Raw genomic sequence first — 57,095 nt, forward strand, 5'->3', positions numbered from 1 at the left:
TTTCGCTCCACATCGGGATAATTTTTCTTCCAACCTCTAAAAAGCCACGATCAAGATGATAAACACGATTGACGATTGTTTCACCCTTTGCTGCCACTATTAATAAAATAAAGGGGCCGCAATCACCAGAGAGACAAAAAGCCAAGCAAATCAGTTGCCATCACAGGGGCGCCTTGCAACTTTTCATGTTCCTTGCAATTTCTTATGTTCCATGAGTTGCTCTCTCGCCATCGCATTTTATCTGTGCTCTCAAACGGTTGCGTTCTTAGAGGTGCATAAAATGATTTTCGAAAATCATCTCCGTGATATGAGAAATGCCCCGTGTTATGAAGCGCATCCCCCCAAACAATAGACATTCAAGCCCATATCCTTTGAGCAGTCACACCGTTATCCGTTGAACTTTCGCTCCACATCGGGATAATTTTTCTTCCAACCTCTAAAAAGCCACGATCAAGATGATAAACACGATTGACGATTGTTTCACCCTTTGCTGCCACTATTAATAAAATAAAGGGGCCGCAATCACCAGAGAGACAAAAAGCCAAGCAAATCAGTTGCCATCACAGGGGCGCCTTGCAACTTTTCATGTTCCTTGCAATTTCTTATGTTCCATGAGTTGCTCTCTCGCCATCGCATTTTATCTGTGCTCTCAAACGGTTGCGTTCTTAGAGGTGCATAAAATGATTTTCGAAAATCATCTCCGTGATATGAGAAATGCCCCGTGTTATGAAGCGCATACCCCAAACAACAAACATTCAAGCCATATCCTTTGAGCAGGGTCACACCGTTATCCGTTGAATTTTCGCTCCACATCGGGATAATTTTTCTTCCAACCTCTCAAAGCCACGATCAAGATGATAAACACGATTGACGATTGTTTCACCCTTTGCTGCCAATGCCGCAATCACCAGAGAGACAGAAGCACGCAAATCAGTTGCCATCACAGGGGCGCCTTGCAACTTCTCTGTTCCATAGACGGTTGCTCTCTCACCATCGAGTTTTATCTGTGCCCCTAAACGGTTGAGTTCTTGAACATGCATAAAACGATTTTCGAAAATCGTCTCCGTGATATGAGAAATTCCTTCAGCGCGTGTCATCAGCGCCATAAATTGTGCTTGAAGATCGGTTGGAAAAGCCGGATAAGGACCTGTTTTAATATCAACGGGCATAATTTTTGTGTTTTTTGGATTTCGCTTCACGTGAATTCCTTGCGGCTCTATTTGAATCTCAAGCCCTGTTTTTTGCAGAACCTTCAGCACTGTTGTAAGATGATTAGGATTAGCATTTTTAAGAAAGACATCTCCCCCCACTATTGCTACAGCCATTGCATATGTTCCCGCTTCAATTCGATCCGCAATAACGCGTATTCTTGTTCCTTTGAGTTTTTTCACCCCTTCAATGGTAAGCGTTGTTGTACCTTCACCGGTTATTTGAGCCCCCATCGCGTTTAAGGTTCGAATAAGATTTGTGACTTCTGGTTCACAAGCCGCATTCTCAAGAATGGTTGTTCCCTTTGCCATTGAGGCTGCCATCAACAATACATGCGTTCCCCCGACCGTGACTTTAGGAAAACGGTAATGCGCCCCTTTTAATCCCTTTGGGGCTTTTGCATGAACATATCCATTTTCAATGGCAATATGAGCGTCTAAACTTTTCAGCCCTTCGAGAATAAAATCAACAGGTCTTGTTCCAATCGCACATCCTCCAGGAAGCGAAACATAAGCCTCGCAGCATCGAGCAAGCAGCGGTCCAATCACCCAAAAGCTTGCCCGCATTTTTCTCACCAATTCGTAAGATGCGCGTGTTGTGGCTATTTTTTGCGCGCTAAAATGGATTGTTCTTGAATTAACACCATCATCATTAAGCTCTTGTCCATCAACAGCATAGCCTACACCATGATTATTGAGAATACGAATAAGCAACTCAACATCAGCAAGATGCGGAATATTTTCTAGCGTGAGCGTTTCTTCTGTCAACAGTGACGCAATCATAAGAGGCAAAGCAGCATTTTTTGCTCCCGAAATAGGAATTGTCCCTTTAAGTTTTTCTCCACCAACAATTTGAATAGCATCCATCGTATTTTCCCTCTTTTCCTTTGCACCACCCCTTCCAAAGGTTTTTCTCCTTTTGAAAAGTTATGCTTTATTGATCGTTTTTTAAAAACGCCTTCTAACGATGAGAACAAATGATTGAGACGTTTGGTTGCAAAAATGCCTTAAAAAAATTTTTTGGCAATTTAGAGCTCTGATTGCGCTCTTTTTCGACTTTGCTCTTTTCGACGTTTTAAGTTTTGCCGCAACTGCTGCGCCAATCTTTCTTGACGTCGTTTTGCTTTTTCCTCTTGATAATTGATTTCATCGTGCTTTTGTTTTTGATGCATCTGTGTCATTGCACAACCTTTTAAACAGTGTTGAGCTTCTATCCAATCAACTCACGGCTTTTTAAAATATGTTTAAGAATATAAGAATACTCTTGTCATGACATAAGATACGTTTTCTTGCAAGAATATACAAATGTTCTCTTGCCTATTTTCTGACAATATGGCACAAGATAGCGCAATGATTGAAAACGGCTGCGGTAGCTCAGTGGTAGAGCACTCCCTTGGTAAGGGAGAGGTCGAGAGTTCAATCCTCTCTCGCAGCACCATTTTATTCCTCTTGCCCATTAAGTCTTGCCCATTAAGCATCAATCTTTTCCCTTTGAGCCTCCATCGGCTTCATTCCAAGCCTTCTCTCCTTTAGACCATGCGCTTTAATGACTTTAAAATCAACGGTCTACGCGCTTAAATCTCCCAAACACTCTGCAAACCGCTTTTGACATTAACACGCCAAAACACGCCAAGAACAGCGTACATTCCCAATTGCACATCCCCCTCTTTTCTTGCATCTCCCCCTTAGCTTCATGAAAAATCCCCTCTCCAACCAATACCCCCCCGCTTGAGGCCGAGGTTTTAACCAATACCACCCCCTTATTGGAATACGAGATGATCACGATCACCGTTTTCACATAAACACGTTTATGTGCATATTTTTAACACAAAAATGACACAGATTGATCTTTTAAACAGAAATCACTTATAAAAGCACGTTAGCAACAAAAGACGATAAAGCCCCATGTTTAAACCCTTTATTTTATTCGCTATAGCAATAAGCGCTATTTTATTCACGCATCACGCAAAGAGTAACTGTCCAAAAGATGGATTTTTCGTTGGAGGGACTTCTCCGATCAATTGTATTTCAAAAGAATATATAAGACAAAAAATAGAAAAGAAGCGATTGGAAATAGAACAAGAAGAAGAATGGTCAAAGCTTGAAAAATTTTCCGTTACTTCTTGTCCAAGTAAAGAGTTTCCTGTTTATCGTGGTTTTTCTATTATCGCTTGTGTTTTAAGAGAAGAATTAGAGCAAGATCGTTTGAATAGAAATGAGATCAATATCATAGGATTATCTCTGCAATGGTTTATCGTAGGCTTCATCATAACGACGATCATGTCCATTCCAATCAATATCCTTTGGCGTTTTCGCTTTAAGGTTCCAGCCTATTTATTGACCATAATGACAGCCTTGGCGATTATGGCCATACCCTTTATATTCGGTAGTCTCTCACTCCTTTTGTAAAAAAACTTTCTCAAAATATGAAGAACACCGCACATTTTCAAGCATTTTGAACTGTATCTCCCCGCATTGAGATACCATAGCCCAAGCACCACCATTTTCCCAAGCAACACTTCTCACACTCAAGTCTCTGATGCCTCCTTCAACACCCATTTTCAAACTTACCTTTTTATGGAATTTCCCCTAACAACCCTGCACAAGATCCCATTCTTCCCTGTCTTATTTTTGTTTTGCCTCTCAACAGACGCTTTGCGTGTCGCACTCAGCAATCCCACCTCTCATCTTTTCCATTTTCTCCTTCCCCTAGAAATCAAGCAACTGCGCGCCAATCTTTCCCCCTCACGCACCACGCCCACCCTTTTCTCCATCTTAAGCCCCTTGTGCTATCACCCGCCCAAAGCAGCCCCAATGAGCAAAACCAAAACACACACCCACCATGCCCTCTAGTGAAAAAACACTGGAAATCTTCAACTTACCCGTCAAGGATCCATCAACTTACCCGCCATGGGGGGAACCCCTCATTGCCCCTCAAACACACGCAACAAAAGCAGCAAGCCCGCCATCTCCTCTCTCACTTTCCCAACATCTTGCCTCCAAAAGTCCCCACTTGACGTTTTCCCTCTCATCAACCCTGCACAAGATCCCCTTTCTTCCCCCGCCCTACATCCTTAGCTTTACCCACTTGACGCTCCCTTCAAACACCACCATTTTCCCAAGCAACACTTCTCACACTCAAGTCTCTGATGCTTCCTTCAACACCCATTTTCAAACTTACCTTTTTATGGAATTTCCCCTAACAACCCTGCACAAGATCCCATTCTTCCCTGTCTTATTTTTGTTTTGCCTCTCAACAGACGCTTTGTTTTTACGCCCCCCATCCTTTCTTCCACCTCTGCCCTGTCTGTTCTTATTCCAAAGCCTGTCTCAAAACGCTTAATGTGCTGGACCATCTTCTCCAAAGCTTCATTAAAACGATGAATTTCAATTTCAAGCTTTCTAATATAGGCTTCATCACGATAAGCGCGTTTAATTAAAGGGGGCATATCAGGCCAATAGAGCATTAAATCCACCCATTCGCGTTGGGAAATCCATAAGCCTCCTTGACATTGAGCTTTATGTTCTTCTGGAAAATTCTTTTGCGCAAAATGAGGAATTAAAATTTCAGGTTTTTTTGTTTTAATTTCCAACAATCCATTTTTTCCCACAAAAGCATCCGGAGAAAATCCTTGTCTGCGATCATCGGCTAAAACAAAGCCTATGCATTCCGGTTCTGTCTGTGTCAATTTTCCATAAAGCTGCCGTGCGCTTGGTTCTAATTCTGTCCCGCGTCGCTGAGAAAGCGTTGTCCCTTCCTCCACAGTTTTTCCGGTAATTCTTTCTCCTGCCAATTTCATCATTACACTATGATAGCGTGATGTTTTTTGTCCCTGTTTTTTTTCTGCCATGACCATTTCAAACAAAGAAGCTGTAATCAACCCATTGCGCACTTTTTGCCATTCTTCTGTTCCCTGAACACAATCAATGATAATTGGCATGTTTTCCCCCTTTATCTGGTGCTTTTTTTATATATTCTCTTTGAAACATCACTCCCCCCCCACACGCACAACATCCTCTTGTGCTATTTGTAAAGCACAAATAAAGACACAAAAGATGCCTTCTCACCCCATAACAACCCCACAAACGCTTCACACACTCTCCTCTCTCTCCCCTCTCTCCATTCCCCCGTGAAAAAACACTGTAACTCTTCAACTTACCCGTCAAGGATCCATCAACTTACCCGCCGTGGGGGAACTCTCACTACCCCTCAAACACGCGCAACAAAAGCAGCAAGCCCCCCATCTCCTCTCACTTTCCCAACATCTTGCCTGCAAAAGGCTCCCCCACTTGACGTTTTCCCTCTCATCAACCCTACACAAGATTCCCTTCTTCCCCCGTCTCATTCTTGTTTTGCCTCTCAACAGACGCTTGGCGTGTCGCACTCAGCAATCCCGCCTCTCATCTTTTCCATTTCCTCCATCCCGAAAAAATCAAGCAACTGCGCGCCAATCTTTCCCCCTCACGCACCACGCCACCCTTTTCTCTATACCCGGCAAGCCCCTTGCTAGTGCCCCCCCCCCCAACAAGCGCCTTTCCTCAGTTAGCTTTCCCTTCAAACACCACCTCTCTCAAAGCAGCCCCCCCTCAAACAAACGCAACAGCAAAAGCAGCCCCCCTCAAAGCAGCCCCCCTCAAAGCAGCCCCCCTCAAAGCATCTCCCCCCAAAGCATCTCCCCCCCCAAAGCAGCCCCAATGAACAGAACGAAAACACACACCCCATGCCCTCTAGTGAAAAAACACTGGAGGTCTTCAACTTACCCGTCCATTTATCCACGATCAGCGATGAGGAGCTTTTTTTCATGCTGCTATTGCACGACAGAAAAATCATGGTGGCAATATTCATCTGCTAAGTTTTTTGCCATAGACAGCGCGACCTCTTGTGATATGAAAAGAACAGCATTGTGTTTTTGTGGCTCGAGTCTGATTAAATTTTTAGTCTTTCCAGCATAATAAAGTGGAAAGCCTTGATAAGACGTTTTGAGATAACTTGGCATGATTACCACCAATAATCTGACAAGACATCACAAGGGCGTAAACGATGCTGTTTTTCATAAGAGCCATAGAGATTATCTTCATAATCGCTTATCACTCTTTCATTTAAACATGCATGATAGGCTTCACTATTCAAAATGAAGGGCTGTAAATGTGTATTTTCTTCATTTATTTCATAATTTTCGACATAACAATCAGCGATTTGTTCGGTCACATCTTCAGCATGATTTGTTGTAAGATCAAATCGTAAAACTTTATAAACAGTTTCAGATTCTTCAATGAGTTCGAGCACTTCTTCGATTTCTTCGATAGGTCCTTCATAGCTATCAGGCTTTTCATCTTCACAAAGAATGATAACAATTTCATCCTCTTTAATGAATGGAATATTTTTCATGATTTTCCCCCTTTAGATAGTTGATAAAGCAGAGCTTCATCTTGACAAGATCAAATATAGCGTTAGTCTTATATCCTCTATAGGAGAGATGTCAAGCATTTTATCCTTCATAAAAGATATATTTTAAGTCTTTGCGGGGTTCAAATGACATATATAAATAAAGATCTATTATTCCTGTTTCCCCTCATGTTCTTTTTTTGTTCGCTATTTGTTCTCACTTAATTGCAACGATAAACACACAGGAGAGATAAAATGAGTGATATAATATTAATAGAATACTGGAGTCGTCTTGATTCAAAAGCACAAAAAGAGATTATTTTGGCGCTTCGTCAACGGGTCGCCGCAAAAGAGTTAAAATCGCCTGTCTCTCTTCAGAAGAAAGCTTTGAAATAAGCTCTATAAATTCTTTATCTTCAGGGCTAGCCCCTTTTCCGTAAAGAATATAATTCATACTGATATCAATTTCGTGACAAATTCGCGAGAGAGATTCGATTGTTGGCTCTTTTCCTTCCGAAAGGATAGAATGAAGGTATCCCGCGCCTTTACCGGCAGCGAGAGAGATGGACCTTTTTGACCGTCCACTTTTTTCCAAAGCGGTCCTTAATCTTTTACGCCAACCATCGATATTCATAATTTCACCATATAGCGCGTCTTTTTAAAAAAACACGTCCTTTTTATAAAATGGGCTTGCAATATCCTCCAAAAAGGATAAAATTAAGGAAACAAATTTTATTTTTTAGGGGGGAATAAAAAATCATTTTTTGCTCATAAAAATACTTTAACCGCACCACGAGAGACAAAAGACCACTTCCAAAAACTGATTCATTGAGAAGTGTTGTCCTTTTTATTTTTTCCATCATTGTAATCTCAAGTTTTAATTAAGTTTTCATGCCCTTCAAGCGCATCCACTCATTGATAAATATCATAAAGAAATCTCTTAATCGTTATTGAGCAGAGCCAAAGGCAACACAAGCTAAATTTCTGTTTGCGCTTTTATCGTCAATAAAACTGTATAAAAAAAGAAGAAAGTAGATTGCCATATGAAACACGTTGATCAACAAGAAACTCCTCACTATGAATCGTCTAAGCTTCCATATGTTTGTTGGTACCAAAATGACTTTCTAGGAGGTGTTCGTGGCATGCGCGCACACGAGATTGGAATTTATACGATTCTTCTCAATGAAATGTATGCACGTGGTCGTCCCCTAGAAATATCGGAAGAACGTTTAGCGCGTCTTTGCGGTTGTGACAAGCGAACTTTTGTTAATGTTTTAGGAATGTTGATTCGAGAGGGTAAGGTTTTAAATTTAGCCAATGGCTTATGGAACCAGCGTTGCGACAATGTTTTTCAAGAGCGTGAAAAATTGCTTGAACAAAAATCCTTTGCGGGTCGTTCTTCGGCAAAAAAGCGTAAGAAAATCAATGCTGAGATTCAACAACTGCTTAACGAGCGCACAAAAGATGATCAACAAAGCTTAGAAGCTCAAAAGGCAGAAGAAAAGGAAACACCTATCGGTGTTTTTGAAAAGAATAGGGTATTTGATGAGAAAGAATCTGTCCTTTCGAGCGAAGAGAGCCTTGAACAAAGTGCACCATCTCTCACTTTGGCTTTTTCCTCCTCACTAGTCGACACCTCACCGGCACAAACAAAGCATGAAAGCGGCGCCGCCACCACTTCCCAAGCAGAAGCGCAAGAAGCCCCTCTCAGAGCAATTATTCCACCAAAAAACACAAAAAACGCCGCCAATCTTGTGTCGTTGAGCTCCTCAACATCGCCTTCCTCACCTTGTTCCAACAAAAAAACCACCCCCTCCAGCATCATCAAAGGACACCGTCTTCCTGAAACTTGGCAAGCAGATATCAAGGCAGCCGTTTTAGAAGGTTTAAGTGAGAGCCAAGCCCATTGGCAAGCCAAGAAATTTCGCGACTATTGGCAAGCCAAGAGCGGCAAAGAAGCTCTCAAAGCAGATTGGCAAGCCACATGGCGCAACTGGTTTCGCCGTGAGATCGAACGGTTAGAACTGCAAAAACAGGAAAAACAGGAAAAACAGGAAAGCGCCTCACCACGCATCTCTGAGAGCAACGATAACCTTTACCGCAGTTTGATCAACTATACCGATAATTGTTGATATCACACGCCGAACCATTTTCTCAAACAAGCAAACGCGGGGGCACAAATGTTTCAAAACCATAAACAAAATCTCATCAGAAAAAACAACTCTGAACACACCCCCCACCCAAACAACACGCGAAGCAGCCACCATAAAACGCATCACTATCCCCCACACAGTTCTCATCATAACAGCCCATGCCCCACACGCCTCATCTTTTTCACGCAAAGGAACACAACACCCGCAAACCGCTCCACCTTCTCTTCCACACGCACCCTCAAAGCCCACAGCCTCAACCCAAAGCCTCACCCCAAAGCACCACGCTCCCCTTGCTCCATCACCCCCTTGCACCATCCCCTTTATGCAAGAACGCCGCTTGCCATACAAGCAAACAGAACGCAGCCATTTCAAAAAACTCAAACAAAGAGCAAACCCCCGCAAACCGCCCCACCTTCTCTTTCACACGCACCCTCAAAGCCCACCGCCTCAACCCACAGCACCATCCCACCCTTGCACCACCCCCTTTATGCAAAAGCTCCGCTTGCTATACAAGCAAACAGAAAGCAAGCAAACACAGAGCAATGCAGCCATTCTAGAAGATTTAAGCGAGAGCCAAACCCATTGGCAAGCCACGAAGTTTCACAATGACGAGCAAACCAAAAACCGTAAAAAAAACCTCAAAGCAAATTGGCAAGCACCATAGCGCTATGAATTTCGCCACGAGATTGTATGGCAAGAACAGCACAATAGAATCCCAAAACGCATAAGATCACGCATAACCATGAGCACAATTTTTGAAATCAAACAAAAACTTATCGCCCAAGCTGATCAGATAGCAGAAATGCTTCTTCCCCAAGGGTATAAACGTGGCAACCATTGGATTGTTGGCAACACACGCGGTGAGCCTGGTCAAAGTTTATCGATTTGTTTAAACGGCACTAAAGCAGGCCTTTGGTATGATTTTGCAGAAGGTATCGGAGGCGATATTTTAGACCTTTGGTGTGAAGTCAAAGGCATTAATCTCTCTCAAGCACTCGAAGAAGCACGCGCAACTCTCAATCTCACACGCCCCCAACCCTTTATGGTTCCTCAACGTTCCTATCGACGTCCACCGGTTCCCAAAGGGCATCCCCCCAAAAATCGTGTCAAAACCTATCTCCACAAAGAACGCCATATTCCTCTAGAGGTTATCAAGCGCTACCGCATAGGAGAAGAGGGAGAAAAAATTATTTTCCCCTTTTATAAGCCCGATGGCACCCTTGCTTTAGTCAAAGAACGACTTGCTCAAGCAGGCGCCAAAACAAAACCCACAACAGCCCAATGTGAACCGATTTTATTTGGTTGGCAAGCCCTTTACCCTACAGACCACACACCCCCCCCAAAGCCCACGCCCACACCCCACAGCGCCACGCAGTCCTCTCAACCCACACCCCACACCACCACGCACACCCCTGAACCGGCCGCCTCAACCCACAGTACTCCGCAGATACCTCAGCATGCCTCCATAGACCCTGCGTTATTTCCCATGCTTTCTTCAACAAACCGGACAATTGTCATCACAGAAGGGGAAATTGATGCGCTATCGCTTGCCGCCTATGGCTATCCGGCGGTCTCTGTCCCCTTTGGCGGTGGAAGAGGAGGCAAGCACAATTGGATTGAAAATGAATTTGATCATTTAGAAGCGTTTGAAACTATTTTTTTAGCCACCGATATGGACCAGCCCGGAGAAGAAGCCGCCCGTGAAATTGCCAGCAGGCTTGGACGTCACCGTTGCTACCGTGTGCACTTACCCCATAAAGATGCCAATGAGTGTTTAACCGCAAAAGTTGATGCGGCCACGATAAAAGCGGCTTTTACTTCTGCCAAAAGCTTTGCCCCCGAAGGTTTACGGCGCGCCTTAGACTATAAAGATCAAGTGATTGGGCTTTTTTGGCCAGAGCCTGAAAAACATCTTGGCTATACGGTTCCCTATCCTAAACTTAAAGATAAATTGCATTTTCGCCCTGGAGAATTAACACTGTGGAGTGGAGCGAGTGGTGCAGGTAAAAGCCAATTGTTATCCGACTGTATTCCCCACTGGATTGCGCAAAACAGTCGCCTTTGCTTAGCCTCGCTAGAAATGAAAGGAGAACAATCGCTTCGGCGTTTAACCAAACAAACGGGCGGCTTAGAAAAGCCTACAAAAGAGACCATTGAACGCATTTTACATTTTTTAGACGATGGGCTTATTCTTTATGAACATGTTGGCAAATCAAGTGTCGACACCTTGCTTGATGTCTTTGACTATTGTCGTGCGCGCTATGGGTGCGATCAATTTATTATCGACAGTCTCATGCGCCTTGGCATTGTCTGTGATGATTATGCAGGACAAGAACAAGCGGTTTATAAAATGGTTGATTGGGCTATTTTAAACAATGTACATATTCATCTTGTCGCCCACGCCCGCAAAGGAGGACTGGATAAAGATATCCCCGGAACAGAAGATATTAAAGGCGCCTCAGAAATTGGAGCGAATGCCTTTAATATCATCACCATTTGGCGTAATCGGTCTTTAGAAGACAAAATTTTTGCCGCCTCGCTAGCGCAAGAAAAAGCCGATTTAACCAAACGCCCCGGTGTCATTATGAATATTGCCAAACAACGTTCTGGCGATTTTGAAGGCAAAGTAGGGCTTTGGTTTGACCCCCAAACCTACCGCTATCGCTGTTCTTTTGAACAATCTTCTCCCCGACGTTATCTTTAATGCCCCTTAAAAACCCACTTTTTTAAAAAAACTCCCAACATCACGACGCGCAGACTTCACTCCCTGATAAATCAAAAGAAAGAGACTTATTCTCATAATGGACGATACATCCTGATTCGAGAACCAAAGCCAACTCCACCCCAAACGCTCTGCTCCCAGAAAAGCAAAGGAAAGGACAAGAACCCAAATACAGATAAACAGCAAATAATTCAAAACATACAACACCCTCTGCACCAGAGTATCGCTCTGCGCGCGTATAAAGAACCACAAGAGCAATTTCCACAAGAGTGCCAAGACCAACACCTTCAAGAACAGCCCTCTGGTGCTATTCATAACGCCGACGCCCACCACAAAAAGCCACAAGATAACCCCTATCATGCCACAAAAGAGGATCAACTTCACAAACCTAACCCAAGCCACAGGCAGACTTTTTACGCTGAGATGCATCACACCAAGGACAGCGGTAAAAATGCAAGAAAATACCGCCCCTTTCAACAATAACGCCTCGCTCACAGGGACACTTCTAACACCTGCACAAATAAAACCAAGATAAAGAGCCATCAAGCCATACAAGACCACCCATCTCCAAAAAAGCAGCCAGCCTCTCACCCCGCGGCGCGCAGCTGCCTTATGAAGAAAAACCAAGCCAACAGCCAAAATGCAGACCAATAACAGTAAAAATAACCCCTCAAGTAGCATCAACGCACTCTCTCATCAAATCGCACAAAAAAAAACGTTCACAATGCACCCCTCTCTCTCCAAGAGGCGAAATCCAAGGACAACAATTTCACCCATATCCTATTCACCCCCATATCCTATTCACCATTGCCGAAAACACGACTCTATACAAACAAGCCCCAACATTTTCTCCTTGTCACACAGAAATACTTGGGCCGCCACAAGAGCACAGACGAGGCAAAGGAGGACAATGCAGCCAATTGCCATTCTTTTCCAGAACAAGGCTTTAGGCACAACCGAACTCTCCCCTCCCATATAAAGAAAATCAAACCAAGTTATACCAAAGCGTTTTGCCCCTCGATCAATAAGTGCCAAAACAAGTCCAAGAACAAGACACCAAAGGACGTCAAACACCCACCTATTGGAGAACCAAAGCCAGGTCATGCCCAAATGCTCCGCTTGCTCATAAATAAAATGAGTGACAGCAACAAAAATGAAGCCAAACAACAGCATCTTGAAGAACAAAACCTTATCTACACCACGCCGCTGCAGTATTTCATACCCCACCATAAGGAGAATGCCGGGAATACCATAAAATGCCACAGCCCGTAAAAATACGCCCCACGTCATCCCCAACGCCTTCATTTCCCCATAAACAGCCCAAAAGACAGCAATCAAAATGCCAAAAAACACCAGTCTCTTCAAAGACAAAAACCTGCGCAACGCCATGGCCGCCCCCATCAAATTATTCGCTCATCAAGCCATTCAAGGAAAATTTACCATGCAACAAAACACCCCTCTTTTCAAGAGGCAAAATCCATGGCGCGCTCCCCCCCACAGCACAACAATCCAAGCCATCCCCAAGACCGCATACGCACCACGCACATCCCCCCAACAGCTCACCATGCCTGCCACACTTAAAAAAACACGCGCGCTTTACCAAAACCCTTATACGCAACACACCCGCCCGCCCCATGTCTTCTTCTAAGCCCCCCCTCTCTTTTCCCCAAAACAGACCCCCCTCTTTTCCCAAAACAGACAATGGATAGGCAATATTTTTTAAAAAAACGAGAATCAAACGACTTTATTCTAAGGAGATGAGATGACCCATCAAGATAAGAGAAAAAACACACACCCTCTTGAGCTTCACGAGAAAGAAAAACAGAAAGAAAAACACATGGGGCATTTAAAGACGCAAGAAATCGCCCTTGAAACGAGCAATCCTTATTTTCAGTCTACTCATCCAGAAAGTTCCAGCAACCCGCGCACGATCAAAGTTCTTGTCAATGCACACAGCCGTCCCATTGCGCTTTTATATGCAAAAGGCCATATCAGTAAGGCACAATATAAAGCCGCAGAACGTTTTTATTTTTACTGGCGTTACAGTCAAGCCGATCTCCACATGAGCCTTGACTACACCCGTGAAAAAGTTTCCTCTAGCCAAGGCTATACCCACCCCATTGAACAGCAAATAGAAGCCTCCAATCATTTAAAAACCATCAAAGGACAACTAGGTATTCTTGGCTATTCACTGCTTGAACGGGTTATTGGTTATGGACAAGCGATCAAAGAATTAAGCCCTTCAAAACGCAAACAAAACTCCCTTGCCGATCATTTACGCGATTGTTTAGACTTACTTGCCTTTCATTGGGGTTATGCAAACCATAAACATTCGGAATAATCCCGCCCATCCCCCCAACAGCTCTCACCATCCCCAATTTTAAAAAAACACGCGCGCTTCACAAAACCCTCATACGCAACACGCCCGCCCTTAAAACAAACAAAGCCCCCTCCCCACACCAACCCATCCCGCAAACCTACAACACCAGCCTACTGCACCAGCCTACCACACCAACCTACTGCACCGATCTATCGCCATGGGGGGTCTTTTGTTGTTTTTTTATTGAAGAATAAATATGGTTTCATATGTCATAACATCTTTAAAGATTTAAGCTGAAAATGAATTACAAAATAAACATTCAATGGAAAAGAAGTATTCATGATGTTTTAAGGCATAAAAAGCAAAGTTTTCTTTTTTGTAAAAAGTATTTTTATATTGCTCTCTTTTTGATTTTCTGTTAGCTATAGAAAAGTAAGTTTTCTAAATTTATTCTTTTTTGATATTTTTACGACCCAATGTTGGAAATCTTCTTAATTCTTGCCTTCTGTTTAAAGCAGAGGGCTTTTTTATGGCTGCATCGTCTTAAAAACCCTCTTAAACTTTGTACTTTTCTTCCATAAGGTCTCCCTGCAAAAAAGAATATTCTTTTTTCCAATCAACTTAAAAATTCCCCCTCAAAGGACAAAATTTTTCCTCAAAAGAATTTTCTCAAAAGACAAAGAATTTATCAAAAGACCAAGAGTTTAAGAGAGAAGCTATTTTACAACATACGCTGTTTTATGACGCAACAGAATCACGAATGTTTTTCTTTATCGTTAAAATATCAATAGGGGATTTTATCCGGGCAACGGATTGATGAATTATAGTTTTCAGCTCTTCATCTTAGAAATTTTAGCCTAAAAGAGCCAATTCTCATGAGACTTCCTTATCTTTTAACACGGGCTTTTCCTCTTTATCTTAAAATTCATCAACCCCCTTAAAATTCATCAAACCCCCTTAAAATTCATCAAACCATCGACTCATTACAAGCAAAAGAGCCCGTATAAAATAAAACACGTCAAAGATTTAAGGGATCACAAAAATTGACTCAATTTATTATGTCCTATGATTAAAGGACCATTCTTTAAAGCCGATATGAATAAAGCTATTAAAATCAATGAAATATTAATCAAATCCATTGGTGCAATCAAAAGCCGAATTAAGGACAAATGCCTCATAAATTTTGTGCGATCTAATAAAATCAAGAAAAAGACAAAAAAATAGCACAAAAATATCTTAATTCTCATAGAGATCTCAATACTCGTTACACTAACCTTCATTAGTGAGTCTTACTCTATAACCCTCTCAAATATTGAGGAGACAAAGAAAATATTTATAAAATACACAAACCGCTAGAGATAAAGTAAATCTCTTGGGCTTTCTCTGTTTTTATGAGATATGCCTTCCCCTATGGATGCACTCTTTGATGCAAGATAGAGTGCACCCATCCCCCATCGGATACATGCCTAACCCTCATGGCATATATCCAAGTCTTATAAAGGATGCACTCTAGCCCTCAAAAGAGTGCATCCTTCCCCTCAAGGGATATATGCCTAACCCTCACGGCATATATCCAAGTCTTAGTAAAGGATGCACTCTAGACCTCAAAAGAGTGCATCCTTCCCCTCAAGGGATATATGCCTAACCCTCACGGCATATATCCAAGTCTCATAAAGGATGCACTCCGCCTTCAAAAAGAGTGCATCCTTCCCCTCAAGGGATATATGCCTAACCCTCATGGCATATATCCAAGTCTCATAAAGGATGCACTCCGCCTTCAAAAGAGTGCATCCTTCCCCTCAAGGGATATATGCCTAACCCTCATGGCATATATCCAAGTCTCATAAAGGATGCACTCTAGCCTTAAAAAAGAGTGTATCCTTCCCTTTACGGGTTTGACTCAATTTTCATCACGTCTCATTTTAATTTTAATGAACCCTCATTTTATAAATCTTTGGTCAATGGTACAAAAAGAACTTTTACAGCAATTCTTTTGCCACCCATCTTACGGGATTCCACTTCCGGACAAAGCTTTCGAGTTTTTTTAAAATATCCGTAAAATAGAATCACAAAGAATTTTGTTTAGCTAATTAAGGGTAAATTTTGTCAAAATATAGACAAAGTTTATTCTTTTTTATGACTTTTGTATTTTTACTATAGTCATTTAAAGTGAATTTATATATGATACGTATCGATATTTATTTCTATAAATAAATATAGGAGAAAAACTATGAATATCAGATATTTTTTTATAGCGGGGGCAATTACAAGCGGTTTAGCTCTTGCGATTCAAAAGTCTGATCGTATAGTCAATCAAGCGCCCTCTCCTATTGTTGCTCCTTATACTGTTAAAAAGACACATTTACATCTTTTTACACAAGTAATGAGCCCATTGGATACATTGAATATACTGAGAACAGCGAATAGAACTGCATCAGAACAAGCATCAATAGATGATATCTATGAAAAAGGAAAAAGTTTATTAAATGCCATTGCTAGTTTTTTAGTCTCAATATTGATATATTTTATGCAAATGGTTTCTGCAAAAGTATAAGATAAAAAAGTTCTTAAAATAAAGTTTTATACATTTTGTATATAACATAAAATGAAATAAAAGCCCTTTTTTAAAAGGGCTTTTATTTTAATTTGTATTGTATTTCTATGGACCCAAAAATTGTATTTCTATGGACCCAAAATCAGCTGCTCAAAAACAGCACTTGATTTAATTATTCCTCCTTTTGAAGGGTTCTCAGGCTCTAGCCCTTAAGCTCTAGAGCTCATACGACTTTAGTCAAAGATAAACCATAATTTTGCCGTTTTACAGTCAATTCTTCTCATTTTCAAGAAAATGCGCGTGGGCAGTGTGGCTTGCGAAAATTCACTTTTCAGCCTCAATAAACAAAGCACCATATCCCTTAGATTTCATACCCATATTCCCACACGGGAAACAACAGTGTTTTACGCAGTCAATAATGATGTTTTTTTCACTTAAGCTTAAATATTTTCTCATCTTTAGCGTGCTTTTTCTCACATAATGAAGCTCCTTTTCTTAAAAAACAAAAAAGAGACAAATTTACCAGCCCTTATATTTATTTGATGTACAAGCATCTCAATCATGATGCTTGGCTTCTTTCACCAAGTATGTTTGTGCTTTAAAATAAGAGGGATTTTTAAAAAAACACGTTAAGGAAACTAATCAATTTTTATATCCATAAATGCAGGCTCACCATCTTTGATATAAGTAATATCAGGAGCATGTTTGACTCCCTCAGCTTCTACGACGAGAGGTTCATCACTCACAACATATCCTTGTTCCTTTAATTCTTGTTTTTTCTCCTCGACTATTTTTTGATGAAAATCTCGTTTTTTATTGCACGCATTCGGATCTCTCATTCTGAAAAGTTGATAATCTTCCACGTCTATGGCGCAGAGTTTTGCCACCCGTTCCAGCAAATCGTAACTAAAATTTCCTACCCTTTTCACCTCTTGAGCCATCACCATTGCGCGTTCCAGATGGATTTTTTCAATGGTTTCATCAAAGCCAAGCTTATCCCCTCGCGAAAAACTTGCATCATAAGCACCTAAAGTCTCCACATCCCCCAGCAAGGCAAGAGCAGCAAGATGCAATAGCGCATAAGGAGCCAGCTCTGCTTCAACGGTTGACCATACTAAAGAGTCTCTTTCCCAAGGTGGAATACGATATTGAGAGCAAAGCATTTCATGCAAAGAATCCTCTTCCATGATCCATGCTAAAGTTTTATCAAGTTCTTTCTTTAAACGCTGCGCACTTACTTTTTCTTCAAAAATTTCCAATCCATTGGGGACAAAATTCATAAATACCGTTGGCAAAACCCCAGAATTAAGAGGATTAATGGTATAACAAGCCGCCGCAAAAATACCGCTCATCACGAGAAGTCCGCGATCAAAGGGTGAAAATTCTTCTATGTGTTTCTCATTATAGAGAAACTGCACTTCGCGATCAGGCAAAAAGAGCGCAAAAAGAGCATTGCCACATGATCACCTTTTCTCATCAATTCTACAGACCACCCCAAGCTTTTTAACAGCGCTGTTGCACTTTCCATGGTGAGAATTTCATCATCATCGATCAAGAACTCTTTTCCCTCTTGTTCCAAACGCCTCTCCAGCACCACAGCTTCGTCTTTCCAAAACTGCTGTGTTGCCAGATCATTTTCTTTCAGCACGCGTTCCAGCGCGCCTTTCACTTTGAAATTCATTTTCATCCGTTTGAAGACAGAGATATAAAAAGCCAAAACCAGCATGATATATGACCATGAAAACAACAATCATCACCCAGAACTCGGGATCCAAGAGACGTACGACGATAGGATTACTGTTCATTTTTCCCTCTCATTCTTGGCTAAAGCCCCCTTTTATTCTTTGCTAAAGCCTATGCGAGAGAGAGTTTATGAGCTCTCGTACACAAGAATGCTTCTTCTAATTTTTGAATATTTTCTTGCAATTGCCCCGTCACGCTGCGACGAATCCGGAACATCACCGGAATAAAAAGAATGGCACAGCCCATAATGAAGTTCGTCGCCTTAAAGATTACGAGATGCACCGTATATTGCCACCCTGTCAGCTGCCAATTTAAGACATCTGGTGTTTCTAGAATCATTCTCCAAAGGATAATGAGAACAGCAAGAGCGAAGATAACTTTATAATCCTTTGGTGAGAGCAACGCTTGCTGGAACGCAAAAGAATGGGTACTTTTATGCGTTTCTTTCTCTGATTTCCAATTTTGCTCTTTCATTTATTCCCTCTCACTCTTTAACAAAGCCCCCCTCTCATTCTTTGCTAAAGCCTATGCGAGAGAGAGTTTATGAGCTCTCATACACAAGAGCGCTTCTTCTCATTTCTGGATTTTTTTGCAACTGAGGCATGCAGGTAAAATCCAGACTCAAAAAAAGAGCACAGGCGGTTCATGGCTTGCCTCATGTATAAAATCATAAAAAATAATAATATAAAAATAATAATATTTGTGGGATCTTTCCCCGCTTTCCTTCCTCAAACAGTGAAGATTTTCAACCCGCGCCAATCTTTAAAAACACATAAGTTCCAATCCGCGCTTTTTCTTTCCCCAAAAGCTCCCCTTTTGTCAAGAAAATTTCCGAGCTCTCACGCTATAAAATTCATCTCAAAACCTCTATAAACAAGGCGCTGAAGAATAGGGAACCAGCCCTTAAAGACCGCAATCGCCTACCCAAAACGGCTCTTTTACCGATCCTCTCCACTCAAATGATGAAATAAGCCCAAAGCTTCCATTCTAAGCTCCACACACACCTCTCACCCCACGCGGTCTTTAATCCCACACAGCCCTTACTCCCACACAGCCCTTACTCTAATGACCGTCGACAATTTGCGCTTTTTTCCCAAAAAATGCCATTCACCCTCCCCATTCCTTTAGAGCAATGTTGTATGGCCGCCCCTTAAGCCCCAAAACTTCAAAGGCAAAATGTTATCGAGAGCACCCCCCATCAATCTTCAATTTCTCAGCATTTTCTCAAAAAAATTTCCTTCGCTCATGATTTTTCAAAGGCTGTATCTTGTTCTTTCAACAGGCTTTTTAGTTCTTTTTTTAAAAAACCATATCTTCTCGCCAACTTAAAGACACCATAATAAAGTTGCAAAATCATCATGGGAACAATTGCAAACCAAACTGTCACGAATATAAGTACAAGACCCAATATTGTCACAAGAAGCTCGTCCATTTTTACGCTCACACCCTTTTTATCGCGCTGTTTTTGCTGAGGGGTTATTTTCCCCCGTTGCTCATTTATTTTGTTCAATATGCGCGCCTTTTTAAGCAACAAACACCACAATATGATGTAGAGGATCACCATAACGGGGATCAAAACCACAACACCCACACCAATAACTGTCCAGAGCGCACATACAGCGTGAAAAAGAGAACTAGCCTGCCCCCCTGTCAATGGCTCTTGGGACTCCAACAAGGGTAGAAAGAAGATTCTGTTTCTAAAGCTCAATCATGAGTGAGAGGAGACACATGACAAAATACTCTCGCACAGAAGAATACTCTTTCTCAAAAAAATTGAGCAGTTCGTTATAAAATACTGATTTTTTCCCCTTCATTTGCTCTTCCCTTTATTATACAAGCGCATTTCTTTTTCACACCCCCTCTTTTAAGCCCCCCCCTTTTTCACGCCCTATGAAAAGTGCGATACATGGTTCTCCTCTCCATGGCTCTTTTCTTATTTTCGAATCAATCTCCCAGAGATTTAAAAAAACGCTCTTTTTTTAAAAACGCTCTTACCCTCCAAATGACGTTAAAAGCATTTTCCTCCTCACAAACAACATGGGCATCATCACCCTCTCTGATGATTCTTCACCCCTCTCCTCTTCTTGTGTCACGCGTTGTATCACGAGAATGGCTGAACATGGCTTCTTCCCCCTCACGATAATGGTGAGAGCCCTTGGCTCTTGACATGTTTTAATTCGTGTTTCACGTTACAATACAATCTCACGCGCTTAAAGAAAAAAGAATAAAATTCCAAAATCAGCATGACAACGCCTGCCGTAAAAGACACTTCAAGCAAAATGATAAAACAAAGGAATGCGATAAAAAAACGGCTTATATTTTCTCTATCGATTTTTGCGGGATGATTTTGTTGATTGGTTGTTTGCCCCCGTTGCAAAAGTATTTCATTCAACTGCTGAATCTTTTTCTTCAACAAATGCGTTAAGATGAGATAAAGCACCAAGAAAACAGGCATCAAAGCAAACACACAGACCATGATGACTTCACGCAGCACAAAGAAGGCAAAACGCGTGTTCTCTTGAGCAATAGTCAACGGCTTTTTGAATTCTAAGAATATCAAAAAAAACCACCCACACAGCGCAACGATCACAGAAATAAGAAAAATGATACTATGCTCTTTATAGGAAAGAAAGGACTCTTCAACAGCAAAAGAGCGCGGTCCTTTACCCCCTATTGAATTTTTTCCCTTCATTTGCTCGTCCCTTATTTACAAAATTCCCTTATTGGCAAAACTCTTTTTTCTTTCTTGACACAAACCATCTCTTAAGTAAAACGCATTCTCACCCAATAGAAATCCTTAAAGAGAGCAAGATATCCTCAATCTTGATAATGCCAACCATTAAAGACCGCCTCTTCACGGTTTTGTTATAAAGAAGCACGCGCCTGAACACTGCCAAACCAAGGCTTATCACCCCCATTTCATAGCTCCCCACGAATGGTATCGCAATAACACTCTGATAAATCTATAAAAATACAGCACCTCATTCCATCACCCCCGCTTACGAACAACCCTCACCAGCCTCCACAACCGCCTATCCACCCCATCACGAACAGCCATCCCCGCACCGCCCTTACCAGCCCCCCCTGCGGCCCCCCACCACACGCCCACAAGCAACACCAGCCGCCCCACAGTCCCCTATCCACCACCATACCATCCCCGCACACCCCCACAACACCAGCCTCTTTGAGAAGGTTCATAAAAAGCATTTTTTCTCAATCATTTCCCTCTAACCCAGTTTCATGATTTTCAAGAAAGTGATTGATGCAATCTAAAAAATTCAACCTAAAAAAATGGACCATGAAAAATCTTAATGCACGCTCATTCAACGAAGGATCAATAATCGCTCAAAGGAGAGCTTTTCTACTTTTCATTGGGGGGGCTTACAAACCAATAATGAAAAATATATTCATCAATAGCCATTGAGATCGCAGCTATTTTTGAGATAGAATGTTTTAGCATAAATGAAAGTGCGAACGTTCTCTTCCACATTTTAAGGAATGTTTTTTCAACAATACTTGGTTTATTGATTCCATGACCATGGAATACAATCACAATTGCTCTTTATGACAGCATAAGGGATATTGAGCATTCTTACTGATAAACCTTAAGCCTTGCTGTGAGACCTTTCAGGGAAAAAATCCTCTTGAAGAGAGCAATATTTTGTGGTCTGCGCATCACCTCTCATGAATAACAACGAACCAGTTTAGCGGATCGCTTTGTAAAACAGAGGACCCCACTTCATTGGATTGATTGACAAAGCACCCCCTCTTGCCTGAATGTCGATCCCAATCATCATCAAAGTGAGGCTCATTCAAGTGCTGTGGTCGGCTCGTTTGTAAAAACCATTGCAGTGGTGCGAGGGATCTCAAATGCCCTTTTTTAAAGGCTCATAGTTGTGTGTTTAAAAAAATACGCTTGATTCTTGCGCTTATAATGCCTTTTGAAATAAACCCGTTGTGCTTATCTCTCATGAGAGTGCCCCCCCCAAATGCGCACCACCATCTGCACATTAATGGCAGGTCAGTGCGTCCACTTTATGGATGACGCGCGATGACAAATAACCTCTTTTAAACGAAGATTTTTCCTTAGAGGGTAAAGGTTTTCCTTGGCAAGTTTATAAGGAAAGAGATACAAACACAGAGATACAAACACGTTGTAAACGACTTTCTGGTGAAATGTGTACATTTTTAAAGCAACGCATTTAAAGCAAAAGGGGGAGACATGCAAAAAAAGGATACGCAATATCGTTATTTAATCGTAGGGGGCACAGGAATGCTCTCTCCTTTTTGTCAATCTCTTAAGCCAAAAGAAGCCATTATCGCCGCACGCTTTCTTTCCCCCAAAGTTCAGCTTGAGGCATTACAAAAACAGCAGTTGTGTATCCCGTTGGATTATGATTGTGCGCCATCACGGACACAATTTTTAGAAGCCGTGAAGCAATGGCATGGTTTAAAATATTGCATATTATGGATTCATTCATCCGCCTTTGCCTTTTCTTGCGCGTTAATTGAACAGTTAGCGCTTTTGCCTAAACCACCGTGTATTCTTCATATTTTTGGTTCCAACCTTCATGATCAAATGATCACTGAGTGCGCACGCAAAAATAAGGTTGATTTCATCTCTATTCAATTAGGACAAAAGAAAACATCAAAAGGTTCACGCTGGCTGACCCATCAGGAGATAAGTCAACAGATCCTCGATGTCATAAAAAATCATCTGAAGAAACAAAACTTGTAATTCAATCCCTCCTTTTGCTTTTCTTGAACAAGCAAGCGCCCTCCAAACTTTGTGCTGCGAACTTTTTCTTAAACGACACTCTCTCAAAATCATCAGCATTGAGAATAAACACGTCTCTATGGTAATCTTGAGCAGACAATAAAGACGATCCCTTTAAAAGCCAAACCTTTCAATAAATGAAGAGAGAATCTTTCCCCACACTTCCACGCTCTTTCCCCATGCTTTTCTCATATCTTCCCCAAACCTCATGCTCCACATAACGGCTTTCCCAGCCCTCAAATCCCCAGCAATTCCACCTTTCCCCCATTCTCCAAACAAAACTTTCCCTAATTTCCCCGTACCATTTCAACCTTTCCCCTGTACTTTTCCAACACCTCCATTTACCCCTACACCTCCATTCACGCCCTCTTCACCCAATCATCCCCAATTCCTCATACTCTTGATAAAAGCCCCTTATGCTTACAGTTCCACGTTTTTACGATTGTACTCATTCACAGAAAACCGTAGAAAGCCAATACCATCTCAAACCTATTAGCCAATTGATTGGTATCAGCCCCCTTCACACAAAAGCAAAAGCAAATGTAAAATGAAAGAAACAACGGTGTGCATCATCCCCCCCTCAAGACCATGAAGCAAGGGCACGATCTAAAAGGATTCCTCTACGTCATTGAGAACTACACGCGCTTTTTTAGCGCTGCATTTAATTGCCGTGTAACCTTATAATAGGATATCAAACGTTTGATAAAAGAAATATACAGTGCCACAATGGGGACCATTAAGAACAAATCCAAAAGCCCCCCCAGCAGAGTCATAAAAGCGATCGTATAAGCCGCCGCCATCTCATTATGCATTTTCACCTCTCTCCTTTATAAATTAATTGCCTCTTCCCTTTATAAATTAAGTGATTGGGGGGGCTTTAGTCACTTCTTCCAATTGCTGAATCTTCTTTTTTAGCCGAGAGGTTAAAATTTCACGAAGGATTATAATAACAGGAACCGTTGCAAAAATACATGCCGAGCAAACAACAAAGTAAAAAAAGAAAATAATCATAGAGATAAATCTCTCCTCATCATTCAAAAAATTTACCTCTGTATAGAAAGTCACATAGACATAAACTTTGAAAACCATAACGATAAAAGAGAGGCACGCGTGGATAACATAATCTTTATTGGAAAAAGAGAACCATTTTTTAAACGCATGAGAACTTATTTCTGTGTTCGGTGCTAAATTTTGCTGCACGATCTCTTTAAGGCTTTTTTTAGAGAAACAAAAACGCTGCGGCTGTTCTTTCATCAAACGTCTTTGTTCTTTTACTCTGAAATAGAGCCTCAAACGCTTGATTAAAGAATAATAAGGCACCATAATCATCATCATGACAAAAAGAGCAAAGACCGTCACAGCCTCGAGAAGAAAACAACCAAATGGCAGAAAAAAAATAAAAAGGACAATAATCTCCCTCTTCATGGCGATCATCTCATCAATCGATCTTTGACAGCTTTGTTTCTTCTTTCAGCTTTTGCCTTATTTTTTTCCAATTTGCGCTCTTTAACGCGACGAATCCCCCAAAGGATTGGAAGAGGCGTGAGAAGACAAAACCAAATCAACACCGGTAAGAGAAAAATAAGAGACCCGATTCCCTTCCATCTTGTCCACTGCTCTGGCTCTGTCAGAGCTTTTGCACCCGCAGGAACTTCTAAAGCCATCATGATAAGGCCCGTATAAAACATTGTGTAAAACATTGTGTAAAAGGAGCGCCCGATCATTTGATCCCTTTCCCCCCCCTTACAGCCCGCCACTAAAGAGAGCATAAATTTTTTGCATGAAAAGAAAGACTCTCCCAATATTGCGTTTTTCTCCTGCATTGATCCCCTCTGTTTTTCTCATTCTTATACGCTATTTTAAGATTTGAGTTTTATGTGATTTATCTAAATTCTTTATTCTTCTCAATAATTTTTTTATCAATCTTAAATTTTACATCCATATATTCTACTTCTCCATCCTTCATGTAAAGAATATGGGGACGCGCTTTTTTCCCATCAACCTCACAAATCGTGTCCTTTTCGTATACTGTATATCCCTGTTGCCTTAATTCTTCTCTTTTTTCCTCGAGCAAATTTTCGTAACCAGAGCGTCTTCTATTGCAAAAATTTGGATCTTTGATTCTAAAATAGTCATAACTCTCCACCTCCATAGAAAAACTCTTTGCCGTCTGTTGAAGCAGATCATAACTGGGCTGTTTTGTCTCTTCTACCGCCTTAGCAATCGCTATCGCGCGTTCCAGATGCTCTTCTTGAATGCTTGTTTCAAAGCCCAGTCTCTCACCTTTCATAAAGCTTTTGTGATAGGAGTCTAAAGTTTCAACATCCCCTATCAAAGCGAGAGCCGCAAGATAACGCAGCGAATAAGATGAAAACTTAAGGTCCACAACTTTGTGTTCCCACGGAAGAATATGATATTGAGAACGGAGCATGTTGCCAAGATCAACCTCGCCCATAGCCTTTTCTAAAGCTTTCTCAAGCGCATGGCGTAAACACCCCGCACTGATCTTTTCTTCAAAAATTTCCAATCCCTTCAGATCAAAACTCAATTCGAGAGAAATCAAGCTTCCAGAATTATAAGGATCGATCGTTTGGCAAGCCGCCGCATGGATACCAGAAACCACCGCAATGGCACAATCAAATTGCGGATACCCCTTCTCAGCATTATAAAGAAACTGTACTTCACGATCTGGTAAAAAGAAGGTTGCCAAATGATCCCCTTTTCCTTCAATTTCTATCCTTCCCCCCAAACTCTTTAAAAGCGCCGTTGCACTTTCCATCGTGAGAATTTCCTCATCAGCAAGAGAAAAATCCTTGTATTCTTTTTCCTCAAATGATGGCTTCATCATCGGTATTTCTCCACTCAGCGGTTCAAAAGAGACCGGTTGTTTAAGCACATATCTTAATTCTTTCCTCACTTGGCTATATAATCTCACCCGCTTAAAAGCAGAATAATACAATGCCCAAATAAACATCATGACCACAGCAGAAATCAGTGTAAAAAGCGTCACGCCCATACCCCATGAAAATAGGACAACGATATCTCTCATTTTGCTCTCCCCTTCACGCACTCGTTTGCCGATATGTCGCTATCCGTTTGTAGGTTGCTTGCTCCAACTGAGCAATCTTTTTTTTCAACAAATGCGTAAAAATAACACGGACCACAAAAGCAACAGGGATCAATAAAAAAACTAAATCTAATATAAACAACATGATAAACAAGAGAATAGCCGCGACACTACCTTCCCACTCTGTCAACTTCACCTCAAGCAATGCTGGTAAGAAGAGAGCCGTTCTCAAAGCTGAAAGAGTGAAAGTCATGCAAAAGATGACTTTATAATTTTTGCGTGTCAAAAACGCTTCTTCCAACGAAAAAAACCGTGGTTTTCCATCCAATGCTGCATTTTTTTCATGCTGCCTCATTTTTTATCCCTCATTTGTCTAAAATTTGTCTAAAATTTTAAAGCTATTTTCATGAAATGACGCTTTTATCCTTACAATGAATTCAATTTAGTACGATCAACCCAACCACTTTGAGATCAACCACTCATTTTTTCCCTTGATCAAACATCACGCCCATAAAAGTGCTCCTAGAAGGCATGAAAAGATAGAAAGACTTGTATATTCATTTTGCCCTCCTCTTCACGCACTTACCTTTGTTAAGAAGGAATTTTTCTCCGCTTGACCAATGACTTTCTCTAACTGAGCAATCTTTTTTTTCAACAAATGCGTAAAAATAACACGGACCACAAAAGCAACAGGGATCAATAAAAAAAGAAGCACTGATAGAACAAACAATATTAATATGAGAATGAAAAGACTATAATTCCACCAATCTGTCAAATCCCACTTAAATAACAGTACAAGTACCCCTTTAAAAGCCTCAAGAATAAAAGCAAAGCAAAAGATAATTTTATAATTTTTGCGTGTCAGCAACATTTCTTCTAAAGAAAAAGACCGCAATTCCTGATCTGATAATTCCTGATCTGATCTTGAATTTCTCCCCCTATCTGATCTTAAATTCCCCCCATTATGTCTCATTTTTTACCCTCATTTATCTAAAATTTTAAGCTATTTGCATAAAGCGAAACTTTGTTCCTGATAATGAATACAATTCATCACCATGAATGGCTTTGAGATCAATTACACTTGTCTTTATCTTATCTTTTCTCATCTTTTATAAAAACAATAGGAGGAAAGCATTTTTTCTTTTAGCTTCAAAGGCATATTTTCTCTGCGCATCATATATCTTTCTTTTCTCTTATTTCCTCGTTGTCTAAAGACCTATTTTGTCTCCTCAACCCACTTTTTTATAAAAGCCATCTCTCTATTGTAGAATTGTACACTTTCTCCTTCACGCTTGCAGATTTTTTCAGTCTCTGGTTCTAAAGTTCTTAAGTGGTATTTTTTTCCAAGAGAAGCACTTTTTACAAGAAAAGCAAAACAGTTCAAGAAAATCATCCGCGCATTGCTTTATCTTGAGAACAGCTTGGAGTCCACCAAGCGATCACCAAAGCCTACCCTTAAACCATCACCAAAGCATGGTGGAAATGGATTTTATGCTTGTCTTAAAGCCTCCTATTAAAAGCTCATAAAAGCTTTTGTGCTCAAAGGGTCTTACCACCGCCCCTTAAAGCGCGAAAGCCCCAAGATGCTAAAAAAAGAGTAGAATGCTTTATTTTCTTCTTTTTCTTCACTTTTCCCCCTCGATTTTATGAGAGAGTTCATGATAGAGGATCATCGGTGTTTTTTTCTGCTCAATCTCTTCTTCCAATTGCCCTATCATTTTCTTCAACTGATGGGTAACGATAAAAAGCATTATAAAAACAATGGGTAAGAATAAAAAAGCACCGGCAAATACCCATACCAATGGCTCTAAGACACTCATAGAAAAAAAGTCCTTCCTTCTCCATACCTTCACGATAACCATTATAATTGTCGGAAGTGTCACCATGACGGTCGAAAGAGTGAATATTTTTTTATAGTCGGTCCAAACAAGCGAAAGCTTTTTCTGATCAAACAGGCTGCTGTTTTTCACTTTTTCACTTTTGAGCGATCTGTTGTAAGGCGCTATCACGTTCATTGAGCACACATTTTAATTCTTTTTTCACACGACAATAGAGCCGCGCACGCTTGATAAACAGATAATAAATGACAACAATGGGCACCCATATTAAAGCATTTAAGAGCGTAAATAACAGAATAGAACAGACTGCTAATGTTATAAGACTACTGGTCATTTTGTTCCCCCTTGCTCTTTTTCACTTTGCGCATTCTGCACACGAATTGCCTGATCGCGCTGTTCTATGGCTTCGTCCAATTTTAGAAGCGTTTCTCTTAATTTTCTGGTTAATTTTATACCCATGACCCCAATGATGGGAACAACGAGCAGAGTTCCTACCCATATAGGGGTCCAGATCAGCATGATAAAGGCAACACGATCACTCTTCCACCATACGAAATTCGTGGTAGAGACAGTAAGTTCTAGAAGAAAAATAAGAATAAGGATAGAAAAGATTATTTTACATTCTTTTGCATAAAGAGGCAGAGATTCTTTGAAATTAAGCAAGCGCATTTTTTCCTCAAGGGTCTTATGCGTGAGATTCTGTCTTTTCATTTCTTGGCAGTCATTACACAATTGTTGTATGGCTTGCTTTTGTTGCGTCGTATTCTTTTTCAACTCTCGAGCAAGTTTAAAGGAAACCCTCATGTTCTTGATCAACCGGTAAGGAAACCTAACAAGGACCATAAATATTAAAATGACAACAATGAGGCCCCCTAAAAGAGCCAAATATTTTATCATAACGTTCCCCTTTTTTCTCTATCGCCTTTTTTCTCTATCGCCTTGAGATGAAATTCATTATTTCCATTCTCTGCTCAAGCAAATATTTCTAATTTCTTGACTGTTTTTTCCACGCCACACTGAAGGAGACTATAGAGAATTAAAATGATAGGCAAAGCCACCACAATATACGACCAGACCCAAAACAGCAGCCCCATGACAAAGTCAATAACGTAAAGCAGTATAGACGTATGATTGTGTAAAAAAATCGCAGATTTTGGAAGAAAAGCTGCAAAAACGATAAAACCAACGAAAAGCACCAACATAACGAAAGTGATCAAAAAAAGTATTCGAGACTCTTCTCTTGAAAGTTCCAAAGATTCTTTAAAAGAAAGAGCACTCAATTGTGTCGCAAGGGCTGTCTGTCCCCTTCTCTCTGTCTGATCATGCCTCAAATTCTGCGCTGGACTCTTGTTTAATTTCCATCGCCTTTTCAATAACAAGATTGTCCGTTTTATCAAAGAATAATAAAGTGCCAAAACGATCTTCGCGGTAGAAAAGAGTACCAAGAAACATGCACCACAAATAAAGATTGTTGTTCCTGCGCCAATCAACCATCCAATGATGAAAGAAGCGTTCACATGTTCCCCCTATAATCTTGTGTCGAGAGATTGGTTATCTAAAGGTTGCTGCTCTGACACTGTTTCCCACAGCTGCATCATTTCCTTCACGTCCCGTTTAAAAATGGCGAGGAGAATAAAAAAGAGTGGAAAAAAAATAACAAGAGCACTCAAAATTATTGACGGTATAAAACATAAAAAAGCCCAAACACCCTTCCACCCCGCATCACGCAGATTTTCAATGATAGGATTTTTAAAAGAGTTTTGAGTCATTTCTTGAAAACTTTGGGACTCCATTGCTTGAAGCTGTTCTTTAGAAATGTCAAAAAATTCCCAAGGCTTCATAGAGAGAGAAGTGACAAAAAGCACCAATAAGAGGATAGCCAAGCAACAAATGATGACATAATCTTTTGTGGAGAGAACCATGCCCTTTTTAAAAGCTGCTGACTGTTCTAACACGGACTGTGAGATAAAAGCTGTCCCCTCACGGGCAGGTTTCTGTTGTGATTGATCTCTCATCATATGGATCACCCCCATATCTAAAATACTCACGCTTCAATATTTGATAACACACGAAACAGCGTGATGGAGCTCTCTAGCACTCTTCTCATCATGACGCAAGCGCTAATACTTTCTTTTAAACTTTTTTACTTTCTTTTAAAAAACGCCTTGAATACGGGACAACAATACACTTTCTCTCAATGCTTATAAGCCCAAATGCCCCGACAACATCTTTCAAATTTCTTCAATTAAAAAGCCCTTCTTTTAACATTAACAAGAAAAGTTTTGTCTCTCACAAGCTCCCAGCTTTATACCCCAAGTTTTATAAACGCCCCTTTTCTTTTTAAAAACCACATTTCTCTTAAATATCGCTTTTCTCTTAAATATCGCTTTTCTCTTAAATATCGCTTTTCTCTGGCGATCTTCAGTTTTTTTGGATAGGGCATCACCCCCTTTAAACGACAGGACCCCCTTCTTATGCCCAGCTTCAAAACAGCAAAAGAAAACTTATAGCTTCTATAAAGGAGATAAAAAGAACATCACCAAACCCAATCGCTTGATTCTTGAGCATTTATTTTAAACCGATAAATAATTATTTTATTTGAAAGTAGAGGACATCTTATGTTATAATAACGCGCATGAATAAGTCTGTTTTACAAGCGTTCTCTCCCCCTTCACTCTCCGGCAAAAATCCTCTATAGAGGACTACCTTTATAAGAGGACTCTATGAAAAAATAAGGGCTCAAACAGCGTGAGGAAGATCAGACATTTTGGTCCAGCGCTCAAAAATAAAAGCCTCTATATCCCTCTCCGCCGCCGCCGCCCAAGAGCAAAACCCCCAAGAGCAAAACCCCCAAGGGCAAATGAATGCCTTTATCATAAGGAGATAATTGAAAAGTTTTCGCAAAGTGCTCATCAAGAAAAAAGCCCAATCAGCCCAAAGAATCCCCCAATAATTTTATGAGAAGAAATAAAGCCTTATGAGATAAGGACTGTATGAGAAAAATTAAGGGAGAAAGCCTCGTGGAATTTTATTTTTTCACTCACATATGACTTTTCATTCACATATGAGAAAAATTTTTCACTTTTTTCTCGAGCCGTTGAGAAATCTGTAGAAAGCAAATCATCTGCGATCTCTGCTAAAAAGATAAGCATGATGGGGGTGGAATAAAAATGATAGGAAATATCTTAAAGATGATTTTTTGTACCCCACCACGTTACTTTTACACTTAAAGACTTCCGTCTCCTTTGCGCTGCCATAGCTCATAGCCGCCCAATATTTCTTCCTCCATTATTTTCTTCAAGTGCTTTTTACAATCCCTGTCCCCCGCAATAGACAGTTTCTTTTTCATTCAAATGGTAAATTCATGAAAATAGGTAAAAAACGCGGTAGACCGAAAATAACAGGTAAACTCAGAGAGCCCAATGGCCGTATTTCACGTGCCAAAGGTCTTCGAAAATCAGCCTCTCAATCAGCGCTCCAATCAGCCATTGAAATGCGTGCAAAACACTTTGGTTTAAGCTTACAAGAAGCCAAAAATCCGCTTGTGGGGACCTATATTGGGCGTCTTTGTTTGCTTGGCTATAAAGGGGATTCATCCGGCATCAGTCAAGAGCAATACGACACGGCGCAACAATATTTACAAACCAGAAACGACTATTTATGTGCCAAAGGTTTACCAAACGGCTATTATGACGGCTTTAAGCATAACGCCTCTGATGAGAAAGCAAAAAATCAATGGGTTGAAAAAGCAACGCAACGCTATGAAGCGATGCAAGAAGCGATTAAAGAAGCACAAAATCTGCATCGTCAACACAACTTTCATGCGGCCTTACAATATCTTGTGAGTGAAGATCAGCCCCTACCAACGCTTGTTGACTCACTACGCCTTATTCTTGATGCCCTTTATAAACATTTTGACTGTTCCAGCCAAAAGAGCATTCACTAACCCCCATCACAAAAGCTAAAGCATCTAAAACCCCACGCCAGTTTAAAAAAATAAACCTCAATTGCACGTGAAAACAACAGGGCTTTCCCTTGTCAATAGGAGTTGCGAGCTTAAAGCACAACAAACCAGCCAGAGCCCTCCACAGCTTAAAAAAAAACATATCACATTTGATCTTTAAGAAACAGACGCTCTCAAAGGGCAGTGTTTTACGAGCAATGTCCCTCTCTTCAAAAAAACCTCTGTTGTAAAAAGCCGCTCCCCTCATACACCTTTCCCTTTCTTTCTCAAAGGAATGTTCTTTCCCCCATCAAAAAGCCGTATCAAAAAAACTTCCTCATATAAGGCAATATATTTTCCAGCCCCCCGGGATACACCCCCCAGATACACCCCCCAGATACACCCCCCAGATACACCTAATGAATGCGCTTTTTTCGTATAGCTTTATTTCCAGGATAAAAAAGGAAAAATCATTGTTTTTTGTTGACAGAAGATGAAAAATCGTATTTAATGACAGACGCGGTAAAGGGGTTTTTGTGTCTAAATTTCATCACTAAATCACCGTTAAATCAATCACTATTAAACCTTTATGTTTTGCAACAATAGGGGCAATACATAAAATAGAAACAATATCCTAGCGTTGTAAAAAAGTTTTACTGTTTAGGGGGGTAACTGTTTGAAGCGTTAAAAATTGACTGTTTGGGAATACCTTCTGTCTTTTTTAATTTCTGTCTTTTTAATTGCCTTTGTTTTATCGCACGCATACCAGTCTTTCGAGATCTTCAAAGCAAACTGGCTCCACACCCCTTCCCATAAAGCACCCGCCCCCTTAAAAAAAACTAAAACCACCAATACAAGAGATCACAAAAACGCTGAGCAAGAACACGAACAGCAATAAGCTAAACACAGTAATCTCTGTTGATGCACAGTATATTTTAAGCCACCCCACACTGCAAAGCCCTACATCTCAAAGGATTAAGGTAAACCCACATTGCTTTGTAAAGAAACAAAGCCTTTCAAACCAAGGAACACTTGAGATCCACAGAAAGCGCTTCCCCCTTTCAGCCGATTTGCGGGGGCTTAAAGCACAACAAACCAGCCTAAAGCCCCCACAGCTTTAAAAAACATATCATAACCGATCTTTAAGAAACAGACACCCTCAAAGGACAGTGTTTTACGAGCATAGCAGGATAATTTGATCGCAGAGGATGAAAATGATCTTTTTTGCGGAAAAAGTCCACAGGGAATATTTCAGGGAATATTTGTTGAAAAAATAGGCATTGTTGGCTCAATGGCTCTTTTGGATGATATCATTTTTTCACACGAAGGAACTGTTGAAAAAAGGCTGTCCTCTCTTCATGGAAATGAGCCCGGCAATAGAAAAAACTTAAAATATAAAAATAGCGTTGCAAACACCTGAAAATTTCCTCCAATTTTTACAGATTTTATAGCTGTAAAAAACACGCAGATTTTTTTAAACGAAGAAAGCTTCTGTCTTTAAAAACTTTCTTATAAAAAGATCACAAAAATGATTTTTTCTTTTAATCTTCAAGAGACAAGTGCTTTTTTTTCAAAACATCATTTGGTCAGAATGTAAGAAAATAATATTGCCGATCAATTATCAAGAGATAAGATTAATCATATGAAACCACAAGATTCATCTCCTCCTCATTCATTCCCCACACAAGAAGGGGCAAGTGCGCAAGAGAGCAGACATGCACGAGAAGATCCAAGCCCCGATGAATCCTTAGAAAGCCTTATTGCCCGTTTACAAAAAAACGCCCTAGAAGAAGAAAATGTACCCCCTAGCTCTGAAGAATTAAAAGCAATTATTGCAGACTTAGAAGATGATCTCATCACAGGCCATTGGATTTTTGCTAATTATGAAGATACCGATATTAGACTGATGCCGGCTCTCGTCGAAAAAGCCAACAGGAAATATCCAGGGATGAATCTGAAATTAGCTCTTACAGCTGAAAAACTTACCCACGCACTCAAAGAAACAATTGAAAGTGGCGCAAAATCTTCCCAATTTATCGTCAATATGGGAAGCAGAATCCATTTTGCGGCGATGGATTATAAAATTATTGATGATAAAATATCTTTGATCATGTTTGAACCTACAACATTCAATAATATCAGTGCTTGGAAACTAGGAATAAAAATAAATCAAACCCTTGCAAGTCTTCCACTCTCTCCTTATTCTTTTGCCATGGCCGAAATGGATATTCAGCGAAGCGCTGCTGAATGCGGGATGTTCAGTTTAAACCTTGCCAAAAAGCTTCATCTTGAATCTGATAAATTAACAAGAATGCACAAGGATAATGTTAAGGGTGTATTATGTGAACCCAAGACACCTTTACCCGCTGAAAAGTTAGATTCCTATCTTCCAACCACTTTTTATAAACATGCGCAAGGAAAAAGACGTCTTGAACACTATCTCAAAACCAATCCAGAAGCCGCCCATGAAAAAGTCAACAAAAAAGGGGAAACTCTAACTGAGAGGTTTGAAAAAAACTTAACGGAAAAAGGGGAAAAAACCATGTCTGTTTCCCCCCACAAAAAAAGGATTACGGAATACAAATCTTTGATGATGTAATTTTAAGTCTTTTCCCCTATTCCCTCTTCATCAAGTACAAAACACTGCTTTTTTATGGCTAAGATTGCAATAAGAAAAGCGGCTTTTCCATTCATTCATAAAGCAAAAATAGCAAACAACTTGTCTGTTAAAAGCAAAAGGCTGTTATCCTATCAAATTTTCTCTCAAAACCAGCCTCTTTTAAAACTGTATAAAAATTCCAAAGCTCTTATTCTCCCCAAAGCTCTTGTTCGCAATAATCCTTGATGTCGATAGACAAAACGCTAAACGAGTAAAATATTGAATGCTTTCGTCTTCAATCAAAGCCTATACCCACGCTTATTTTTCTAAGAATATCACTTCCTCTCAAGCACTTTCATGCCATCGGATCAAATAACCGCAACGGAGTACGCTTATCGTAGCTCAATCAACAGCTCCCACCAACAAGACACCCTTAAAAAAACCAGCCCACAGAGGAAATCTCAAAACCAATCCTCACCATCAACCAAAGAAAAACACCCCCTCTTCTCCTTCACAAAACACCTTACTCTTTTGCACCACTATCCTTTTCTCAAAAGAGCAAAATATGACCCGCCATATCCCTCAAAAAGTTTGAGCCCCTAACCCGCATCACCACCACACCGGCCCCTCTCCCTCAACACTCTCCACATGCCCCATGTTATCAATACCAACCCTACCGCACGAGCAATAGCTTCTAGCGTTCCATACAAGCTCTCTCTACACTCAACCCTATGCCCCTTGCACACAGCGATGAGCCTACATCGCCCCCAACCAAGTATTCCCCCCTTGGAATATCCCCTTTGGAATATCCCCTTTTATCCCTTTTGGAAGGTCCACTGGAAATATCCCCTAGAAATGTCATGACCAACCTTTTGATTTCATCAAAATTTTACGCCTTTTCTATTCTTGAAGCGTGAAAAAATTCATTTTTAATCTGTCAACCAGCCTCACATGAATGTGAGGCTTTATTTTATGGAGAAGCAAATGAGAAAAATATCGTCAGAAGGGCTTGCACTCATTAAACAATGGGAAGGGTTGCGTTTAGAAGCCTATAAAGATACCATTGGGGTATGGACAATTGGCTATGGCCATACCAGTACGGCTGGCAAACCATTTGTTCACAAGGGTATGATCATCACGGAAAAACAAGCCGAAGAAATTCTTTCTCGAGATTTAAGACAATTTGAAAATGCTGTTGCAAAAAATGTGACGGTTTCCTTAACAGATGAACAATTCGCTGCACTCGTATCGTTTTGCTATAATGTAGGAATAGTGGCTTTTTGCAAATCAACCCTGCTTAAAAAACTCAATAACAACGAATATGAAGCCGTCCCTGCTGAATTACAAAAATGGACGAAAGCAGGTGGAAAACGTCTTCACGGTCTTGTGCATCGTCGTGCAGCAGAGGCGGGCTTATGGGCAAAAGGAGCTTATGTTTCTCCCAATTATCAAACTGTTGAAACAAAAGAACCCATGGGTTTTTTTAAAGCAGAAGCGCTAACACCCATTATTGGTTCTTTTTCTGGACTTGGAGGCTTATTGGCAGGCAATGGTCCAGTGCAATGGGCTTTGGCAACCATCATGGTTTTAGCCGCCTGTTTTGGCATTTTCTTTGTCGCAAAACGCTTTCGGGAGCAACGCTTATGATGGGCTGGATGAAAAAAAATCTAATGATTACAGGAGCGGCTCTGAGCGCTTTTTTTATCGCTTTAACAAAAGCTTTTAGGCTTGGAAAAAAGATTGAACAGCAAAAGCAAACAGAAAAAATGCTAAAGTCATCAACAACACGGCTCGAGGTGGAAAATGAAATTAATCAAAAAAGTGATGCTGATGTGCGCGCTGCTCTTAACAACTGGTTGCGCGATAAAAACAATCAATGAGCCTTCAGCCTGCATTGGTTGGATGCCCATTTATTTAGACAAAAAAGATCTTACGAACATCAGTTCAAATCTCGCCAGAGATATTTTAAAGCATAACAAACAAGGGGAAGGCTTGTGTGGGTGGCAACATGGCTAGAAAACAAACAGAACTTACAGAAAAGGAAAAAGAAATTCTCCAAGAAATCATCATGACTTATAAAAGTATAAAAGTGATGTCACGCTATACGAAGTGGGTTATATTCATCATTTTTCTATTAGCGCTTGATTTTTCACGTATCATGGATGCTTTGGCAAGTATTTTTACACAAAAGTCAAATATTCAACTCTAAAGTAAACCACGAAACATGAGACGTGTTCAATCTTCAAAAACACCCGTTATTTTGAATACACGGGAAGCTTTTATGCATAATTTTTCACGTCTCATGGAGAATTTTCACGCTTCACAAACGCTATTATACAATGAATTTTCAGGCATTATAGCGACATTAATTCTACCGGCATGAAAAGAGATTTTTAACAAACGCGTGAGTCAACAACTTTGCTAACATAAGAAAATGATCATACCAACGTACATTTTTAAATAACATATTGATAATAAAAAATATTTTACATTCTTCACAAATCCCATCGGGAAGATACCATCGCGAAAAAATTTAAAAATATTTAGAGATATTTTTTTAATAATTGCATAAGTAAACAACGCAAAAAGTATTAACTTTCCTAAAATCCCCTTTCTTTACACTTTAAAAAAAAGAGCAATCAGACACCACCCTACACATTACTAATCCCCAATATTTATAAAAACCCCCATTTATAAAAACTCTGTTTATAAAAAACTGACTATTTGAAAATATTCATGAGAGGCATTTTTATTTTCTTTAAGTATTTTACCCTAGCTCCCTCCACTTGTGAGGTATAAGAAAATGCTTGATGTTACACTAAAGCGATGTTTGCAATGCTCACATTATCATTGTTTACGACTGGTAATGTAATAGGCTTTATTTTGTACTTGGCATTTCGGACAAACCACGATTTCTGTACTACCCCAACGCAATTTACACAGCATAGCATGGCACTTGTCATCACTTAACCGAACAATGCCTAGTGACGACACACTACGAGCATGGGCTGTTAGTAAGAGGTGTTTTGTCATAATTTAAGCCTGTTAATCATCGTTTGAGATGATTATACGCTTTATAACAAATTTTGACAATAGATTTATAATCGTTTATAATGATTATATGTTTTAAATAGTGAGAAAATACGACATGAAACACTCAAAGAGCAATGAATGGCGAAATAAAGCCAAGGGCATTGTTAAAGCGGAAATTGTCCTTAGAAACCTTAGCTATGCTGATGTGGCAGAAAAGTTAAAAGACTTAGGTATTGAGGAAACCCCACAAAACCTTAGCAATAAGATTTCTCGCGGAGCTTTTGGGGCGGACTTTATGTTGCAGGTTTTAACTGCAATTGGGTGCAATAAAATTCGTTTGATTTAATAACATTTTTTATAAACGATAGTTTTGAGTTGGTCTTATTGAGAAGATTTTAATATGTTTAATAATGATGCACATCTTGAAAGTAAAAATAGTGGCTTATCTAAAGCCAAAAGTGCCAAAAAGGATGAGTTTTACACGCAATACAACGATATTGAAAAGGAAATGCAATCCTACCTTGACTATGACGCTAACGTTTTTCGAGGTAAAATTGTCTTTTTACCATGTGACGACCCCGATTGGAGTAATTTTACCAAGTATTTCGCTCAAAACTTTGAACGATTTGGCTTGAAAAAACTCATTAGCACCAGTTACGCACATACCAGTAAAGATTTACAAGCTGATTATCAGCCGTCTTTATTTGAAACTCAAAGCCCGAATTATGACAAAGATAAATCGGTAAAACAGGGTAAAATATTCATCCTTGATAAAGACAATAACCATGACGGCAAAGTCGATATTAAGGATTTGCAATGGCATTACCTTAATGGCACAGGGGATTTTAAAACAGATGAAATCAAAGCCTTGCGAGATGAAGCGGATATGATTATCACCAATCCACCCTTTTCGCTATTTCGTGAATTTTTGGCATGGATAGTGGAAGCGGATAAACAATTTTCCATTATTGGAAATATGAACGCCATTACCTGTAAAGACATATTTTCACTCATTAAAAACAATGAAGCATGGTTAGGTGCGACCATTAATAGTGGTGATAGAGAGTTTAGAGTACCTGAAAGCTACCCACTTGAAGCAGCAGGATTTAGAATTGATGACGAGGGGAATAAATATATTCGTGTAAAAGGCGTTCGTTGGTTTACAAATATCGACCATGGCAGACGACATCAACCCTTGCAACTGATGACAATGGCAGAAAATCTTAAATTTAATAAGAAAATTCAAGGGAAAAATGCTTATCAAAAATACGATAATTACAACGCCATTGAGGTCCCCGTAACTATCGCCACACCAAGCGATTATAAAGGTATTATGGGTGTTCCTATTAGCTTTTTAGACAAACACAACCCTGAACAATTTAAAATTATTGGTATGGATTTAGATGTCAAAAATGGATTATTAAGTGATTTAGCTGTTGCTGATTGGAATGGTAAGTTAGACCGTGCTTACATTAAGGGTAATCGAATGTACTCACGAATCCTCATACAAGCAGAATAATGAGAGTGCCTAATATGTACATTGAATATATAGATTATAATGATGGGCAAATGCTGTTTGACAATAATCACATGATCCGATGTGATTATTTCAACAATCTACCATTTAGAATACAGCGTATAGTGCTTACACCTGATAATCAAAACACTCAAAATATCGTTGAGATTGCAAAAAAGCGTTTAAGCAATATAAATTTTAATTCAGCCAATTCGTCAGGTGATACAAGAAATTTAAGAGAAATTCAGTTAAAAGGCTTGTGTGGTCTTATCATTGAGCAATTATGCTTTACTATGCTTAATCACTACAATACAAGTAAAAATGTTTCTATACAAATAGATAGGTCAAATAATTCTATCAATCAAGTTGATATAAAGATTATCAAAAGATGGAAAGACCAGTCAGACATTGAACATCAAGCCATAAAAACAGTAGAGATACGCTCCTCTTTTCCATTTAAGCCAATAGCAGAGGCTATAATAAAAGATTTTGATATATTAGGGACTTATACTAACCATGTTAAAACTATAGAAATGGATAGGGATTTCTATTTGCGTTTTCTTTTTAGTATTGATTACAGTAACGGGCAGTTCGTTAAAAATAATAAAGGCGGTATAGATTATAGTGCGACTACAGTTAAGTTTTTAAATGAACAGTATTTCGATGATAATTTATTTTTGAAACGAGATTTGGTTGTCTATTTTGTCGGTGGGGCTACCAAAGAAATGATGCTTGATGACACGATATCATATTATGGCTCTATGCAGTCAAATAATTTCAATAAGTCTAGCACCGCAAAATATCGAAAATTAAAAATTAAAAATGCCCTTGATTGTATTTCTATAATCCAACTAATGTTAAATGTTGTCGCTGACGAAGCATCTAACGGGAAATAAGAATAATTTATGAAAACCACGCTTAAGACCTATACCATTGCCGATATCTGTCATGGATTCACCTACAACGAATTTGAAGGCAAAGGCTTATTTGGCTTATCTGGCAAACTTACCATTCAACCTGAATACCAACGCAATTATATCTATGCTGATGGTAAACGTGATGTTGCCGTTATCGAATCTATCCTAAAGGGCTACCCATTGGGTTTGTTGTATTTTAACCAAACAGGGGATGGTATCTATGAGGTTTTAGACGGACAGCAACGCATTACCAGTATCGGGCGATTTGTTACCAATAAATTTGCCATCATGGATAACAATAAGACTCCGCAATATTTCAACTCACTACCACCTGAACAGCAAGATTTGATTAATAAAACCAATCTTTTAGTATATGTGTGTGACGGTGAGGAAATCGAAATTAAAAACTGGTTTAAAACCATCAACATTGCAGGCGTACCACTCAATGAACAAGAATTATTAAATGCTGTCTATTCAGGCAAATTTGTAACCCTAGCAAAAGCCGAATTTAGCAACAGCCAAAACGCCAATATTAACAAATGGGCGAGTTATGTGCGAGGATCAGCTTTACGCCAAGACTTTTTAGCCACCGCCCTTGAATGGGTCAGCCGTAACAATGTAGGCGACTACATGAGCCGTCACCGTCATGATGACAACATTAGCGAACTAAAAACCTATTTTAATACCGTAATTGACTGGGTATCAGGGATTTTTACTACTGTTGAGAAAGAAATGCAGGGGGGTAGAATGGGGACGACTATATGAAACCTACAAATCCAAGCCTTACAATCCGCAAACCATTAGTGAGCAAGTAAAAACCCTATATGCAGACCCTTATGTCAAAGACCGTAAAGGAACTTTTGAATATGTGCTAGGTGGTATGATGGATAAAAAATTACTTAATGTAAGAGTATTTGATGAAGCTACCAAAAAATCAACCTATGCCAAACAAACCGCCAATGCCGAAGTGAATGGTATTTCAAACTGCCCGCTATGTGCAATCAGTGACAATGTCAATAAAAATAAAATTTGGAAACTTGCCGACATGGATGCAGACCATGTGACCGCTTGGAGTAAAGGGGGTGCAACCGACAAAGCTAATTGTGAAATGTTATGCAAAACTCATAATAGAGCTAAGGGTAATAAATAACACAAATCACTAATAAACATTGGTTTTGTGCAAGTGCTACATAATGACGAAATTTCACAAAAAAAGATACGCAAGCAACAAAAGTTTGAGGCATCATCTTCATTATTTAATAAGATATTACTATAAATACCTTTAAAAGTCATAAAACAAAAAGATGATGACAAGACGCGTGCTTATATACCTTTACATTCTTTCTCAATGAGGTTGTCTTTCTATCGCAGAGATTAACCAAACAGAGATATGCTTGTCCCAGTATACAAAAGCCCTTTAACAGAGAAAAGCTTAAACACCAGCATCTTATTCATAAAAAAAACAAACAAGACCCAACATGCTCTGTCCAACTTTCTCTCTTCAACTTTCAATGGGTACGAACCCTTGCATTGGTTCATAAAAACCATTCGCCCTTCTAAAGCGCAAACACAGGATTTTTTTTAATGGTGCATGCATAAACTTAAAATGAAAAAATAGAACTGTATAAGAAAGAAATGACTATAAATCAAAAAGTTGTATTTTTATCAATAAAATATTTTCAAAGAAAATCACGATCCCCGCACAATAAAAACATCTCATAAATGCAAGAGAAAAAGTCATGAAAAAGAGAGAGATCTATTCACAATGGCGATACATCAACCAATGAAAAATAACAAAATGCTATAAGATCACTATCATAAAAGGAAAAACTGTACGAAACGTAAAAAAAGCATTAAAAAAACGAGCATAGAAAGCCCGTTTCTTTATTACTTCTATGGAATAAGAGCTTAGAAATCCATTCCGCCCATTCCACCCATTCCGCCACCTAAGCATTGGAGGCATTGGTGTATCTTTCTTTGGAACTTCAGCAACCATTGCTTCTGTTGTAATCAGCAGGCTAGCAATTGAAGCCGCATTCTGGAGAGCAGAACGCACAACTTTCACTGGATCAACAATTCTTGAAAACAATCAAATCACCAAATTCACCGATTGCAAAACGTGAAAAAGCATTTAAAAAAAACGGGCCGAAAAGACCCGTTTCTTCATTCTCTCTAGGGGAAAAAGCTTAGAAATCCATTCCGCCCATTCCACCCATTCCGCCACCAGGCATTGGAGGCATTGGAGTTTCTTTCTTTGGCATTTCAGCAACCATTGCTTCTGTTGTAATAAGAAGACTTGCAATTGAAGCTGCATTCTGGAGAGCAGAACGGACCACCTTCACAGGATCAACAATTCCCAAAGCAATCAAATCACCAAATTCACCGGTTGCAGTATTGTAACCAAATGTATCAGCATTATTTTCCAGCACTTTGCCAACGATAATAGCCGCTTCTTCACCGGCATTGGTTGCGATTTGACGCGCAGGTGCTTGAAGAGCACGACGAACGATATGAATACCAGCTTCTTGGTCAGGATTGCTTCCTTTAACGGTCAATGCATTTGCTGCACGCAACAATGCGGTACCACCACCAGCAACAATACCTTCTTCCACAGCCGCCCGTGTTGCATTCAACGCATCATCCACACGGTCTTTCTTTTCTTTCACTTCAACTTCTGTTGCACCACCCACACGGATAACAGCAACACCACCAGCGAGTTTAGCCAATCTTTCTTGCAATTTCTCACGGTCATAGTCAGAAGTTGTTTCTTCAATCTGAGCCTTGATTTGATTGACGCGAGCAGTAATTTCAGACTTTTGTCCAGCACCATCAATAATGGTGGTGTTTTCTTTAGAAATATTCACTTTCTTTGCACGTCCAAGCATATCCAAAGTGACATTTTCAAGCTTAATGCCCACATCTTCAGAAATCACCTGTCCAGATGTCAAGATAGCGATATCCTCTAACATTGCTTTACGGCGATCACCAAAGCCAGGCGCTTTTACAGCAGCAATTTTCAAACCACCACGCAACTTGTTAACCACGAGCGTTGCCAAAGCTTCACCTTCCACATCTTCAGCGATGATAAGAAGGGGTTTTCCAGACTGCACAACCGCTTCTAAAACTGGGAGTAAGGATTGCAAGTTAGATAGTTTCTTTTCGTGAATGAGAATGTAAGGATCATCAAGATCCGCAACCATTTTCTCAGCATTGGTAACAAAGTAAGGGGAAAGATAGCCACGATCAAACTGCATTCCTTCCACAACTTCCAATTCCGTTTCAGCAGTTTTAGCTTCTTCCACGGTAATGACGCCTTCATTGCCGACTTTTTCCATGGCGTTAGCAATCATTTTACCAATTTCTTCAGCACCATTGGCAGAAATGGTTCCAACTTGTGCAATTTCTGCTGAAGTTTGGATCTTTTTGGCTTTTTTGAAAAGATTAGCCACCACTTCATCCACAGCCGCATCAATCCCGCGTTTAAGATCCATAGGGTTCATGCCTGCAGCAACAGCCTTAACGCCTTCTTGCACAATCGCTTGTCCCAACACCGTCGCCGTTGTTGTTCCATCCCCAGCAATATCATTGGTTTTAGAAGCAACCTCGCGCAACATTTGCGCACCCATATTTTCGAACTTGTCTTCCAGTTCGATTTCCTTTGCAACGGACACACCGTCTTTTGTGATGCGCGGAGCACCAAATGATTTATCAATCACCACATTGCGCCCTTTAGGGCCGAGTGTCACCTTAACCGCATTAGCAAGGATGTCGACACCGCGCAACAAACGCTCACGCGCTTCACGGCCAAATTTGACTTCTTTAGCAGCCATTTAATTTCTCCTTGGAGTTTTTTCAAAATAGTACACAATGAAAAATTGAGGGGCTCTCAATTAGCCCATAATTCCCATAATGTCAGATTCTTTCATGATTAAAAGGTCTTCCCCATTAATCTTGACTTCAGTTCCAGACCATTTTCCAAACAAAATACGGTCCCCTGTTTTGACTTCTAAAGGCACGCGCTTTCCGTTATCATCCAAAGCGCCATTGCCAACAGCGATCACTTCGCCTTCTTGTGGTTTTTCTTTTGCTGTATCAGGAATGATAATCCCACCAGCGGTTTTATTTTCAGATTCAACCCGACGAACAACGACACGATCGTGAAGTGGGCGGAATTGTATATTAGCCATGTTTTAAATCCTTAAAACTGAACATAATTGCATTAATCTTAGAAAGTTCTTGCTAGCACTCTCTAAGTGTGAGTGCTAACACTATCCAAGATATAAAATCGGCCTTTCTCAATGTCAAGGATAGTCATAAAATAATTTCTCTATAAATAAAACTTCCACGTCTTGCTTCTTCTTGCTATTTGGCGTTATCTAGCTTTTTTAAGAACCCGTAAACAAATAAAGGATCTTATATCATGGTTGAAACACGTCAGGAAACGGATAGCTTTGGAACGATTTCGGTACGCCAAGATCGTTATTGGGGAGCACAAACTGAACGTTCTCTGCATAATTTTAATATTGGCAGTGAAAAGCAGCCTCTTACCATCATTTACGCCCTAAGCCTTGTGAAAAAAGCAGCCGCCCTTGTCAATATGGACAAAGGCAAACTTTCTCCCAAGATCGGCAAAGCGATTGTCACAGCGGCTGATGAAGTTCTCTCTGGTGCTTTTGATGAGCATTTTCCCCTTTCTGTTTGGCAAACAGGCTCAGGGACACAAAGCAATATGAATGTCAATGAAGTGATCGCCAACCATGCCAGCATGCTTTTGGGGGGAAAACTGGGAAGCAAAAAGCCCGTTCATCCCAATGACCATGTCAATATGAGTCAATCCTCCAACGATTCCTTTCCCACGGCACTTCACATTGCTACCACGCTGCAAACACGCCAACATCTTTTCCCTATTCTTGAAGCGCTCATTACCACTTTCAAGAAAAAAGAAGAAGAATTTGCTGACATCATCAAAATTGGACGCACCCATACACAAGATGCCACCCCCTTAACGCTTGCACAAGAATTTTCAGGTTATCGGGTCGCGCTGGAAGCCAATCTTCATCGTATTGAAACAGCCCTTGCTGATGTTCAAATGCTTGCTCAAGGCGGAACAGCTGTGGGAACAGGGCTCAACGCCCCGAAAGGCTTTGACGTTGCCTTTGCACAAACAATCAGCACCCTCACAGGAATACCCTTTAAGACGGCACACAATAAATTTGAAGCGCTTGCGCATCATGGTGCTCTTGCGCATTTCCATGGCAGCTTGAATGCCTTAGCCGCGGATCTCTTTAAAATTGCCAATGACATTCGGTTTTTAGGTTCTGGTCCCCGTTCCGGCTTAGGCGAACTCAACTTACCTGAAAATGAACCCGGTTCCTCTATTATGCCTGGCAAAGTTAACCCCACCCAGTGTGAAGCCATGACCATGGTTGCAACCCAAGTTTTTGGCAATCATACCAGTGTAACCTTTGCCGCTAGTCAAGGGCATTTTGAACTTAACGTCTATAAACCTGTTATTGGCTATAACGTTTTACAATCGATAACCCTTCTTGGAGATTGCATGCGTTCTTTTGATATGCATTGCATTCAAGGATTACGCGCTAATCGCGTTCATATTCACGCCCTCATGGAGCGCTCACTGATGTTAGTCACAGCTCTTGCTCCAGAAATTGGCTATGAAAAAGCCGCTGAAATTGCCAAAGCAGCGCATAAAAATGATACAACTTTGCGCACTGAAGCCCTCAAAGCAGGCGTTTCTGGAGAAGATTATGACCGGCTGGTTGATCCCAAAAAGATGATCGCTCCTCAATAAAGAAACCAATAAAGAACAGGAAATTTTCTTAAACCTTATCCCTCAAAGTCATCGGGGTGTGTCACCCCGATGAGCGTTGCTCACAGTGTTTATTCTAGGCTCTGTTTATTTTAGGCTCTCATCTCCATTTTAGCTCTTAATCCAAAGAAACTCTTGCTTTAGAAATTGGCTATGAAAAAGCCGCTAGAATTGCCAAAGCAGCGCATAAAAATGATACAACTTTGCGCACTCAAACCCTCAAAGCTAAGCGTTTTTAGGAGAAGATTATGACCGGCTGGTTGATCTTAAAAAAGATGATCGCTCCTCAATAAAGAAGCCAATAAAGAACAGGAAAACTTCTTCAACCTTATCCCTCAAAGTCATCGGGGTGTGTCACCCCGATGAACGTTGTTCACAGTGTTTACTTTAGGTTTTCATCTCCATTTTAGCTCTGATGAAAATATATAGTATATTGATTTATAATGATAATATCTCATTATTCAACTTGAATGCGCGTCCTAAATACCCGTAAGATTTTCTCATTTTAAAGCCATTTATATTAAATCAACCCAAACCATGTTTCTTGCACCTCATAATCGAGATGCATGTATGACATAAAATTATCGTAAGAAAAGACTTAAAATGCCTCTAATAAACCGTCGAGAAGAGCTAAGGGATGGTCCACAACATTTTAGAATCAATCCTAGTTTTAGAATCAATCCCAGTTTTAGAATCAATCCCAGTTTTAGAATCAATCCAAGTATATGATGAAACCAGTTTGCCCTTTTTATGAAGAGTAATGATGGGAATGCTCAATAGAAGCAACATCTATCAGAACAAAACGCAATGTCTCACAAGGTTTTGACCTTGACCTTTACTCAAAACAATCAATCCCCTTTCAAGAATACAGTATATCCTTTAAAACAGTGCGCAATCAATTTGAGGCGCCTGCTCATCATGGCGCCCTTCTCTATTTCTCGGAAATGCCTAACTCCATACGCTGATCCCTACTGCTCTCATTAAAAAATTGCCAATGACATTTGGTTTTTAGAATCTCATCCCTTTTCTAGCTGAAACGAACGAGAAGAATGGTTCATGATTTTTCCTGAATGAAAATTTACATGAAAGGAAACCGGAAGAATACGCTCCCCCTTCACCCCCTGTTATTGTTCATATCCCCCCCCTCTTTAATATTCCCCCCTCTTTAATATTTCATTGAATCAATCCAAATGATGCACTTGGATCGTCATAAGTAAGCATGGCATATCAATAAAAAACAATTGAAAAAAGGGGCTCTTTTTCTCAAATTCCCAAAGCTATCATTCCCCAAGGCTATCGTCATACAAAAGCACACACAATATTGAAAAACGGCAAAAAAAATAGGAAAGGCCCCTCTGCCCTTTTTTAAGACGAAGGATATGGATATTCAGCATATATATTAAGCACAAAAATAAAAATCGTTATGTATAGTATATTTATATATAAATAACAAAAAAGTGTTTTTTAGTTTGAGAAATAATATTTTTCAACAAGATAAAATTTTATTTATTACACCATAATGTTTTATAAAATACAGAGAGCACTGAAAGTGCCATAACTCTAAAAGAGCTTTGAAAATTAAGATTTTTTATGGGAAAAGAGCAAGGTAAATACATTTTTTAAAAATGCTTAACACTGAAAAATTATGGATTTTTAGTGTATTTTATTTTTTCATAATGAAATTATGTATAGATTTTTTTAACTGATTTATGCATAATACATTATGTAATTGAAATAAATTGGGGACGTTTTATGAATACAAAATGTTTAATTGCACTCTCTCTTTTAACTTTTATGACTGCTTCAACAGCGCAAGCAGCTGATACGGTAATGTTTCAGCCATCAACACCAAATATTTCAGCGTCAAGTGGTTTAACCTCAAGGGGTGCGCCAGTGACTTTTTCTACGCCTTTTTCTTGGTCTGGTTTTTATTTTGGGGGACAAATTGGATATGTTTCCAATAAGAGCAATTTAAATTACACGCCAGAAGAAAAGAGCGGAAAATGGGCTTTGGTCAATAGAGATTTATCACCAAAACCATCAGGACTTGTCAGCGGTTTTTATGTAGGTTCTAATATTGACCTAGGAAATGACCTTATTGTCAGTGTTGATACGGATATGATCTGGTCTGGTTGGAAAGACACCCAAACGGATAATGGCAAGAAAATTCTCGATAAATTAGACACTCTTAACGCTATCTTTCAAGAAGCCGAAATTCCTATTATAAAACCTGCAGCTCAGGATGAAACGATACCCAACATTGATGATATTGTTGTGAGCAGTGTAACATTGAAAGAAAAATTGGGGGGGGCTTTGCGCGCACGCATTGGTTTTGCTGCCCATCGTCTTATGCCTTATATTGCAGGGGGGGTTGCCTACACACAGATGCAATATATCCTATCACTTTTAACAAAATCGCAAGAAGATTCGACAGTATTTGCTTCTGGCAATGTGTTTGATAAAACAAAAATAATGATCGGTTATACTCTTGGTGGTGGCTTTGATCTTGCCATGACCGATGACATTATCATGCGTACAGAATATCGTTATACAAATTTTTTTAAAAAGAAATTTGCAAATGATGAACTTAAAATAAGCGATCAAGCGCATAATTTTCGCCTTGGCATCGCTTATAAATTCTAATGTCTTATAGAAAAAGAAACGTTTTAAAAACCCTGTTTAAAACAGGGTTTTTTTTATGCCTCTCCCCTCCCTTTTTTAAAAAGACGAAGACCCTAAAAAAGCAGTACTCAACTGTCAACAAAGGATTGCAAAAACAACAAAGGATCGCAAAACAGTGCAGCTTTTTGCAAGTTCTTCTCGCATATCCCCTTTTAGAGGATGCATTAAAAACATAAAAGCTTTACCTGCACGACTATTGTATGAAATAAATAAGAGCACTGATATTTCTTTAAAACAAAGATACATACTGCGCATCAAAAGCAGCAATTGATGATACCCTAACAGCAGCATAAAAAGGAAGCTAGTGTGTTCATTTTCAACCTCTTCTTCACCCCTCTCAAAAGCATACTTCTTCATCGACAAATAATCCATTTTTTCAGTATCAATTCACCGATCACTTTTTGTCTTAAAGTAAAATCACTTGATAGGATCACGGGAATTTATTTCGCGCCCCATCTTTAAAAAAACAAAGATCTTTCCCTCCCTTTAAACCTCATGTCGGTTTATAAAGAAACAACAACTCTAGGGTGAATTTCTCTTGACTTCCCACTTCATGGGTTCCACTTAAACTTTAAAAAACAATGAGCAAACCCTCACCTGAATATTCAAGACACACTGAAAACAATAGTGAAACGGCTTACCTTCTATCACCCCACTTTAGATGACGCTATTTACAACTCTTCTATTGCCAGAATGGAACAAGGATATTGCCTCTCTCTGTTGGTGTCATACCTGAAACAAAAGAGATAATCTGATTGGAGAAGAACGCATTGGGGAAGAATATGAAATTGTAAAGATGAAAAAAGCATTTGTAGCAACTCATTTTCCAGCTTCCCTCTCTCCTTTGACGTTTGCTTTAGCAAGCAAAAATCAAACAGTATCTTTTTAAAGAGTGGTGCTTCACATCGCCTCACGCTTTTGTTTCCCAACCCATTTTGGGCTCACAGCTCTCATGTCATAGGAGAACGCTCCCAACCAAAGCCTTTCCCCCCACACACAATACACCTGCTCATTTGCGCGTGTATTTTCAAAAAATATTGAATCCTTAAACCCATTTCACCACAACGCCTATAAAAAATAAAATCTAAAAATAAAATGGCGCCCTCTTTACTCTTCATCAAAGAGCATGCTGGAAGCTTCCTATACTTTTTCCCCCTCCAAGGATAGCCCTTCACACCTAATAAGATTCATGAAAAGGCATATTTTCTTGTACAATTTTATACCACACGAGCGCATCCAGCTTATACGGCCCCGCACGCACACACGATACGCACGCCCGATAACATGATACGCGCGCCCGATAAATGTGCAAGAGACATGATTTTGGTTGATTAGCATTCAACAGATTAAAAAATAAGAGCCCCCTCTAATCTTCAAGGTCGTTCATTCAACAGGCAAAAGAATGAATATTGATAAATCGCAATATTTTACAAATCGATATGATGCACGATGACAGAATAAAGCGGAAGTGTTGATCGATAAAGGAAATCTTTATCCAAGTGGTGCGGGTGGTCGGACTCGAACCGACACTCCTTTCGGAACCAGATTTTGAGTCTGGCGCGTCTACCAGTTCCACCACACCCGCACTTGTGTTATACAGACAGGTCTATAAAGACAGACTTGCCGATTATTTCTTTGCACTATATGAAGAAGGATAGATTCGTCAACAGCAGACTTCTGATTTTTTAAGAATTCCTCTCCTTTTCTTCTCTATTTAATGGAATATTTTTTTATCGGATTTATAGCAATTTCATTTATAGCAAACTCATTTGTAAAGTTTTTACCACTTAAATTTATAAAAAACGCATGATATTAAATAAATTAAAGCTTTGGACGATTTCTCTAGCAAATCGGCGTACAGCACCACATTGGCTTGGTTTCATTGCCTTTCTTGAAAGTTCTTTTTTTCCAATTCCCGTAGATATTTTATATATCCCACTGCTGCTTATCCGTCAAAAGCGGGTTTATCGCTATGCTTTGATTGCAACGATTTGTTCTGTTTTAGGAGGGATTGCCGGTTGGTTTATCGGATATTTTGCCTATGACACCCTTGCCAAACCCATTTTAGAATTTTACGGTAAAGTTGAAAATTTTGAATCTCTAAAAAACCATGCAACCCTGCAATTTCTGATTATTTTACTGATAACATCAGGTTTTTTTCACCTTCCCCCCATCAAAATTGTCACAATTTTGGCAGGTGTGATGAATGTACATCTTGAACTTTTCATTCTCATTTGTATTTTTTCCCGAGGCGCTCGTTTTTATCTTCTTGCGTGGCTGATTAAACATTTTGGACAAAAAGCAATGAATTTTCTAAGACAGCATTTCAAATGGATTATCTTTATGGGATGTATCAGTCTCCTTTTAATTTATGGGATTTTCATAGTTTTTTTTAACAAACAGCTTTTATAAGGAACAGACCCAATGGCATGTATTTTGTCTTCTCATTCCCTTTTAAACAAGCATCTTCATCTAGAACCCAGCAGAAAAGAACAAAGTTTATGGGCTTTTTTTCTCGCTTTTTGCTTGTCTGCTACCGTAGGTCTCGCCCTTGGTTTTGAACATTTTGATGGGTATCTTCCTTGCGATTTATGTCTAATCGAGCGTTTTCCCTATTACGGTGCCATACCATTTTTGCTCTTAGCAGGTTTTGGAGCATGGTTTTTTCGCATGTCTTCCTGGATACAACTTTTATTTTTATGTGTTTTTGTCTTAATGAGCATCAGCCTTGTTTTAGCCATTTATCATACCGGTGTTGAATATGGCTTTTGGGAAGCTCCTCTCAGTTGTGGTTTAAATGCTGCGCGAAAAACCTCAGATATTAACCAGCTTCTTAATCAATTAAACAACATTCACCCGCCTTCTTGTTCAGAAGCGCCTACACGTTTTCTTTTTCTTTCATTTGCCGGTTGGAATGTGGTTGCAAGCCTCCTTTTCACCCTTATGAGCCTCTATATTACATCAAAAGGCATTCTTTCAGGCTACAAGATATAAAAAAAATTCCCCCACGCAGCACAGCATACGTGCTCTTTTAAAAAACCGTATAGCGCGTGGGTCTTCACCGCAAAAGAACACGCTAACACAAAGAGTCCAAAACAGGAAACATCGTCTCCTTAACACGCGTCCACAAACATCATCTTCTCATCAAACTTCTCCTTAAACATTAAAGAGGATGAAACAATCTTTTGTTTGTAAAATTTCCCTCTGTTTTCTTTTTCATGCCTTTGAAGATTTAATGTTATTATCAATATCCTCCTCTTAAAAAGGAGAGAGAAACAACAGATACCTGTATTTTATTGTTTTGCTTCTCTGTATTTATCAGCAATATTTCGATAGAAGCTGGCGGCAGAAAAGCGATCAGAGGATTAAGTAAGGGAACCAATCAATATTGAATGGTCAACCATGCCTTGAGAATAAAAACACAACGTCTTCCCCGTTCACTTTTTCAGAAGATCTATCACCTTAAAGAACCGCATAGTGTGATGGAATACGATCATAGCGCATGATGAGAACATGAGACATTTTGAGATCTCAATGCGCTTTACCCCCCACATATAAAACATCGGCTCAAATCAGCACCACGCATTCGACAAGTTTTTGGTGCGATTTTCCGCATGATTTGATCTTACCAGAACAGAAAAAAGCATGGATTCTCTGCAATTATGCGACAACCGTTTCGGATAACACATTGATTTATAATGATAATCTAGCGTTATTCATATTGAATTAGACCCTCGAATAACGCAAGATTCTCTCATTTTAAATCTGCTTATCTTGAATCAATCAAAACCACACCTTTGCACGTCACAAGCGGGATGAATGTGTGGATAAAATTTGTATAAGAAAGGATTAAAAAATGGCTCTTATGAACCGTCTTAATGCAAGGTCTGTCGCAACATTGGGGGCTGGTAAATATAATGATGGTGCCGGCTTGCTTCTTCAGTAAATCATAAGCGTAAAGATGGAGGTGCTCAATGGATTTATCGCTATACCATTCACGGGCGTCGTCGCGAAATGGGTTTGGGGGCTTTAAGAGATGTCTCTTTAAAACAAGCCCGTGAATTGGCAACGGGGTGGCGCTCTGTTCTTCGTAAACCGTCTTAGTTCGCTCACATGGCGTCCCAAGGTTATCAGAGGAAGAATTTCATAAGGTTGTTGCTTTTATGCTTAAACATTTACCCCCTTTACACCTTTGGCTTTTTAAAAAATAAGCATATATAGGAAAACATATACAGACATCCGTAACGGTATCCGCTTCCCCGCAAGGAGAGAGAGGAACGCAGAAGTGGAAAACCACACCTTTCGTCATTTAAGTTCCCCCTTTGATTTAAACGATCCAATAAGAGCATAACCACCATCACATAAAAGTAAAGATCACAAACTTAAAACAAAGAGACTTACCCAATCAGTAAAGCTCATAACCTCCTTCACTTCTCCCTTTAGAAAACTGTTTCACAATAAACAGCGTATATTCTCCTAACATGGTTGCCTATATCCTTCGAGAAAGCAACAGATCATTAAAACTAATCCTTAGGTGTTAAAAAATATCAATCACGCACGACACAAAAAAGAAGTCTATTGATCAATAGGCTTTATGCCCTCCACCCGCGCCTTCTACCGCAAACATCTGCTTAAGTTTAGGAACTATATCATTCCACAAGAGAGAAAAAATGAGAGAAGCACATCTTTCTCTCACCAAGAAAAAATCAGCACACCACCTGTTTCCCCCATATAAGAACATCATATTGTCTATTTGCCTCAAACTTCAATGCGCGACCCCATCTCTCATAGCTTTCAACAAAGCAAATAAATTTTCAGCCCTCAAATTATTTCTTTGCCTTTCATCCCCCTTTTTTTGCAAAAAACTTCAATGAAAAGCAAAAGACTTCACCTAAACAAAACCATAACAGTCAGAAAAATTCTGGATAACTGGGGATATTTCTCATAAAAGCAGAAAGCTTCCAAAACAGAAAGCTCTCCATGGCTTTATTCAAATAAAAAACTATGCCAAACTACTGAATTGATTTTCTTTACTGCCAAATTTCTGATGCTCTCAAAGCCTCTTTTTTCACCATCTATAAAGAATAGACAAAAAAAATTTTAAAAAAGTAATTTTAATGGTCAACTTTATTTTCAAGAAACGCATCCCTTTAGCGGAATATATTCTCCTTTGCCCTATCGCCTTAAAAGCTCTTCATTCCCAAGTGGCCATTCCCTATTATCATTCCTCAACATTAACCATCATCACCATAGAACAAAAGCTTGCTCATCACTTTTCATTGGTAAGAAATAAATAGGCAAAAGATAAAATATCGCTCATCATCTGTATGAGCGACAGATTCTTCCAGAGTGACCAAGCCATACAGCCATTTTTTTGTATTTTCATCATGATAAAGCATAAGCTATCTTTTTAAGGGAATGCCATAGAGCGGGTTTTACTATGGCGCAAATTTTTCAAGAAAAATCTTAAACCGCAATAGAGAGCAAGGTTTCTTTATGGAGCGCGCACATGGTGTCACGCTTTGATCTTTTCCATCACAATAATAAGTTCAAATTTTAACCAAAACGATAATACACCTATTCTAAATGATTTGCGCACCACCTCATCCGCCACAGGCTGCTCCAATATCGATTCATTCATCGGTATATTTCCTTGAGGTTTTTTTGCGCTTTTGCGCACCGTAAAAAAAGACAATATTTTTTTTAGCATTGTAAACTCCAGTGCATTTTTAACTTCATTTCAATTGATTCGAATTGAACAATGTCTTAAAAAAATCAATAAAAATAGAGGGTTAAGTTATGAAAACGAGAGGGTAAGTTTTACTGCCCAACAATGCCTATTTTTCTCCCTCTAAACAGTCATTGAAATACAATAGAATATTTTATTATGTAAAAACAATTGCTTATAACCTAGGGGAGGAAGGCAAAAACTTCCCCCCTTAAATAGGAAGACATTCTCAAAATTATTAAAAAAACGATGTAATTTTAGTAATCTTTTTATCTTTCTTCTGATAAAATTAATTGGCAGCTGTCTTAGGAACCCCACCACGAGTTTCCCAATTAGCAACAGACGCTAATTCCTCAATGAGCTTCTCTCTTGGTAGATTATCATCATCGACCAACTTGTACTGAATGGCATGTTCACGAAGCCACTTCATAAGTGTTCCTTTAACAGTTTTACTTGGTGCAGCCTTGTGTACCACTTCCCATGCTGCCACAACAGCTGCAAGCTTTGGAGCATAACGTGGATGATTTGGATCTTGAAACGCATATTTTTGATCTTGAATGTCACCAGAATCATTCTTAGGAAAGAAAAATGCAGGGCGCTGACCATATGATAAAAGCCATTCTTTTAAATCTTCAACGGGAACATGTGAAGAATCCGCATCTATAAAATCCTGAAAATTATAGTACGACCATTCTATCGTTAACCGGTGGTCTTTTCCTGCTTGAACGATGGCATGATAAACTGCTCGGAAATTAGCAGTATTTTCTAATGATAAAAGAACATTACCTTCGTAAATATCACCCTTTTCTGGTTCTATTTTGTTGACAAACCGACATTTTCCTGGATTTAATCCGGCTATTAAAAGTGCTGCCTGCGATATTGTTAGTTTTTTAAGAAGTCGCCATAATTCTAAACCTTTATCAATTTCCATATATTTCCCCGCTTTTTTCTACAAAACTGAACGTTTTTTTTCAAAATGCTAAGAACAATCTCCCTCAATACACAGAGATTATGCACTTCCTCCCAAATTTATTACACTTTTTAAGTGGTTTACAACATTTTCCTTCTCGTGATTCACAAGGAAATGATTTTGATATAAGAAGTTTTGAAGTGAGAGAATCCTACTGAATTTAGGGCTTTCATGCAAGATATAAGGCGCGTTGCAAGACGATAAATGACCCTTCATAAAGCATCAATTTCATACGTGATCAAACTAATTTGCTATGATAATATCTTTTGCAACCCAACCTTTCAAACCAATCTCAATCACAGCACAAAAGATAATTTGTTAGACGCCAATAAATCCACCTCAATGCTAATATCATAAGAGGACTGGCTTACACTTAAAATGGGATGCGGGCTGTAAAACGATCCAATAAAAATGCCTATAATGAATAGTGCTAAAGACTGTCGCAAACAGTGGGAACGAAGATGTTGTCATGGTACCGGCATGCTCTTTTAGAAGCATCAAAATGAGAAGACTCAAGAGATCTTTATTCTTTCACGGGGGGAATTTATACTATTTCATGGGGACTTTACGGCTCTTCCCTTCACGAATATCTTTGCAAAAAGGGGCTTGGAGCCCTTGAACGCCCCCTATCTTTACGCTTCATAAAAGAACACGCCGGCACCATCATTATATTTGCTAGCTCGTGGATTTTACGATAGACCTTGCATTAAGGCAGTTCATAAGAGTCATTGTTAATCCTTATCTTATGCAAATTTTATCCACAGATTCATCCCACTTTTGACGTACAAGCGAGTGATTTTGATTAATTCAACAGGAGAGAGGTCTAGAATAAGCAAATCTTACATTATTCGAGACTCTCATTCAATGTACAAACAATGAATTATCATTATAAATCAATCTCTTTTACCCTAGACATGAGGTCTCTTTTAAAGAATGATCTCAAATTCAAAAAGGTGTTATCGTCTTTTTCTATCGTCTTTTGAACGCATCAACTAAATGATGGTGCTGGCTTATTTTTTTTCATCCATTCTTAAGTCTAAATCCATGAGAATGCTTCATTCAAATGTTCCTTTTAACAAAATAAAATATATTTTTTCTCAATTTTTTCACGGGCGCTCCTCTCAACACCCTTGGATAAATCTCCTTTATTGACTTGATTTTCCAGCTTTATTTTCATGGTGGCACCACATTCTTTTTTTTTCAGCGCAACCTTTTTGCACTTTTTCAGTTTGTAACTTTTAGGTTGACTTCCAGTTTATTTTGATTAATCTTTTAGAATTATTCTAAAGTGTAAAGGAACAGAGAATGTTGAAATCGTTTTTTTCATTTGTACGGCGTAAGGCTCTGTTCTTTCGTTCAGCACAAAAAACTCTCCTTCAAGCGCTCAAAGTAAAAGAACAACAGACTGCACTCTATTTAAAATATGCAAAAGCTCTAGAGCCTTATTCCTCTAAAGAAGCGGCGGTTTTTACCGCCATGGGGCTTCAAGAGCTTGAAAATTATAAGCAACTTTTGTGTCTTTCTTGCCATAATCGTTCCCACACGGCGGATAGATCATGTGAGCAAACTTCTTTTATAAAAAGCAAGGGGAACCACCCCTCTCCTAAAAAAACAGCAGCAAATCACACCATAAAAAAAACCTCGAAAGAGCAAAAACAAACACTTTTGACATGGATTCAACCAGGTCTTGCTGGGTTAATGGATGGCTCTGTCTCCACCCTTGCCCCTATTTTTGCCGCAGCATTTGCCACAGGAGAAACGCATCAAACCTTTTTGATTGGTCTCTCAGCTTCCATTGGGGCGGGACTTTCAATGGGGTTTACAGAAGCAGCCCATGATGATGGGAAGTTATCAGGGCGTGGTTCTCCTTTGAAAAGAGGTCTTGCCAGCGGCATTATGACAACATTGGGCGGCTTAGGTCATACGCTTCCTTATTTGATCAATTCTTTTTATGTTGCAACAGTAATTGCCTGTATCATTGTTTTTTTCGAACTAGGCGCCATCGTCTGGATCCAGAACAAATACATGTCAACCCCTTTTTGGCGCGCCTCTTTACAAGTCATCATTGGGGGGGCTTTGGTTTTTGCCACAGGGATTATTATCGGCAGTATT

Annotated in this window: 61 protein-coding genes, 2 tRNA genes and 3 pseudogenes (1 of these 66 running past the window's edge); 28 read left to right on the top strand and 38 right to left on the bottom strand. The window is 39.6% G+C overall.

Annotated elements, in window-relative coordinates:
- Positions 1–379: 379 nt before the first annotated feature.
- The 3 genes and pseudogenes from PVV65_RS10025 to PVV65_RS05635 form a co-directional block, all read right to left on the bottom strand.
- Positions 380–737: pseudogene (locus PVV65_RS10025) on the bottom strand (hypothetical protein); the annotation flags it as partial.
- A gap of 42 nt (positions 738–779) precedes the next feature.
- The gene (gene murA / locus PVV65_RS05630) at positions 780–2,075 is read right to left on the bottom strand and encodes a UDP-N-acetylglucosamine 1-carboxyvinyltransferase (protein ID WP_273789507.1); all 1,296 of its coding nucleotides are present in this window, start codon (positions 2,073–2,075) and stop codon (positions 780–782) included.
- Positions 2,076–2,236: 161 nt separating this feature from the next.
- Complete coding sequence (locus tag PVV65_RS05635) at positions 2,237–2,389, bottom strand: hypothetical protein (protein ID WP_273789508.1); 153 nt, start codon at positions 2,387–2,389, stop codon at positions 2,237–2,239.
- A gap of 182 nt (positions 2,390–2,571) precedes the next feature.
- Between PVV65_RS05635 and PVV65_RS05640 the strand changes: the two genes are divergently transcribed.
- Both PVV65_RS05640 and PVV65_RS05645 read left to right on the top strand, forming a co-directional pair.
- Positions 2,572–2,646: transfer RNA gene (locus tag PVV65_RS05640), tRNA-Thr, on the top strand.
- A 467-nt stretch (positions 2,647–3,113) separates the two neighbouring features.
- Entirely contained in the window at positions 3,114–3,617 is a 504-nt protein-coding gene (locus PVV65_RS05645; protein WP_273789509.1) for a hypothetical protein, read from the top strand.
- A 776-nt stretch (positions 3,618–4,393) separates the two neighbouring features.
- Here PVV65_RS05645 and PVV65_RS05650 read toward each other — a convergent pair.
- The 5 genes from PVV65_RS05650 to PVV65_RS05670 form a co-directional block, all read right to left on the bottom strand.
- On the bottom strand, positions 4,394–5,149 hold the full coding sequence (locus PVV65_RS05650) for a lambda exonuclease family protein (RefSeq protein WP_273755733.1): 756 nt from the start codon (positions 5,147–5,149) through the stop codon (positions 4,394–4,396).
- A gap of 646 nt (positions 5,150–5,795) precedes the next feature.
- Positions 5,796–5,924: a hypothetical protein gene (locus PVV65_RS05655; protein ID WP_273789510.1), complete on the bottom strand. Its 129-nt coding sequence runs from the start codon at positions 5,922–5,924 to the stop codon at positions 5,796–5,798.
- A 92-nt stretch (positions 5,925–6,016) separates the two neighbouring features.
- A complete protein-coding gene (locus PVV65_RS05660) occupies positions 6,017–6,205 on the bottom strand; it encodes a hypothetical protein (RefSeq protein ID WP_273789511.1) in 189 nt (62 codons plus the stop codon).
- 2 nt (positions 6,206–6,207) lie between these two features.
- Positions 6,208–6,597: a hypothetical protein gene (locus PVV65_RS05665; protein ID WP_273789512.1), complete on the bottom strand. Its 390-nt coding sequence runs from the start codon at positions 6,595–6,597 to the stop codon at positions 6,208–6,210.
- A 313-nt stretch (positions 6,598–6,910) separates the two neighbouring features.
- Complete coding sequence (locus PVV65_RS05670; RefSeq protein ID WP_273755736.1) at positions 6,911–7,228, bottom strand: XRE family transcriptional regulator; 318 nt, start codon at positions 7,226–7,228, stop codon at positions 6,911–6,913.
- A gap of 409 nt (positions 7,229–7,637) precedes the next feature.
- Between PVV65_RS05670 and PVV65_RS05675 the strand changes: the two genes are divergently transcribed.
- Positions 7,638–8,726 carry a DUF1376 domain-containing protein gene (locus tag PVV65_RS05675; protein ID WP_273789513.1) on the top strand — a complete coding sequence of 363 codons (1,089 nt, stop codon included), beginning with the start codon at positions 7,638–7,640 and terminating at the stop codon, positions 8,724–8,726.
- Here PVV65_RS05675 and PVV65_RS05680 read toward each other — a convergent pair.
- Positions 8,658–9,062 (bottom strand): hypothetical protein, encoded by a 405-nt coding sequence (locus tag PVV65_RS05680; RefSeq protein ID WP_273789514.1) that lies wholly within the window; start codon positions 9,060–9,062, stop codon positions 8,658–8,660. The two genes, PVV65_RS05675 and PVV65_RS05680, sit on opposite strands and share 69 nt — an antisense overlap.
- Before the next feature lie 7 nt (positions 9,063–9,069).
- Here PVV65_RS05680 and PVV65_RS05685 point away from each other — a divergent pair, with 7 nt between their 5' ends.
- Together PVV65_RS05685 and PVV65_RS05690 are read left to right on the top strand one after the other, a co-directional pair.
- Positions 9,070–9,411, top strand: a complete 342-nt coding sequence (locus PVV65_RS05685) for a hypothetical protein (protein WP_273789515.1) — start codon at positions 9,070–9,072, stop codon at positions 9,409–9,411.
- A gap of 78 nt (positions 9,412–9,489) precedes the next feature.
- On the top strand, positions 9,490–11,451 hold the full coding sequence (locus PVV65_RS05690; RefSeq protein WP_273789516.1) for a bifunctional DNA primase/helicase: 1,962 nt from the start codon (positions 9,490–9,492) through the stop codon (positions 11,449–11,451).
- 6 nt (positions 11,452–11,457) lie between these two features.
- Here PVV65_RS05690 and PVV65_RS05695 read toward each other — a convergent pair whose 3' ends face one another.
- The 3 genes from PVV65_RS05695 to PVV65_RS05705 form a co-directional block, all read right to left on the bottom strand.
- On the bottom strand, positions 11,458–12,150 hold the full coding sequence (locus PVV65_RS05695) for a hypothetical protein (RefSeq protein WP_273789517.1): 693 nt from the start codon (positions 12,148–12,150) through the stop codon (positions 11,458–11,460).
- A gap of 120 nt (positions 12,151–12,270) precedes the next feature.
- Positions 12,271–12,858: a hypothetical protein gene (locus PVV65_RS05700; protein ID WP_273755842.1), complete on the bottom strand. Its 588-nt coding sequence runs from the start codon at positions 12,856–12,858 to the stop codon at positions 12,271–12,273.
- Between the two features lie 16 nt (positions 12,859–12,874).
- Positions 12,875–13,207, bottom strand: a complete 333-nt coding sequence (locus PVV65_RS05705) for a hypothetical protein (RefSeq protein ID WP_273789518.1) — start codon at positions 13,205–13,207, stop codon at positions 12,875–12,877.
- 24 nt (positions 13,208–13,231) lie between these two features.
- Between PVV65_RS05705 and PVV65_RS05710 the strand changes: the two genes are divergently transcribed.
- Entirely contained in the window at positions 13,232–13,810 is a 579-nt protein-coding gene (locus PVV65_RS05710; protein WP_273789519.1) for a hypothetical protein, read from the top strand.
- A gap of 2,209 nt (positions 13,811–16,019) precedes the next feature.
- Positions 16,020–16,343 carry a hypothetical protein gene (locus tag PVV65_RS05715; protein ID WP_273789520.1) on the top strand — a complete coding sequence of 108 codons (324 nt, stop codon included), beginning with the start codon at positions 16,020–16,022 and terminating at the stop codon, positions 16,341–16,343.
- A 638-nt stretch (positions 16,344–16,981) separates the two neighbouring features.
- Here the strand turns inward: PVV65_RS05715 and PVV65_RS05720 are convergent.
- From PVV65_RS05720 to PVV65_RS05750, 7 genes are all read right to left on the bottom strand, one after another.
- On the bottom strand, positions 16,982–17,776 hold the full coding sequence (locus PVV65_RS05720; protein WP_273789521.1) for a DUF6990 domain-containing protein: 795 nt from the start codon (positions 17,774–17,776) through the stop codon (positions 16,982–16,984).
- Positions 17,731–17,991, bottom strand: a complete 261-nt coding sequence (locus PVV65_RS05725) for a hypothetical protein (protein WP_273789522.1) — start codon at positions 17,989–17,991, stop codon at positions 17,731–17,733. The genes PVV65_RS05720 and PVV65_RS05725 overlap by 46 nt, the downstream gene beginning before the upstream one ends.
- On the bottom strand, positions 17,975–18,148 hold the full coding sequence (locus PVV65_RS05730) for a hypothetical protein (RefSeq protein WP_273789523.1): 174 nt from the start codon (positions 18,146–18,148) through the stop codon (positions 17,975–17,977). The genes PVV65_RS05725 and PVV65_RS05730 overlap by 17 nt, the downstream gene beginning before the upstream one ends.
- A gap of 49 nt (positions 18,149–18,197) precedes the next feature.
- A complete protein-coding gene (locus PVV65_RS05735) occupies positions 18,198–18,560 on the bottom strand; it encodes a hypothetical protein (RefSeq protein WP_273789524.1) in 363 nt (120 codons plus the stop codon).
- Positions 18,561–19,329: 769 nt separating this feature from the next.
- A complete protein-coding gene (locus PVV65_RS05740; RefSeq protein WP_273789525.1) occupies positions 19,330–19,740 on the bottom strand; it encodes a hypothetical protein in 411 nt (136 codons plus the stop codon).
- A 480-nt stretch (positions 19,741–20,220) separates the two neighbouring features.
- Positions 20,221–20,778, bottom strand: a complete 558-nt coding sequence (locus PVV65_RS05745) for a hypothetical protein (protein WP_273789526.1) — start codon at positions 20,776–20,778, stop codon at positions 20,221–20,223.
- Between the two features lie 297 nt (positions 20,779–21,075).
- Positions 21,076–21,216: a hypothetical protein gene (locus PVV65_RS05750; RefSeq protein WP_273789527.1), complete on the bottom strand. Its 141-nt coding sequence runs from the start codon at positions 21,214–21,216 to the stop codon at positions 21,076–21,078.
- Between the two features lie 1,092 nt (positions 21,217–22,308).
- On the opposite strand from PVV65_RS05750, the gene PVV65_RS05755 reads away from it, so the two are divergent.
- Both PVV65_RS05755 and PVV65_RS05760 read left to right on the top strand, forming a co-directional pair.
- Positions 22,309–22,824 carry a short-chain dehydrogenase gene (locus PVV65_RS05755; RefSeq protein WP_273789528.1) on the top strand — a complete coding sequence of 172 codons (516 nt, stop codon included), beginning with the start codon at positions 22,309–22,311 and terminating at the stop codon, positions 22,822–22,824.
- Positions 22,825–23,279: 455 nt separating this feature from the next.
- The gene (locus PVV65_RS05760; protein ID WP_273789529.1) at positions 23,280–23,414 is read left to right on the top strand and encodes a hypothetical protein; all 135 of its coding nucleotides are present in this window, start codon (positions 23,280–23,282) and stop codon (positions 23,412–23,414) included.
- An 84-nt stretch (positions 23,415–23,498) separates the two neighbouring features.
- Here PVV65_RS05760 and PVV65_RS05765 read toward each other — a convergent pair whose 3' ends face one another.
- From PVV65_RS05765 to PVV65_RS05815, 11 genes are all read right to left on the bottom strand, one after another.
- Positions 23,499–23,675 carry a hypothetical protein gene (locus PVV65_RS05765; protein WP_273789530.1) on the bottom strand — a complete coding sequence of 59 codons (177 nt, stop codon included), beginning with the start codon at positions 23,673–23,675 and terminating at the stop codon, positions 23,499–23,501.
- A gap of 46 nt (positions 23,676–23,721) precedes the next feature.
- Positions 23,722–24,288, bottom strand: a complete 567-nt coding sequence (locus PVV65_RS05770; protein WP_273789531.1) for a hypothetical protein — start codon at positions 24,286–24,288, stop codon at positions 23,722–23,724.
- A 5-nt stretch (positions 24,289–24,293) separates the two neighbouring features.
- Complete coding sequence (locus tag PVV65_RS05775; protein WP_273789532.1) at positions 24,294–24,587, bottom strand: hypothetical protein; 294 nt, start codon at positions 24,585–24,587, stop codon at positions 24,294–24,296.
- 158 nt (positions 24,588–24,745) lie between these two features.
- The gene (locus PVV65_RS05780; RefSeq protein ID WP_273789533.1) at positions 24,746–25,912 is read right to left on the bottom strand and encodes a DUF6990 domain-containing protein; all 1,167 of its coding nucleotides are present in this window, start codon (positions 25,910–25,912) and stop codon (positions 24,746–24,748) included.
- 13 nt (positions 25,913–25,925) lie between these two features.
- A complete protein-coding gene (locus PVV65_RS05785) occupies positions 25,926–26,285 on the bottom strand; it encodes a hypothetical protein (RefSeq protein WP_273789534.1) in 360 nt (119 codons plus the stop codon).
- Between the two features lie 219 nt (positions 26,286–26,504).
- Positions 26,505–26,903 carry a hypothetical protein gene (locus PVV65_RS05790; protein ID WP_273789535.1) on the bottom strand — a complete coding sequence of 133 codons (399 nt, stop codon included), beginning with the start codon at positions 26,901–26,903 and terminating at the stop codon, positions 26,505–26,507.
- Positions 26,904–27,555: 652 nt separating this feature from the next.
- Positions 27,556–27,900 carry a hypothetical protein gene (locus tag PVV65_RS05795; RefSeq protein WP_273789536.1) on the bottom strand — a complete coding sequence of 115 codons (345 nt, stop codon included), beginning with the start codon at positions 27,898–27,900 and terminating at the stop codon, positions 27,556–27,558.
- Between the two features lie 4 nt (positions 27,901–27,904).
- Positions 27,905–28,102: a hypothetical protein gene (locus tag PVV65_RS05800; protein ID WP_273755558.1), complete on the bottom strand. Its 198-nt coding sequence runs from the start codon at positions 28,100–28,102 to the stop codon at positions 27,905–27,907.
- Complete coding sequence (locus PVV65_RS05805) at positions 28,099–28,665, bottom strand: hypothetical protein (RefSeq protein ID WP_273789537.1); 567 nt, start codon at positions 28,663–28,665, stop codon at positions 28,099–28,101. Before PVV65_RS05805 ends, PVV65_RS05800 begins: the two co-directional genes overlap by 4 nt.
- Before the next feature lie 74 nt (positions 28,666–28,739).
- Positions 28,740–29,285, bottom strand: coding sequence for a hypothetical protein (locus PVV65_RS05810; protein WP_273789538.1), 546 nt, complete (start codon positions 29,283–29,285; stop codon positions 28,740–28,742).
- 9 nt (positions 29,286–29,294) lie between these two features.
- The gene (locus PVV65_RS05815; RefSeq protein ID WP_273789539.1) at positions 29,295–29,786 is read right to left on the bottom strand and encodes a hypothetical protein; all 492 of its coding nucleotides are present in this window, start codon (positions 29,784–29,786) and stop codon (positions 29,295–29,297) included.
- Between the two features lie 1,346 nt (positions 29,787–31,132).
- On the opposite strand from PVV65_RS05815, the gene PVV65_RS05820 reads away from it, so the two are divergent.
- The 6 genes from PVV65_RS05820 to PVV65_RS05850 all read left to right on the top strand — a co-directional run bounded on the left by PVV65_RS05820 (position 31,133) and on the right by PVV65_RS05850 (position 36,519).
- On the top strand, positions 31,133–31,714 hold the full coding sequence (locus PVV65_RS05820; protein ID WP_273789540.1) for a hypothetical protein: 582 nt from the start codon (positions 31,133–31,135) through the stop codon (positions 31,712–31,714).
- A 1,192-nt stretch (positions 31,715–32,906) separates the two neighbouring features.
- Positions 32,907–33,131 carry a hypothetical protein gene (locus tag PVV65_RS05825; protein WP_273789541.1) on the top strand — a complete coding sequence of 75 codons (225 nt, stop codon included), beginning with the start codon at positions 32,907–32,909 and terminating at the stop codon, positions 33,129–33,131.
- A 222-nt stretch (positions 33,132–33,353) separates the two neighbouring features.
- Positions 33,354–34,310 carry a YopJ/AvrA family T3SS effector serine/threonine acetyltransferase gene (locus PVV65_RS05830; protein ID WP_273789542.1) on the top strand — a complete coding sequence of 319 codons (957 nt, stop codon included), beginning with the start codon at positions 33,354–33,356 and terminating at the stop codon, positions 34,308–34,310.
- Positions 34,311–35,294: 984 nt separating this feature from the next.
- Entirely contained in the window at positions 35,295–35,957 is a 663-nt protein-coding gene (locus PVV65_RS05835) for a lysozyme (RefSeq protein WP_273755566.1), read from the top strand.
- A complete protein-coding gene (locus tag PVV65_RS05840) occupies positions 35,954–36,190 on the top strand; it encodes a hypothetical protein (RefSeq protein ID WP_273755567.1) in 237 nt (78 codons plus the stop codon). The genes PVV65_RS05835 and PVV65_RS05840 overlap by 4 nt, the downstream gene beginning before the upstream one ends.
- A gap of 128 nt (positions 36,191–36,318) precedes the next feature.
- Positions 36,319–36,519: a hypothetical protein gene (locus tag PVV65_RS05850; protein WP_273755569.1), complete on the top strand. Its 201-nt coding sequence runs from the start codon at positions 36,319–36,321 to the stop codon at positions 36,517–36,519.
- A gap of 638 nt (positions 36,520–37,157) precedes the next feature.
- Here PVV65_RS05850 and PVV65_RS05855 read toward each other — a convergent pair.
- On the bottom strand, positions 37,158–37,343 hold the full coding sequence (locus PVV65_RS05855) for a transposase (protein WP_273755570.1): 186 nt from the start codon (positions 37,341–37,343) through the stop codon (positions 37,158–37,160).
- 115 nt (positions 37,344–37,458) lie between these two features.
- Between PVV65_RS05855 and PVV65_RS05860 the strand changes: the two genes are divergently transcribed.
- Genes PVV65_RS05860 through PVV65_RS05880 form a run of 5 tightly spaced genes read left to right on the top strand, consistent with a single transcriptional unit; the run spans position 37,459 to position 40,926 of the window.
- On the top strand, positions 37,459–37,689 hold the full coding sequence (locus PVV65_RS05860; RefSeq protein ID WP_273755571.1) for a DUF6471 domain-containing protein: 231 nt from the start codon (positions 37,459–37,461) through the stop codon (positions 37,687–37,689).
- Positions 37,690–37,743: 54 nt separating this feature from the next.
- Positions 37,744–38,862, top strand: a complete 1,119-nt coding sequence (locus PVV65_RS05865) for an adenine-specific methyltransferase EcoRI family protein (RefSeq protein ID WP_273755572.1) — start codon at positions 37,744–37,746, stop codon at positions 38,860–38,862.
- Positions 38,862–39,755, top strand: coding sequence for a hypothetical protein (locus PVV65_RS05870; protein WP_273789544.1), 894 nt, complete (start codon positions 38,862–38,864; stop codon positions 39,753–39,755). The genes PVV65_RS05865 and PVV65_RS05870 overlap by 1 nt, the downstream gene beginning before the upstream one ends.
- A 9-nt stretch (positions 39,756–39,764) precedes the next feature.
- Positions 39,765–40,541: a DUF262 domain-containing protein gene (locus tag PVV65_RS05875; RefSeq protein WP_273789545.1), complete on the top strand. Its 777-nt coding sequence runs from the start codon at positions 39,765–39,767 to the stop codon at positions 40,539–40,541.
- Positions 40,498–40,926 carry an HNH endonuclease gene (locus tag PVV65_RS05880; RefSeq protein WP_273789546.1) on the top strand — a complete coding sequence of 143 codons (429 nt, stop codon included), beginning with the start codon at positions 40,498–40,500 and terminating at the stop codon, positions 40,924–40,926. Before PVV65_RS05875 ends, PVV65_RS05880 begins: the two co-directional genes overlap by 44 nt.
- A gap of 758 nt (positions 40,927–41,684) precedes the next feature.
- Here PVV65_RS05880 and groEL read toward each other — a convergent pair.
- The 3 genes and pseudogenes from groEL to groES form a co-directional block, all read right to left on the bottom strand.
- A pseudogene (gene groEL, locus PVV65_RS05885) lies at positions 41,685–41,853 on the bottom strand (chaperonin GroEL); the annotation flags it as partial.
- A 109-nt stretch (positions 41,854–41,962) separates the two neighbouring features.
- Positions 41,963–43,606, bottom strand: coding sequence for a chaperonin GroEL (gene groL / locus PVV65_RS05890; protein ID WP_273789547.1), 1,644 nt, complete (start codon positions 43,604–43,606; stop codon positions 41,963–41,965).
- Between the two features lie 60 nt (positions 43,607–43,666).
- The gene (groES, locus tag PVV65_RS05895; RefSeq protein ID WP_005774667.1) at positions 43,667–43,963 is read right to left on the bottom strand and encodes a co-chaperone GroES; all 297 of its coding nucleotides are present in this window, start codon (positions 43,961–43,963) and stop codon (positions 43,667–43,669) included.
- 233 nt (positions 43,964–44,196) lie between these two features.
- On the opposite strand from groES, the gene fumC reads away from it, so the two are divergent.
- From fumC to PVV65_RS05910, 3 genes are all read left to right on the top strand, one after another.
- Entirely contained in the window at positions 44,197–45,585 is a 1,389-nt protein-coding gene (gene fumC, locus PVV65_RS05900) for a class II fumarate hydratase (RefSeq protein WP_273789548.1), read from the top strand.
- Between the two features lie 188 nt (positions 45,586–45,773).
- Positions 45,774–45,842: a hypothetical protein gene (locus PVV65_RS05905; protein WP_273789565.1), complete on the top strand. Its 69-nt coding sequence runs from the start codon at positions 45,774–45,776 to the stop codon at positions 45,840–45,842.
- A gap of 1,513 nt (positions 45,843–47,355) precedes the next feature.
- Positions 47,356–48,246 (top strand): outer membrane protein, encoded by an 891-nt coding sequence (locus PVV65_RS05910; RefSeq protein WP_273789549.1) that lies wholly within the window; start codon positions 47,356–47,358, stop codon positions 48,244–48,246.
- A gap of 114 nt (positions 48,247–48,360) precedes the next feature.
- Here PVV65_RS05910 and PVV65_RS05915 read toward each other — a convergent pair whose 3' ends face one another.
- Together PVV65_RS05915 and PVV65_RS05920 are read right to left on the bottom strand one after the other, a co-directional pair.
- Positions 48,361–48,642: a hypothetical protein gene (locus tag PVV65_RS05915; protein WP_273789550.1), complete on the bottom strand. Its 282-nt coding sequence runs from the start codon at positions 48,640–48,642 to the stop codon at positions 48,361–48,363.
- 1,143 nt (positions 48,643–49,785) lie between these two features.
- A tRNA-Leu gene (locus PVV65_RS05920) sits at positions 49,786–49,870 on the bottom strand.
- 221 nt (positions 49,871–50,091) lie between these two features.
- On the opposite strand from PVV65_RS05920, the gene PVV65_RS05925 reads away from it, so the two are divergent.
- The 4 genes and pseudogenes from PVV65_RS05925 (at position 50,092) to PVV65_RS05945 (ending at position 53,582) form a co-directional block, all read left to right on the top strand.
- Complete coding sequence (locus tag PVV65_RS05925) at positions 50,092–50,697, top strand: YqaA family protein (RefSeq protein ID WP_273789551.1); 606 nt, start codon at positions 50,092–50,094, stop codon at positions 50,695–50,697.
- Positions 50,698–50,709: 12 nt separating this feature from the next.
- A complete protein-coding gene (locus PVV65_RS05930) occupies positions 50,710–51,279 on the top strand; it encodes a disulfide bond formation protein B (RefSeq protein WP_273789552.1) in 570 nt (189 codons plus the stop codon).
- 862 nt (positions 51,280–52,141) lie between these two features.
- A pseudogene (locus PVV65_RS05940) lies at positions 52,142–52,380 on the top strand (Arm DNA-binding domain-containing protein); the annotation flags it as partial.
- 1,022 nt (positions 52,381–53,402) lie between these two features.
- Positions 53,403–53,582, top strand: a complete 180-nt coding sequence (locus tag PVV65_RS05945) for a hypothetical protein (RefSeq protein ID WP_273789553.1) — start codon at positions 53,403–53,405, stop codon at positions 53,580–53,582.
- A 218-nt stretch (positions 53,583–53,800) separates the two neighbouring features.
- Here the strand turns inward: PVV65_RS05945 and PVV65_RS05950 are convergent, their stop codons facing one another.
- Both PVV65_RS05950 and PVV65_RS05955 read right to left on the bottom strand, forming a co-directional pair.
- Positions 53,801–53,926, bottom strand: coding sequence for a hypothetical protein (locus PVV65_RS05950; protein ID WP_273789554.1), 126 nt, complete (start codon positions 53,924–53,926; stop codon positions 53,801–53,803).
- 376 nt (positions 53,927–54,302) lie between these two features.
- Positions 54,303–54,944, bottom strand: coding sequence for a hypothetical protein (locus PVV65_RS05955; RefSeq protein WP_273789555.1), 642 nt, complete (start codon positions 54,942–54,944; stop codon positions 54,303–54,305).
- Between the two features lie 1,344 nt (positions 54,945–56,288).
- On the opposite strand from PVV65_RS05955, the gene PVV65_RS05960 reads away from it, so the two are divergent.
- Positions 56,289–57,095, top strand: partial view of a VIT1/CCC1 transporter family protein gene (locus PVV65_RS05960; RefSeq protein ID WP_273789556.1) — the 5' portion only. 3 nt of this gene lie beyond the right edge of the window; only the first 807 of its 810 coding nucleotides appear in the window; it begins with the start codon at positions 56,289–56,291; its stop codon lies off the right edge, out of view.

Origin of the sequence: Bartonella sp. ML70XJBT, from assembly GCF_028618425.1 — a bacterium.
Classification (GTDB): Bacteria; Pseudomonadota; Alphaproteobacteria; order Rhizobiales; family Rhizobiaceae; genus Bartonella.

Coding starts and splice junctions, on each gene's coding strand:
- murA (WP_273789507.1), bottom strand. CDS start 2,075: ATGGATGCTATTCAAATTGTTGGTGGAGAAAAACTTAAAGGGACAATT.
- PVV65_RS05635 (WP_273789508.1), bottom strand. CDS start 2,389: ATGACACAGATGCATCAAAAACAAAAGCACGATGAAATCAATTATCAA.
- PVV65_RS05645 (WP_273789509.1), top strand. CDS start 3,114: ATGTTTAAACCCTTTATTTTATTCGCTATAGCAATAAGCGCTATTTTA.
- PVV65_RS05650 (WP_273755733.1), bottom strand. CDS start 5,149: ATGCCAATTATCATTGATTGTGTTCAGGGAACAGAAGAATGGCAAAAA.
- PVV65_RS05660 (WP_273789511.1), bottom strand. CDS start 6,205: ATGCCAAGTTATCTCAAAACGTCTTATCAAGGCTTTCCACTTTATTAT.
- PVV65_RS05665 (WP_273789512.1), bottom strand. CDS start 6,597: ATGAAAAATATTCCATTCATTAAAGAGGATGAAATTGTTATCATTCTT.
- PVV65_RS05670 (WP_273755736.1), bottom strand. CDS start 7,228: ATGAATATCGATGGTTGGCGTAAAAGATTAAGGACCGCTTTGGAAAAA.
- PVV65_RS05675 (WP_273789513.1), top strand. CDS start 7,638: ATGAAACACGTTGATCAACAAGAAACTCCTCACTATGAATCGTCTAAG.
- PVV65_RS05680 (WP_273789514.1), bottom strand. CDS start 9,062: ATGGTGCAAGGGGGTGATGGAGCAAGGGGAGCGTGGTGCTTTGGGGTG.
- PVV65_RS05685 (WP_273789515.1), top strand. CDS start 9,070: ATGCAAGAACGCCGCTTGCCATACAAGCAAACAGAACGCAGCCATTTC.
- PVV65_RS05690 (WP_273789516.1), top strand. CDS start 9,490: ATGAGCACAATTTTTGAAATCAAACAAAAACTTATCGCCCAAGCTGAT.
- PVV65_RS05695 (WP_273789517.1), bottom strand. CDS start 12,150: ATGCTACTTGAGGGGTTATTTTTACTGTTATTGGTCTGCATTTTGGCT.
- PVV65_RS05700 (WP_273755842.1), bottom strand. CDS start 12,858: ATGGCGTTGCGCAGGTTTTTGTCTTTGAAGAGACTGGTGTTTTTTGGC.
- PVV65_RS05710 (WP_273789519.1), top strand. CDS start 13,232: ATGACCCATCAAGATAAGAGAAAAAACACACACCCTCTTGAGCTTCAC.
- PVV65_RS05715 (WP_273789520.1), top strand. CDS start 16,020: ATGAATATCAGATATTTTTTTATAGCGGGGGCAATTACAAGCGGTTTA.
- PVV65_RS05730 (WP_273789523.1), bottom strand. CDS start 18,148: ATGAACAGTAATCCTATCGTCGTACGTCTCTTGGATCCCGAGTTCTGG.
- PVV65_RS05735 (WP_273789524.1), bottom strand. CDS start 18,560: ATGAAAGAGCAAAATTGGAAATCAGAGAAAGAAACGCATAAAAGTACC.
- PVV65_RS05745 (WP_273789526.1), bottom strand. CDS start 20,778: ATGAAGGGAAAAAATTCAATAGGGGGTAAAGGACCGCGCTCTTTTGCT.
- PVV65_RS05755 (WP_273789528.1), top strand. CDS start 22,309: ATGCAAAAAAAGGATACGCAATATCGTTATTTAATCGTAGGGGGCACA.
- PVV65_RS05760 (WP_273789529.1), top strand. CDS start 23,280: ATGCTTACAGTTCCACGTTTTTACGATTGTACTCATTCACAGAAAACC.
- PVV65_RS05765 (WP_273789530.1), bottom strand. CDS start 23,675: ATGCATAATGAGATGGCGGCGGCTTATACGATCGCTTTTATGACTCTG.
- PVV65_RS05770 (WP_273789531.1), bottom strand. CDS start 24,288: ATGAAGAGGGAGATTATTGTCCTTTTTATTTTTTTTCTGCCATTTGGT.
- PVV65_RS05775 (WP_273789532.1), bottom strand. CDS start 24,587: ATGATCGGGCGCTCCTTTTACACAATGTTTTACACAATGTTTTATACG.
- PVV65_RS05780 (WP_273789533.1), bottom strand. CDS start 25,912: ATGAGAGATATCGTTGTCCTATTTTCATGGGGTATGGGCGTGACGCTT.
- PVV65_RS05785 (WP_273789534.1), bottom strand. CDS start 26,285: ATGAGGCAGCATGAAAAAAATGCAGCATTGGATGGAAAACCACGGTTT.
- PVV65_RS05790 (WP_273789535.1), bottom strand. CDS start 26,903: ATGAGACATAATGGGGGGAATTTAAGATCAGATAGGGGGAGAAATTCA.
- PVV65_RS05800 (WP_273755558.1), bottom strand. CDS start 28,102: ATGACCAGTAGTCTTATAACATTAGCAGTCTGTTCTATTCTGTTATTT.
- PVV65_RS05805 (WP_273789537.1), bottom strand. CDS start 28,665: ATGATAAAATATTTGGCTCTTTTAGGGGGCCTCATTGTTGTCATTTTA.
- PVV65_RS05815 (WP_273789539.1), bottom strand. CDS start 29,786: ATGATGAGAGATCAATCACAACAGAAACCTGCCCGTGAGGGGACAGCT.
- PVV65_RS05820 (WP_273789540.1), top strand. CDS start 31,133: ATGAAAATAGGTAAAAAACGCGGTAGACCGAAAATAACAGGTAAACTC.
- PVV65_RS05830 (WP_273789542.1), top strand. CDS start 33,354: ATGAAACCACAAGATTCATCTCCTCCTCATTCATTCCCCACACAAGAA.
- PVV65_RS05835 (WP_273755566.1), top strand. CDS start 35,295: ATGAGAAAAATATCGTCAGAAGGGCTTGCACTCATTAAACAATGGGAA.
- PVV65_RS05840 (WP_273755567.1), top strand. CDS start 35,954: ATGATGGGCTGGATGAAAAAAAATCTAATGATTACAGGAGCGGCTCTG.
- PVV65_RS05850 (WP_273755569.1), top strand. CDS start 36,319: ATGGCTAGAAAACAAACAGAACTTACAGAAAAGGAAAAAGAAATTCTC.
- PVV65_RS05855 (WP_273755570.1), bottom strand. CDS start 37,343: ATGACAAAACACCTCTTACTAACAGCCCATGCTCGTAGTGTGTCGTCA.
- PVV65_RS05860 (WP_273755571.1), top strand. CDS start 37,459: ATGAAACACTCAAAGAGCAATGAATGGCGAAATAAAGCCAAGGGCATT.
- PVV65_RS05865 (WP_273755572.1), top strand. CDS start 37,744: ATGTTTAATAATGATGCACATCTTGAAAGTAAAAATAGTGGCTTATCT.
- PVV65_RS05870 (WP_273789544.1), top strand. CDS start 38,862: ATGAGAGTGCCTAATATGTACATTGAATATATAGATTATAATGATGGG.
- PVV65_RS05875 (WP_273789545.1), top strand. CDS start 39,765: ATGAAAACCACGCTTAAGACCTATACCATTGCCGATATCTGTCATGGA.
- groL (WP_273789547.1), bottom strand. CDS start 43,606: ATGGCTGCTAAAGAAGTCAAATTTGGCCGTGAAGCGCGTGAGCGTTTG.
- groES (WP_005774667.1), bottom strand. CDS start 43,963: ATGGCTAATATACAATTCCGCCCACTTCACGATCGTGTCGTTGTTCGT.
- fumC (WP_273789548.1), top strand. CDS start 44,197: ATGGTTGAAACACGTCAGGAAACGGATAGCTTTGGAACGATTTCGGTA.
- PVV65_RS05910 (WP_273789549.1), top strand. CDS start 47,356: ATGAATACAAAATGTTTAATTGCACTCTCTCTTTTAACTTTTATGACT.
- PVV65_RS05915 (WP_273789550.1), bottom strand. CDS start 48,642: ATGAAGAAGTATGCTTTTGAGAGGGGTGAAGAAGAGGTTGAAAATGAA.
- PVV65_RS05925 (WP_273789551.1), top strand. CDS start 50,092: ATGATATTAAATAAATTAAAGCTTTGGACGATTTCTCTAGCAAATCGG.
- PVV65_RS05930 (WP_273789552.1), top strand. CDS start 50,710: ATGGCATGTATTTTGTCTTCTCATTCCCTTTTAAACAAGCATCTTCAT.
- PVV65_RS05945 (WP_273789553.1), top strand. CDS start 53,403: ATGGTCAACTTTATTTTCAAGAAACGCATCCCTTTAGCGGAATATATT.
- PVV65_RS05950 (WP_273789554.1), bottom strand. CDS start 53,926: ATGAATGAATCGATATTGGAGCAGCCTGTGGCGGATGAGGTGGTGCGC.
- PVV65_RS05955 (WP_273789555.1), bottom strand. CDS start 54,944: ATGGAAATTGATAAAGGTTTAGAATTATGGCGACTTCTTAAAAAACTA.